The sequence below is a fragment of the Flavobacterium sp. genome (genome assembly GCF_031409475.1).
Taxonomy (GTDB): Bacteria; Bacteroidota; Bacteroidia; order Flavobacteriales; family Flavobacteriaceae; genus Flavobacterium.
In genome coordinates this window covers 1-57,671 of the sequence record NZ_JANNXH010000043.1, presented here as the reverse complement: position 1 = coordinate 57,671, position 57,671 = coordinate 1, and the positions used below count along the sequence as shown (strand labels likewise).

Annotated in this window: 54 protein-coding genes and 1 tRNA gene (1 of these 55 running past the window's edge); 18 read left to right on the top strand and 37 right to left on the bottom strand. The window is 33.6% G+C overall.

Annotated elements, in window-relative coordinates; translation table 11 throughout:
- On the top strand, positions 1-2,382 hold the 3' portion of the coding sequence (locus RMO53_RS08010) for a reprolysin-like metallopeptidase (protein ID WP_310379485.1). The gene continues 834 nt to the left of window position 1, outside the view; the window shows 2,382 of its 3,216 coding nt (coding positions 835-3,216); its start codon lies off the left edge, out of view; it ends in the stop codon at positions 2,380-2,382.
- Positions 2,383-2,480: 98 nt separating this feature from the next.
- Here the strand turns inward: RMO53_RS08010 and accC are convergent, their stop codons facing one another.
- The 6 genes from accC to pdxA form a co-directional block, all read right to left on the bottom strand.
- A complete protein-coding gene (accC, locus tag RMO53_RS08005) occupies positions 2,481-3,827 on the bottom strand; it encodes an acetyl-CoA carboxylase biotin carboxylase subunit (RefSeq protein ID WP_310379483.1) in 1,347 nt (448 codons plus the stop codon).
- A gap of 91 nt (positions 3,828-3,918) precedes the next feature.
- Positions 3,919-4,398: an acetyl-CoA carboxylase biotin carboxyl carrier protein gene (accB, locus tag RMO53_RS08000; RefSeq protein ID WP_310379481.1), complete on the bottom strand. Its 480-nt coding sequence runs from the start codon at positions 4,396-4,398 to the stop codon at positions 3,919-3,921.
- Positions 4,399-4,421: 23 nt separating this feature from the next.
- Positions 4,422-5,420, bottom strand: coding sequence for a beta-ketoacyl-ACP synthase III (locus RMO53_RS07995; RefSeq protein ID WP_310379480.1), 999 nt, complete (start codon positions 5,418-5,420; stop codon positions 4,422-4,424).
- A 172-nt stretch (positions 5,421-5,592) separates the two neighbouring features.
- Positions 5,593-5,787: a 50S ribosomal protein L32 gene (rpmF, locus tag RMO53_RS07990; RefSeq protein ID WP_007137315.1), complete on the bottom strand. Its 195-nt coding sequence runs from the start codon at positions 5,785-5,787 to the stop codon at positions 5,593-5,595.
- A gap of 9 nt (positions 5,788-5,796) precedes the next feature.
- Positions 5,797-6,342, bottom strand: coding sequence for a DUF177 domain-containing protein (locus RMO53_RS07985; protein WP_310379478.1), 546 nt, complete (start codon positions 6,340-6,342; stop codon positions 5,797-5,799).
- An 83-nt stretch (positions 6,343-6,425) separates the two neighbouring features.
- Positions 6,426-7,475: a 4-hydroxythreonine-4-phosphate dehydrogenase PdxA gene (gene pdxA, locus RMO53_RS07980; protein ID WP_310379477.1), complete on the bottom strand. Its 1,050-nt coding sequence runs from the start codon at positions 7,473-7,475 to the stop codon at positions 6,426-6,428.
- A gap of 57 nt (positions 7,476-7,532) precedes the next feature.
- Here pdxA and RMO53_RS07975 point away from each other — a divergent pair, with 57 nt between their 5' ends.
- Positions 7,533-8,120, top strand: a complete 588-nt coding sequence (locus RMO53_RS07975) for a riboflavin synthase (RefSeq protein ID WP_310379475.1) — start codon at positions 7,533-7,535, stop codon at positions 8,118-8,120.
- Between the two features lie 34 nt (positions 8,121-8,154).
- Here the strand turns inward: RMO53_RS07975 and RMO53_RS07970 are convergent, their stop codons facing one another.
- The 3 genes from RMO53_RS07970 to mce form a co-directional block, all read right to left on the bottom strand.
- Positions 8,155-8,382, bottom strand: coding sequence for a hypothetical protein (locus RMO53_RS07970; RefSeq protein WP_310379474.1), 228 nt, complete (start codon positions 8,380-8,382; stop codon positions 8,155-8,157).
- 208 nt (positions 8,383-8,590) lie between these two features.
- Positions 8,591-8,664, bottom strand: a tRNA-Ile gene (locus tag RMO53_RS07965).
- 144 nt (positions 8,665-8,808) lie between these two features.
- Positions 8,809-9,210 (bottom strand): methylmalonyl-CoA epimerase, encoded by a 402-nt coding sequence (gene mce / locus RMO53_RS07960; RefSeq protein WP_310379472.1) that lies wholly within the window; start codon positions 9,208-9,210, stop codon positions 8,809-8,811.
- A gap of 126 nt (positions 9,211-9,336) precedes the next feature.
- On the opposite strand from mce, the gene rbfA reads away from it, so the two are divergent.
- Together rbfA and RMO53_RS07950 are read left to right on the top strand one after the other, a co-directional pair.
- Positions 9,337-9,729, top strand: coding sequence for a 30S ribosome-binding factor RbfA (gene rbfA / locus RMO53_RS07955; protein WP_310379470.1), 393 nt, complete (start codon positions 9,337-9,339; stop codon positions 9,727-9,729).
- 2 nt (positions 9,730-9,731) lie between these two features.
- Positions 9,732-10,931 (top strand): FtsX-like permease family protein, encoded by a 1,200-nt coding sequence (locus RMO53_RS07950; RefSeq protein ID WP_310379469.1) that lies wholly within the window; start codon positions 9,732-9,734, stop codon positions 10,929-10,931.
- Here the strand turns inward: RMO53_RS07950 and dusB are convergent, their stop codons facing one another.
- Positions 10,932-11,924, bottom strand: coding sequence for a tRNA dihydrouridine synthase DusB (gene dusB / locus RMO53_RS07945; RefSeq protein WP_310379627.1), 993 nt, complete (start codon positions 11,922-11,924; stop codon positions 10,932-10,934).
- A 223-nt stretch (positions 11,925-12,147) separates the two neighbouring features.
- Between dusB and lepA the strand changes: the two genes are divergently transcribed.
- Both lepA and RMO53_RS07935 read left to right on the top strand, forming a co-directional pair.
- The gene (lepA, locus tag RMO53_RS07940) at positions 12,148-13,944 is read left to right on the top strand and encodes a translation elongation factor 4 (protein WP_310379467.1); all 1,797 of its coding nucleotides are present in this window, start codon (positions 12,148-12,150) and stop codon (positions 13,942-13,944) included.
- A gap of 108 nt (positions 13,945-14,052) precedes the next feature.
- A complete protein-coding gene (locus tag RMO53_RS07935) occupies positions 14,053-14,274 on the top strand; it encodes an addiction module protein (protein ID WP_310379466.1) in 222 nt (73 codons plus the stop codon).
- Positions 14,275-14,378: 104 nt separating this feature from the next.
- On the opposite strand, the gene RMO53_RS07930 is transcribed toward RMO53_RS07935, so the two are convergent.
- On the bottom strand, positions 14,379-15,311 hold the full coding sequence (locus RMO53_RS07930; protein WP_310379464.1) for a 1-phosphofructokinase family hexose kinase: 933 nt from the start codon (positions 15,309-15,311) through the stop codon (positions 14,379-14,381).
- A 106-nt stretch (positions 15,312-15,417) separates the two neighbouring features.
- Between RMO53_RS07930 and thiL the strand changes: the two genes are divergently transcribed.
- Positions 15,418-16,473, top strand: coding sequence for a thiamine-phosphate kinase (gene thiL / locus RMO53_RS07925; protein ID WP_310379462.1), 1,056 nt, complete (start codon positions 15,418-15,420; stop codon positions 16,471-16,473).
- A 52-nt stretch (positions 16,474-16,525) separates the two neighbouring features.
- Here thiL and RMO53_RS07920 read toward each other — a convergent pair whose 3' ends face one another.
- The 4 genes from RMO53_RS07920 to RMO53_RS07905 form a co-directional block, all read right to left on the bottom strand.
- Positions 16,526-17,221 (bottom strand): response regulator, encoded by a 696-nt coding sequence (locus RMO53_RS07920; protein ID WP_310379461.1) that lies wholly within the window; start codon positions 17,219-17,221, stop codon positions 16,526-16,528.
- 13 nt (positions 17,222-17,234) lie between these two features.
- Complete coding sequence (locus RMO53_RS07915) at positions 17,235-19,268, bottom strand: tetratricopeptide repeat protein (protein ID WP_310379459.1); 2,034 nt, start codon at positions 19,266-19,268, stop codon at positions 17,235-17,237.
- A 106-nt stretch (positions 19,269-19,374) separates the two neighbouring features.
- The gene (locus RMO53_RS07910) at positions 19,375-19,632 is read right to left on the bottom strand and encodes a 3-oxoacyl-ACP reductase (protein ID WP_310379458.1); all 258 of its coding nucleotides are present in this window, start codon (positions 19,630-19,632) and stop codon (positions 19,375-19,377) included.
- A 175-nt stretch (positions 19,633-19,807) separates the two neighbouring features.
- Positions 19,808-20,644 carry a LytTR family DNA-binding domain-containing protein gene (locus tag RMO53_RS07905; RefSeq protein WP_310379457.1) on the bottom strand — a complete coding sequence of 279 codons (837 nt, stop codon included), beginning with the start codon at positions 20,642-20,644 and terminating at the stop codon, positions 19,808-19,810.
- A 423-nt stretch (positions 20,645-21,067) separates the two neighbouring features.
- Here RMO53_RS07905 and RMO53_RS07900 point away from each other — a divergent pair, with 423 nt between their 5' ends.
- Complete coding sequence (locus tag RMO53_RS07900; protein ID WP_310379455.1) at positions 21,068-21,598, top strand: DUF3575 domain-containing protein; 531 nt, start codon at positions 21,068-21,070, stop codon at positions 21,596-21,598.
- Between the two features lie 52 nt (positions 21,599-21,650).
- Here RMO53_RS07900 and RMO53_RS07895 read toward each other — a convergent pair whose 3' ends face one another.
- Positions 21,651-23,192, bottom strand: a complete 1,542-nt coding sequence (locus RMO53_RS07895; protein WP_310379453.1) for a glycine--tRNA ligase — start codon at positions 23,190-23,192, stop codon at positions 21,651-21,653.
- A 96-nt stretch (positions 23,193-23,288) separates the two neighbouring features.
- Here RMO53_RS07895 and RMO53_RS07890 point away from each other — a divergent pair, with 96 nt between their 5' ends.
- Both RMO53_RS07890 and RMO53_RS07885 read left to right on the top strand, forming a co-directional pair.
- On the top strand, positions 23,289-23,972 hold the full coding sequence (locus RMO53_RS07890) for a ComF family protein (RefSeq protein ID WP_310379452.1): 684 nt from the start codon (positions 23,289-23,291) through the stop codon (positions 23,970-23,972).
- Positions 23,973-24,110: 138 nt separating this feature from the next.
- On the top strand, positions 24,111-25,775 hold the full coding sequence (locus tag RMO53_RS07885; RefSeq protein WP_310379450.1) for an Ig-like domain-containing protein: 1,665 nt from the start codon (positions 24,111-24,113) through the stop codon (positions 25,773-25,775).
- Between the two features lies 1 nt (position 25,776).
- On the opposite strand, the gene RMO53_RS07880 is transcribed toward RMO53_RS07885, so the two are convergent.
- From RMO53_RS07880 to RMO53_RS07855, 6 genes are all read right to left on the bottom strand, one after another.
- Positions 25,777-26,526: a nitrilase family protein gene (locus RMO53_RS07880; RefSeq protein ID WP_310379626.1), complete on the bottom strand. Its 750-nt coding sequence runs from the start codon at positions 26,524-26,526 to the stop codon at positions 25,777-25,779.
- A 208-nt stretch (positions 26,527-26,734) separates the two neighbouring features.
- Complete coding sequence (locus RMO53_RS07875) at positions 26,735-27,481, bottom strand: succinate dehydrogenase/fumarate reductase iron-sulfur subunit (protein ID WP_310379449.1); 747 nt, start codon at positions 27,479-27,481, stop codon at positions 26,735-26,737.
- Between the two features lie 77 nt (positions 27,482-27,558).
- A complete protein-coding gene (locus RMO53_RS07870) occupies positions 27,559-27,837 on the bottom strand; it encodes a four helix bundle protein (protein WP_310379447.1) in 279 nt (92 codons plus the stop codon).
- Between the two features lie 122 nt (positions 27,838-27,959).
- Positions 27,960-29,960, bottom strand: a complete 2,001-nt coding sequence (locus RMO53_RS07865) for a fumarate reductase/succinate dehydrogenase flavoprotein subunit (RefSeq protein WP_310379446.1) — start codon at positions 29,958-29,960, stop codon at positions 27,960-27,962.
- Between the two features lie 12 nt (positions 29,961-29,972).
- Positions 29,973-30,641: a succinate dehydrogenase cytochrome b subunit gene (locus tag RMO53_RS07860; protein ID WP_310379444.1), complete on the bottom strand. Its 669-nt coding sequence runs from the start codon at positions 30,639-30,641 to the stop codon at positions 29,973-29,975.
- A 155-nt stretch (positions 30,642-30,796) separates the two neighbouring features.
- Positions 30,797-33,427: a sialidase family protein gene (locus tag RMO53_RS07855; RefSeq protein ID WP_310379443.1), complete on the bottom strand. Its 2,631-nt coding sequence runs from the start codon at positions 33,425-33,427 to the stop codon at positions 30,797-30,799.
- Positions 33,428-33,708: 281 nt separating this feature from the next.
- Here RMO53_RS07855 and RMO53_RS07850 point away from each other — a divergent pair, with 281 nt between their 5' ends.
- Both RMO53_RS07850 and RMO53_RS07845 read left to right on the top strand, forming a co-directional pair.
- Positions 33,709-35,001, top strand: a complete 1,293-nt coding sequence (locus tag RMO53_RS07850) for an aminopeptidase P family protein (protein WP_310379442.1) — start codon at positions 33,709-33,711, stop codon at positions 34,999-35,001.
- Positions 35,002-35,329: 328 nt separating this feature from the next.
- Positions 35,330-36,112, top strand: a complete 783-nt coding sequence (locus tag RMO53_RS07845; protein ID WP_310379441.1) for an alpha/beta fold hydrolase — start codon at positions 35,330-35,332, stop codon at positions 36,110-36,112.
- A 13-nt stretch (positions 36,113-36,125) separates the two neighbouring features.
- On the opposite strand, the gene RMO53_RS07840 is transcribed toward RMO53_RS07845, so the two are convergent.
- The 7 genes from RMO53_RS07840 to RMO53_RS07810 form a co-directional block, all read right to left on the bottom strand.
- Positions 36,126-36,338, bottom strand: a complete 213-nt coding sequence (locus RMO53_RS07840; protein WP_310379438.1) for a hypothetical protein — start codon at positions 36,336-36,338, stop codon at positions 36,126-36,128.
- Between the two features lie 47 nt (positions 36,339-36,385).
- Entirely contained in the window at positions 36,386-36,901 is a 516-nt protein-coding gene (locus RMO53_RS07835) for a hypothetical protein (RefSeq protein WP_310379437.1), read from the bottom strand.
- 2 nt (positions 36,902-36,903) lie between these two features.
- Positions 36,904-37,329, bottom strand: coding sequence for an META domain-containing protein (locus RMO53_RS07830; RefSeq protein ID WP_310379435.1), 426 nt, complete (start codon positions 37,327-37,329; stop codon positions 36,904-36,906).
- A 277-nt stretch (positions 37,330-37,606) separates the two neighbouring features.
- Entirely contained in the window at positions 37,607-40,369 is a 2,763-nt protein-coding gene (locus RMO53_RS07825) for a PD-(D/E)XK nuclease family protein (RefSeq protein ID WP_310379433.1), read from the bottom strand.
- Between the two features lie 63 nt (positions 40,370-40,432).
- Positions 40,433-41,854 carry an OmpA family protein gene (locus RMO53_RS07820; protein ID WP_310379432.1) on the bottom strand — a complete coding sequence of 474 codons (1,422 nt, stop codon included), beginning with the start codon at positions 41,852-41,854 and terminating at the stop codon, positions 40,433-40,435.
- Positions 41,855-41,967: 113 nt separating this feature from the next.
- Positions 41,968-43,158, bottom strand: a complete 1,191-nt coding sequence (gene kbl / locus RMO53_RS07815) for a glycine C-acetyltransferase (RefSeq protein WP_310379430.1) — start codon at positions 43,156-43,158, stop codon at positions 41,968-41,970.
- A gap of 67 nt (positions 43,159-43,225) precedes the next feature.
- Positions 43,226-46,375 (bottom strand): UvrD-helicase domain-containing protein, encoded by a 3,150-nt coding sequence (locus tag RMO53_RS07810; RefSeq protein WP_310379625.1) that lies wholly within the window; start codon positions 46,373-46,375, stop codon positions 43,226-43,228.
- A gap of 292 nt (positions 46,376-46,667) precedes the next feature.
- On the opposite strand from RMO53_RS07810, the gene RMO53_RS07805 reads away from it, so the two are divergent.
- The gene (locus RMO53_RS07805; protein WP_310379428.1) at positions 46,668-47,273 is read left to right on the top strand and encodes a superoxide dismutase; all 606 of its coding nucleotides are present in this window, start codon (positions 46,668-46,670) and stop codon (positions 47,271-47,273) included.
- A gap of 476 nt (positions 47,274-47,749) precedes the next feature.
- Here RMO53_RS07805 and RMO53_RS07800 read toward each other — a convergent pair whose 3' ends face one another.
- From RMO53_RS07800 to RMO53_RS07765, 8 genes are all read right to left on the bottom strand, one after another.
- On the bottom strand, positions 47,750-49,648 hold the full coding sequence (locus RMO53_RS07800) for an amidophosphoribosyltransferase (protein ID WP_310379425.1): 1,899 nt from the start codon (positions 49,646-49,648) through the stop codon (positions 47,750-47,752).
- Between the two features lie 107 nt (positions 49,649-49,755).
- A complete protein-coding gene (locus RMO53_RS07795) occupies positions 49,756-50,682 on the bottom strand; it encodes a PfkB family carbohydrate kinase (RefSeq protein WP_310379423.1) in 927 nt (308 codons plus the stop codon).
- Positions 50,683-50,777: 95 nt separating this feature from the next.
- Complete coding sequence (locus RMO53_RS07790; RefSeq protein WP_310379421.1) at positions 50,778-51,167, bottom strand: RidA family protein; 390 nt, start codon at positions 51,165-51,167, stop codon at positions 50,778-50,780.
- A gap of 72 nt (positions 51,168-51,239) precedes the next feature.
- Complete coding sequence (locus RMO53_RS07785; protein WP_310379419.1) at positions 51,240-51,581, bottom strand: type II toxin-antitoxin system RelE/ParE family toxin; 342 nt, start codon at positions 51,579-51,581, stop codon at positions 51,240-51,242.
- On the bottom strand, positions 51,539-51,787 hold the full coding sequence (locus RMO53_RS07780; protein WP_310379417.1) for a hypothetical protein: 249 nt from the start codon (positions 51,785-51,787) through the stop codon (positions 51,539-51,541). Before RMO53_RS07780 ends, RMO53_RS07785 begins: the two co-directional genes overlap by 43 nt.
- Before the next feature lie 38 nt (positions 51,788-51,825).
- Positions 51,826-52,305 carry a ribonuclease HI gene (rnhA, locus tag RMO53_RS07775; protein ID WP_310379415.1) on the bottom strand — a complete coding sequence of 160 codons (480 nt, stop codon included), beginning with the start codon at positions 52,303-52,305 and terminating at the stop codon, positions 51,826-51,828.
- Between the two features lie 6 nt (positions 52,306-52,311).
- Positions 52,312-52,914, bottom strand: coding sequence for a hypothetical protein (locus RMO53_RS07770; RefSeq protein ID WP_310379413.1), 603 nt, complete (start codon positions 52,912-52,914; stop codon positions 52,312-52,314).
- Positions 52,914-53,480: a phosphoribosylglycinamide formyltransferase gene (locus RMO53_RS07765; protein WP_310379412.1), complete on the bottom strand. Its 567-nt coding sequence runs from the start codon at positions 53,478-53,480 to the stop codon at positions 52,914-52,916. Before RMO53_RS07765 ends, RMO53_RS07770 begins: the two co-directional genes overlap by 1 nt.
- A 174-nt stretch (positions 53,481-53,654) precedes the next feature.
- On the opposite strand from RMO53_RS07765, the gene RMO53_RS07760 reads away from it, so the two are divergent.
- The 5 genes from RMO53_RS07760 to pyk form a co-directional block, all read left to right on the top strand.
- Complete coding sequence (locus RMO53_RS07760; protein WP_007137004.1) at positions 53,655-53,891, top strand: acyl carrier protein; 237 nt, start codon at positions 53,655-53,657, stop codon at positions 53,889-53,891.
- A gap of 181 nt (positions 53,892-54,072) precedes the next feature.
- Positions 54,073-55,326, top strand: coding sequence for a beta-ketoacyl-ACP synthase II (gene fabF / locus RMO53_RS07755; RefSeq protein WP_310379411.1), 1,254 nt, complete (start codon positions 54,073-54,075; stop codon positions 55,324-55,326).
- 9 nt (positions 55,327-55,335) lie between these two features.
- Complete coding sequence (gene rnc, locus RMO53_RS07750) at positions 55,336-56,076, top strand: ribonuclease III (RefSeq protein ID WP_310379410.1); 741 nt, start codon at positions 55,336-55,338, stop codon at positions 56,074-56,076.
- 115 nt (positions 56,077-56,191) lie between these two features.
- Entirely contained in the window at positions 56,192-56,680 is a 489-nt protein-coding gene (locus RMO53_RS07745; RefSeq protein ID WP_310379409.1) for an IPExxxVDY family protein, read from the top strand.
- A 5-nt stretch (positions 56,681-56,685) separates the two neighbouring features.
- On the top strand, positions 56,686-57,671 hold a 986-nt coding region (gene pyk, locus RMO53_RS07740; protein ID WP_310379408.1), incomplete at its 3' end, for a pyruvate kinase.

Below are 57,671 nucleotides of genomic sequence, written 5' to 3'. Positions count from 1 at the left end.
CAAAATAATTTAACTTCGGTTATAGGTAATGCAAATTATGATATCGGACACTTATTTGGCGCTACTGGTGGTGGTGGAAATGCTGGTTGCATAGGTTGTGTTTGCGTAGACGATACCGTAAGTACGACGGATAAGAACAAAGGAAGTGGCTATACTTCTCCTCTTGATGGGATTCCATCGGGAGACAATTTTGATATTGATTATGTAATACACGAACTGGGTCATCAATTTGGTGGAAATCATACATGGACACACGGAGGAAACGAAGGAACTGGAGTACAAATGGAACCAGGAAGTGGCTCAACAATTATGGGATATGCTGGTATTACAAATTTTGATGTTCAACCGCATTCCGATGCATTATTTCATGCTGTAAGTATTCAACAAATAACTAATAATATTAAAACAAAAACGTGTTCTGTAAACACAGCCACAGGAAACTCCGTTCCAACAGCAAGTGCAGGTTTAGATTATACTATTCCAAAAAGCACTCCGTTTATGTTAACAGGAGTTGCAACAGATGCAAATGGCGATGCGCTTACTTATATCTGGGAAGAAATGGATGCACAAACCACAACTGCTGCTCCAAGTGCAACTAAAACTACTGGTGTAAATTTTAGAACTTATGATGTTTCTACTTCACCCGTAAGATATTTTCCTAGAATTCAATCTGTTTTAACAGGTGCAACAACTACTGCTGGAACCGAAATCACTGTAGAAGCTTTATCTTCGGTAGCTAGAACATTAAATTTTAGATTTACCGTTCGTGATAATCATGCTGGTGGACCAGCAAATAATAGTGATGATGCAATTATAACTGTTAACGCAACTGCTGGACCTTTTTCTGTAAGTTCGCCAAATACGGCTGTAACTTATGCCGGAAATAGCTCACAAACTATAACCTGGAATGTCGCTGGAACAACTGCAAATAATGTGAATTGCGCTAATGTAGATGTGTTAATTTCAACTGATGGTGGAAATTCTTGGTCTACAATTTTAGCTGCAACCCCAAATGATGGAACGCAAGCGGTTACCATTCCAAATTCTGCTGGAACTACCAACAGAATTATGGTTAAAGGAACAAATCATGTTTTCTTTGATATCTCTAATGCTAATTTTATCATTACAAATTCTGCTCCAGATACAACGGCTCCAACGGCTGCAGCATTAACAGCTTCTGGCACAACATCAACCGCGACTAATTTATCTTGGTCTGGCGCAACTGATAATATTGGAGTTTCTGGATATGATGTTTACCAAGATGGTGTTTTTAGAGCATCAACAGCTGCAACAACTTTTGCAGCTACAGGATTAACAGCTTCAACTGCTTATAGTTTTTATGTAATAACTAAAGATGCTGCAGGAAACGTTTCGCCAGCAAGTAATCCCGTAAATGTTACCACTTTAACTCCTGACACAACTGCTCCGACTGCTCCAACAAGTTTAGTTGCTGCTGGAACAACTTCAAATACTACCAATTTATCTTGGGTTGCATCAACAGACGATGTTGCGGTTACGGGTTATGATGTTTATCAAAATGGTGTTTTCAAAGCCACTACAGCTACTACAACTTATGCCGTAACTGGACTTACTGCTTCAACAGCTTATAGTTTTTATGTTCAAGCAAAAGATGCTGCTGGAAATAATTCAACTGCTAGCAATACTGTAAATGTTACAACGCTTGTAAACACAGTTAGTTATTGCACTTCACAAGGAAATAGTACTGCCAATGAAAGAATTGGAAGGGTTGTTTTTGGAACAATCAACAATGTGTCAACTGGAACTGCTGGTTATGAAAATTTTACAGCGCAATCAACAAACATGACAAGAAGTACGGCTAACACAATAACGATTACTCCGTCTTGGTCTGGTGGTACTTTTAATGAAGGATACGCTGTGTTTATTGACTACAATCAAGATGGCGATTTTACTGATTCTGGAGAAACGGTATTTACTAGAAGTAAATCAAAAACAACTCCCGTTTCTGGGACAATAACAATTCCTGCAGCAGCTTTACTTGGCGCTACAAGAATGAGAGTTTCATTAAAATATAATGGAACTGCGACTTCGTGCGAAGTATTTACTAGAGGTCAAGTTGAAGATTATACTGTAACAATTGTTTCAGCTGCAAAAGAAAATGAAACCAGTAAATCTATTGTTTCTGAAATTAAATTATACCCAAATCCAACAACTTCAATCGTAAATATAACTTCGGTTTCTGAAAATGCAACTTACAGAGTTATCAATTTACTTGGGCAAGAAATCGCTAAAGGCAAAGTGGAAAATGGTACCGTTTCAGTTTTAAAAATTAATTCAGGAAACTATATTTTAGAGATTTCTGACAATGGAACAACTACAACAAAACGATTTATTAAACAATAATCTTTTCTAGATTTAAACTAAAAAGCTTCCACAATATTGTGGAAGCTTTTTTAGGTATATCATAAAAAACCACTCAAAAAATTGAGTGGTTTTAAGTTTTATTCTGGATCATTCATTTTAAAAGTATCCATAAAAGCGGTGGTATAATCTCCCGAGATATAGCGAGGATCATCCATTAATTGTCTGTGAAAAGGTATCGTAGTTTTTATTCCTTCTATGACAAATTCGTCAAGTGCTCGCCTCATTTTGCTGATAGCTTCTTGTCGAGTTTGAGCAGTTGTTATCAATTTTGCAATCATAGAATCGTAATTTGGTGGAATCGTATAGCCAGAATAAACGTGAGTATCTAATCGCACTCCGTGTCCTCCAGGCATGTGAAGTGTCGTTATTTTTCCTGGAGATGGTCGAAATTCATTATAAGGATCTTCAGCATTGATACGACATTCTATAGCGTGTAATTGTGGCAAATAATTTTTACCCGAAATTTTAATCCCGGCAGCAACCATAATTTGTTCTCGTATTAAATCATAATCAATTACTTGTTCTGTAATAGGATGCTCCACTTGAATACGGGTGTTCATTTCCATAAAATAGAAATTCCGGTGTTTGTCAACCAAGAATTCTACTGTTCCTGCTCCTTCATATTTAATAAATTCAGCTGCTTTTACTGCTGCTTCTCCCATTTTTTGACGTAAATCATCGGTCATAAATGGCGAAGGCGTTTCTTCGGTTAATTTTTGATGACGTCTTTGTACTGAACAATCTCTTTCTGACAAATGACAAGCTTTTCCGTAAGAATCGCCTACAACTTGTATTTCAATATGTCTTGGTTCTTCGATTAGTTTTTCAAGATACATTCCGTCGTTTCCAAACGCTGCAGCTGATTCTTGACGGGCATCTTCCCATGCTTTTAATAATTCGTCTTCCTTCCAAACGGCACGCATTCCTTTTCCTCCACCACCAGCAGTTGCTTTTAACATGACAGGATAGCCGAATTTTTTTGCGATAGTTTGCGCTTCTTCAAAAGACTCTAAAATTCCTTCAGAACCAGGAACACATGGCACTCCTGCTGCTTTCATTGTGGCTTTTGCCGAAGCTTTATCACCCATTCTATCAATCATTTCTGGTGAAGCACCAATAAATTTTATACCATGTTCTTGACAGATTTTTGAAAATTTAGAATTTTCTGAAAGAAAACCATATCCAGGATGTATTGCATCTGCATTTGTAATTTCTGCAGCGGCAATAATATTTGACATTTTCAAATAGGACAAATTACTTGGTGGTGGACCAATGCAAACGGCCTCATCAGCAAATTTCACATGTAAACTTTCGGCATCAGCAGTTGAATAAACCGCTACAGTTTTGATGCCCATTTCACGACAAGTCCGAATTACTCGAAGTGCAATTTCGCCTCTATTTGCAATTAATATTTTTTTGAACATCTTTTTTTGAATTAAAAATTAAAAATTTTGAATTAAAAATTAAAAGGACTGTTGCAGAATTTTTAATTTTTAATTAATGATTTTTAATTGATTAAGAAGGATCTACTAAGAATAATGGTTGATCGTATTCTACTGGAGACATATCGTCAACTAAAATTTTAATAATTTTCCCAGAGACTTCAGACTCAATTTCATTAAATAATTTCATTGCTTCGATTACACATAAAACATCACCTTTTGAAATAGTGTTTCCAACTTCAGTAAACAATGGCTTGTCTGGAGATGGTTTTCTATAGAAAGTTCCAATAATTGGAGATTTTATTGTAATATAATGAGCGTTTTCTTCAACTGGAGCTGTTGGAATTGAAACTGCCGGTGCAATTTGTTGAGGAACTACTGCTTGCGGAATTGCGTTTTGAGCTGGCATTTGTTGTACATAAGTTACATCAGACGAATGACCTTCAAGGGTCGTTCTAATTGTGATTTTTACATCATCCATCTCTAATTTAACTTCCGCAACTCCTGAATTTGCTACAAATTTGATTAGGTTTTGAATCTCTTTTAAATCCATAATTATTTGTTTTTAGTTTAAATTTATTGTTTGTCGTATGCCCATTTTAGATATATTGATCCCCAAGAGAATCCTCCACCAAAAGCGGCAAATATAATTGTATCTCCTTTTTTAAATAAGTGCTCGAAGTCACTTAGAACTAGAGGTAATGTTGCTGATGTTGTGTTTCCATAACGTTCAATATTCATTAATACTTTTGAGTCTTCTAGATTCATCCTACTGGCTGTAGCATCAATTATTCGTTTGTTTGCTTGGTGTGGCACTAACCATGTAACTTCTTGATTGGTCAAATTATTTCGTTTCATGATTAATTCACATGCATCGGCCATATTAGTTACTGCGAATTTAAAAACAGTTTTTCCTTCTTGGACTATATTATGAAGATTATCGTTTATAGTTTCTATTGAGGTTGGATAAAGAGATCCGCCGGCATGAATTTTAAGAAAGTCTCTTCCTTCGCCATCTGTCCGCAAATATTCATCTTGCAAGCCTAATCCCTCATAATTGGGTTCGAATAAAACAGCTCCAGCTCCATCACCAAAAATAATACAAGTTGCTCTGTCTTTATAATCTACAATAGATGACATTTTATCGGCACCAATTAATAATACTTTTTTATATCGTCCAGATTCAATATAAGCAGCTGCAGTTGACATTCCGAATAAAAAACTAGAACAAGCGGCTTGTAAGTCATATCCAAAAGCGTTTGTAGCACCAATATTTGTAGCCACATATGCAGCTGTTGAAGCAACAGGCATGTCTGCAGTAGCAGTCGCCATTAGTATCAAATCTATATCTAAAGGGTCAATATTTGCTTTTTTTATTAAATCTTGCGCAGCTCGAATAGCTAAATAAGAAGTTCCTTTTGTGTCATCCTTAAGAATTCGTCTTTCTTTTATTCCTGTACGAGTAATGATCCACTCATCGTTTGTATCTACCATTGTTTCTAGAATTTTGTTTGTAAGTACAAAATCAGGTACATAAGCTCCAACAGCGGTAATAGCAGCGGTAATTTTATTCATTATATTCTATTATTTTTTTTCAAATGAATGCATTTGAAAAATTTTTAAAAGTCTTGAAAATTACAAAAAAAAATCTAAAACAATAGTTTTAAAATTTCTTATTTAGCGAATATTATAAACAACAAAAAAACTCTCACTAGGTGAGAGTTTTTTTGTTGTTTACATAAATGCATTATGCAACCGCTACAGATTTATCTATAACAACTTGCCCTCTATAATACATTTTACCTTCATGCCAGTATGCTCTGTGGTATAAATGTGCTTCTCCTGTGATAGGACAAGTAGCGATTTGTGCTACTGTAGCTTTATAATGTGTTCTTCTTTTATCTCTTCTTGTTTTGGAGATTTTTCTCTTTGGATGCGCCATTTTACTATATTATTTATCCGTTAATAGTTGCTTTAATTTGTCCCAACGTGGGTCAATATTTTCTTGTTCTTTATTATGTTCTGTTTTTATTTCCTTTAATGATAATTCATTCAATTTTCTTAAAGATTCTGTATCTAAACTTCCGTCTTTAATTCCTGGATGCACTCTTCTTAATGGAACCGATAGCACAATCATTTCATAAATATATTGTGCGATATCTATCTCAAACTCTCCGTGCGGCAAAATTAATAACTCTTCATTGTCGTTATTATATTCATCTCCAAAACTTACTATCAACTTCATTTTGCTTTTTAAAGGCAAATCAAAATCTTCACTTGTAAGATCACACGGAACGTTAATAGTACCTTTATGTTTGAAACTTAGTTCTAAAAGGGTACTTTTTTTTTCTAAAATAACATTAACTTTTATATCTGAATTTTGAAATTCATGATAATCCAAGTTCTCAAAGAACGCATTACTTATTTGATATTCAAAATGATGTTTTCCTAATTTTAACCCTGAAAAAGGGATTAAATATTTATTTGTCTTGCTCATTTCAACAACAATTTGCCCTTATTACGGGAGTGCAAAGATATGAAATTATTATAAATTTAATAATCTTATTTGCCTTTTTTTGATTATATCTGTTTTTCTTTTATTTTCAGAGGTTTTTGACTGATTTCTTCGTATAATTTTCTAGAATGATAGATGTCAATTGCTAGATAAACGGCCTCTTTAAATGAATTAAAATCCGCAATTCCCTTTCCGGCAATATCATAAGCGGTACCATGATCTGGCGAAGTCCTAATTTTATTTAACCCTGCAGTGTAATTTACTCCATTACCGAAAGATAAGGTTTTAAAAGGGATTAATCCTTGATCATGATAGGTTGCAATAATGGCGTCGTATTTTTCATATTGATTGCTTCCAAAAAAACCGTCGGCAGAAAAAGGACCAAATACTAAAGTTCCTTTGTCAAATATTTTTTTTAATATTGGCTTTAATATTGTGTCATCCTCTGTACCTATAACTCCTCCGTCTCCACAATGTGGATTTAGACCTAGAACAGCAATTTTTGGTTTATTAATACTAAAATCCTGAATTAATGATTGTTTTACTGTTTCGATTTTTCTTAAGATTAAGTCTTCTGTAAGATTTGAAGCCACTTCACTTAATGGAATGTGATCTGTCAATAAACCCACTCTTAGATTGTCTTGAACCATAAACATTAATGCATTTCCTTCTAATTCCTGATTCAAATAATCCGTGTGTCCTGGGAATTTAAACTCCTCCGATTGGATGTTATTTTTGTTAATTGGTGCCGTAACCAGAACATCAATTTGATTTTCTTTCAATGCCTTTGTTGCTGCAATAAATGATTTTATAGCATATTTTCCAGCTTTTTCGTCATTTATTCCAAAATTAATTTCGATGATTTCGTGCCAAACATTCAAAACATTTATTTTCCCTAAAACAACCTGATCTAATCGTTCAATGCCATGAAGAGCTGATGTAGACTCAAAGGTCTTTTTAACTTGAGAAAGCATTTTAACATTTGCAAAAATTACTGGCGTACAAAGTTCTAACATTCGCGAATCTTCGAATGTTTTTAAAACCACTTCGCTACCAATACCGTTTAAATCTCCTATCGAAATTCCAACGATAATATTTTCTGCCTTTTTTATCATGACCTGACGATATTTATTGCTAATTTTGAATGCAAATTTAGTAAAATAAAACAAGAAATGTTTACAGGAATTATAGAAACACTTGGCGAAATTATAGAAATCAAAAAAGATAAAGACAATGTCCACATCACAATAGCTTCTTCTATTACCGAAGAACTTAAAATTGATCAGAGCGTGTCGCATAATGGGATTTGTTTAACGGTTGTAAATAAAGATAAAAATCGATACACAGTCACAGCTATTAGCGAAACCATAAACAAGACAAACATATCTTTTTGGAAGTCCGGCGAAAAGGTTAATCTTGAGAGAGGAATGAAATTAGGCGATAGACTTGACGGTCATATTGTACAAGGCCATATTGATCAAACTGGTAAGTGTGTTTCGATTCAAGATAAAAACGGGAGTTGGCTCTACACTTTTGAATACGACACAAGTCATAAAAACATAACTATTGAAAAAGGTTCTATTACGGTAAATGGAGTTAGTTTAACGGTGGTTGATTCCAAAACAGATCAATTTAGCGTAGCTATTATTCCTTATACTTTTGAAAACACAAATTTCAATACCTTTGAAATAGGTACAATTGTAAACCTTGAATTTGATGTAATAGGAAAATATGTTTCTAAATTACATTCTAATAAATAAAACCCTTTAATCAATTAAAGACAAAAACTCCAATCTAGATTGGAGTTTTTGTCTTTAATTGATACCTGTAAATTATATAAATACCTAAAATAATTGCTAAAATTAATATCAAATAAACATCTACTTCTATAGATAATCCTGGAGGCGGTGGTGGTTTTTTGCCATTGTTAGGCGGTGGTGGATGGTGCCCAGCATAGGCACTTGAAACTCCAAGTAGGAATATCGTTAAAATTAAAAAAAAATTCGATATTGCTTTCATCATTAATTGTAACAATAAGCCTATTGTTTAAACCAAAAACAAATACTTATTATTGTATAACTCCTGTTTTTATTTAATAGTGTGTAAAGTTATATTTTTTAAAATCAAAATTAAATATTCTGCGTTAAAAATATGTTTTTACCGATTAAAAGCAGGTTTTGACAAATGTATAATAAAAAACCCACAAAATTAATATATTTTGCGGGTTTTGTGGTCCCACTTGGAATCGAACCAAGCACCTACTGATTATGAGTCAGTTGCTCTAACCGAATGAGCTATAGGACCGTTATTGCGGTTGCGAAATTACTACTATTTTACATTTGTACCAAATATTTTTGAATTCAATTTTTATTTAAATTTTGTAATTTTAAGAAAAAGCATAGAACCATCTAAATATTAGAATCGTATAACTTCATTTTTTAGAAAAAATTATTCTATTTCCTGACATAATTCTATCAAAACCCCATTAGTACTTTTTGGATGCAAAAAAGCAACCCATTTATTATCAGCCCCTTTTTTTGGAGTATCGTTTAAGACAACAAATCCTTCGGTTTTTAATCGTGCCAATTCCTTTATAATATCATCGACTTCAAAAGCAATATGATGAATTCCCTCTCCTTTTTTTTCTAAAAATTTCGCAATTGGACTCTCTGGACTTGTCGCTTCAAGGAGTTCAATTTTGTTTGGACCACTTTTAAAAAAAGCTGTTTTTAAGCTTTCACTAGCAACTTCTTCTTGCTTATATGCTGGTACGCCAAAGAGTTTTTCGTAAATTATTGCTGCCGTTTCTAAACTTTTGACCGCAATTCCTATATGTTCTATTTTGTTCATTGCCTTAATATATGTTCCTAGTTTTGAAATAAAGAAAATTACCCTGATTGTTAAGACAAATATAAAAAACTTTATGACTTTAAGGCTTTACAACTTTGTAACTCAAAAAATTAGTATTTTTGCACCATGGAAACAAATAGACAGAAAAAAATAGGCGGTGTAATCCAAAAAGATTTGGTTGACATTCTACAAGGTGAAGTGAGAAAAAATGGAGTTACAAATTTAATAATTTCAGTGTCGAAAGTTACTGTAACTACAGATTTATCAGTAGCTACAGTACATTTAAGTATTTTCCCTCAAGATAAAGCCAAAGAAACTTTGGTAGCAATAAAAACAAATTCGAAATTAATCAAGCACGATTTGTCTCAAAGAGTACGATTACAATTGCGAAAAGTACCTAATTTAGTGTTCTTTATTGATGACTCTTTAGATTATATCGAAAAAATTGACAATGCATTGTCCTCCAAAGAAAATCCTATTGAAAATCGTGATCTTTTAGAAAAACGCAGACATTCCTAAACTTGAATTTTTCCTTATACATAGCCCGACGTTATATTTTTAGCAAGAGTAAAAACAATGCTATCAATATTATTAATCGTATTGCCAGTATGGGAATAATCGTAGGTGCAATGGCACTTTTTGTAGTTTTGTCGGTTTTTAGTGGCTTGAAAGTTTTTAGTCTTTCCTTCTCAAATGATATTGATCCTGATTTAAAAATTAGCAGCTCTTTAGGAAAATCATTTTTTATTACTCCAACACAAGAAGCTCAAATTAATAAAATAAGTTCAATTATTTCTTACAGTAAAATAATAGAAGAACGCGTTCTATTTGTGTACAACCGAAAACAAGAAGTTACCTACTTAAAAGGTGTTGATACTGCTTTTGTAAAAGTCAACGCTATTAAAAAAACACTCTTCAATGGAGAGTGGTTGAATAAAGAAACTTATCAAGTAGTTGTAGGATACGGAATTGCACAAAAATTTTCTATGGGATTGCTTGATTACAATAACTCACTTGAAGTTTTAGTTCCAAAATCAGGAAAAGGAACAATCGAAAATCAATCTGAAGCATTTAATAAAATGAATGTTGTTCCTGTTGGGATTTATGCTATTAGCGAAGAATTAGATTCGAAATATGTTTTTGCCGATTTAGGTTTGGCTCAGGAACTATTGGACTACAAAACCAATCAAGTTTCTGGAATTGAAATTAAAATAAAAAAAGAAGCTGAAGAAAGTGATATTATAAATAAACTTCAAACTATTTTTCACAATAAAATAACCGTAAAAAACCGAGCGCAACTCAACGATTCCTTATATAAAATGTTAAACACCGAGAATATTGCGGTGTATTTGATTTTTACTTTGGTAATTGTTGTAGCTCTTTTTAACTTAATTGGCGCACTTATTATGATGATTCTCGACAAAAAAGGAAACCTAAAAACCTTGTTCAATTTGGGAACCGAAATCAAAGATCTCCAAAGAATATTTCTACTCCAAGGAACTTTACTAAGTGTTTTTGGTGGAATTATTGGACTGGTATTAGGAATTATAATCGTGTTGTTACAACAACATTTTCAACTCATTATGATTACGCCTACGCTCGCTTATCCTGTAGTTTTTACTCTAGAAAACGTGCTGATTGTTCTAGCAACTATTATCACGCTAGGGTTTATAGCGTCCTTGATTGCAAGTAGTCGAGTGAGTAAGAAGTTGATAGATTAATTATACCACCTCATATCCCGCATAAGCGTTCTCAATTTCATTCAAAACGGCGAATAACTCTTCGGGACGATCTAAGGTAACTAATTGTTGTTTGAAGGGTTTGAAAGAATGAATTCCTTTGAAATAATTGTTATAATGCGGGCGTGTTTCTACAATTCCTAATCGTTCCCCTTTCCAAGCCATTGCCCAAGTGAGGTGATTTCGCACTGCTTCTACTCTATCTATAATAGTAGGTTTTGGTAAATGCTCTCCTGTATTGAAATAGTGTTTTATTTCATCAAAAATCCAAGGATAACCTATGGCCGCTCGACCAATCATAATACCATCAATGCCATATTCATTCTTATACAGCAAGGCTTTTTCGGGAGAATCAATATCTCCATTTCCGAAAATTGGCATGGTGATTCTTGGGTTGTTTTTCACTCGGGCTATGTGCGACCAATCGGCATGACCTTTGTACATTTGCGCTCGAGTTCTAGCATGAATCGTCAAAGCTTGCACGCCAATGTCTTGCAAACGCTCCGCAACTTCATCAATATTTATGGAATTATCATCCCAACCCAAACGGGTTTTTACAGTAACGGGTAAATTGGTGCTTTTAATAACGGCTTTGGTCAACCGTATCATCAAATCTACATCTTTTAGAACTCCTGCACCTGCGCCTTTGCAAACGACTTTCTTGACAGGACAACCAAAATTAATATCTATTAAATCTGGATTTACGGTTGTTACAATTTTAGAAGATAATGCCATTGCTTCCTCATCACCACCAAAAATTTGAATTCCTACTGGACGTTCGTAGTCGAAAATATCTAATTTCATTCGGCTTTTGATGGCATCGCGAATTAATCCTTCGGAAGAAATAAATTCCGAATACATCATATCTGCTCCATGCATTTTGCATAATCTGCGAAATGGCGGATCACTCACATCTTCCATAGGTGCGAGAAGTAATGGAAAATCAGGTAGTTCTATGTTGCCAATTTTTATCAACGGAATTTTTTTTGCAAAAGTACCTAATTGTAATAGATTTGACAACTTTTTGAAAGTTGTCAAATCTAATAAACTATATTTGCAAATTAAATCCTGTTTACTGGGGTTTGCGTTAGGGATTGTAGCGATATCCTTTTGTGAAACGCTAGTGGAGCAAAAGATTTAGCGAAAAGCCCGACCGCTTTTTTGCGGAAACGCCATAATAAATAGACACCATTCGAGAATGAAACATATTAGGAATTTTTGCATTATTGCACATATTGACCACGGAAAAAGTACACTTGCTGACCGTTTACTCGGAGCCACTCAAACGGTTACTGCTCGTGAAGAAAAAGCACAATTGTTAGACAATATGGACTTGGAACGCGAACGCGGCATTACCATAAAAAGTCACGCAATCCAGATGGAATATACTTACAAAGGTCAGGAATACATACTTAATTTGATTGATACGCCTGGACATGTTGATTTTTCGTATGAAGTTTCTCGTTCAATTGCGGCTTGTGAAGGTGCGCTTTTGATTGTTGATGCAGCGCAAAGTATTCAAGCTCAGACAATTTCAAATTTATATTTGGCTCTAGAAAATGATTTGGAAATTATTCCCGTTTTGAATAAAGTAGATTTACCAAGTGCAAATCCAGAGGAAGTTAGCGATGATATCATTGACTTATTGGGTTGTAAATTAGAGGATATCATACACGCATCGGGAAAAACAGGTTTTGGTGTCGAAAATATTTTGGCTGCTATTATCGAAAAAATTCCGCCTCCACAAGGCAATGTTGACGAACCTTTACAAGCCTTAATTTTTGATTCGCATTACAATTCCTTTCGTGGAATTGAAGTTATTTTCAGGGTAAAAAATGGACAAATTAAGAAAGGTCAGAAAATAAAATTCATGGCTACTGGCAATGAATATTTTGCGGACGAAATTGGGACATTAAAATTAAACCAAGTTCCAAAACAAGTAATTTCGGCTGGGGATGTTGGTTATTTAATTTCGGGGATAAAAGAAGCCAAAGAAGTAAAAGTAGGCGACACACTAACCGATGCTAAAACGCCAACAACTAATATAATTAAGGGTTTCGAAGATGTAAAACCAATGGTTTTTGCTGGAATTTATCCCGTAGACACCGAAGATTATGAGGAGTTACGAAACTCAATGGAAAAACTACAATTGAATGATGCTTCACTAGTCTTTTTGCCAGAAAGTTCGGCAGCTTTAGGATTTGGTTTTCGTTGCGGGTTTTTAGGAATGTTACACATGGAAATTATCCAAGAACGTTTGGAACGGGAGTTCAATATGACTGTAATTACAACTGTTCCCAACGTTTCGTATTTGGCTTACACCAAGAAAAATCCAGAGACACCACTTATTGTAAACAACCCTTCGGACTTGCCAGAACCATCTCGTTTAGATCATGTTGAAGAACCTTTTATAAAAGCCACCATCATCACAAAATCTGATTATGTTGGAAATGTAATGAGTTTGTGTATCGAAAAAAGGGGTTTAATTACAAACCAAACGTATCTAACAACGGAACGTGTAGAATTGACTTTTGACATGCCGCTCGCCGAGATTGTATTTGACTTTTACGACCGTTTGAAAACCGTTTCTAAAGGTTATGCCTCGTTTGATTATACTCCAATTGGAATGCGAACTTCAAATTTAGTTAAAGTAGATATTTTACTAAATGCTACCATTGTTGATGCATTGTCGTCCTTGATGCATACCGATAATGCGTATCAAATAGGTAAAAAAATGTGTGAAAAACTGAAAGAATTAATCCCACGTCAGCAATTTGATATTCCGGTTCAAGCAGCGATTGGGGTAAAAGTAATCTCTCGCGAAACCATAAAAGCCTTGCGTAAAGATGTTACCGCCAAATGTTATGGTGGCGATATTTCGCGTAAACGTAAACTGCTAGAAAAACAGAAAAAAGGAAAAAAACGCATGCGATTGGTAGGGAATGTCGAGATTCCGCAAGAAGCATTTATGGCGGTTTTGAAATTGAATGATTAGATTTTTTTCTAGAGAATAGAAAAAAGAGAATAGAATATAGAGAAACCTGATGGCGAAAATTGTCAGGTTTTTTTATTGACTACAATTTGTTTTCACTAACTTTGTTCTATGGAATCTATAAAATTAAATATCAATCTCAATGTAAATCAGCTTGTAGAAGCTGTGAAGCAGTTATCTCCTAAAGAAAGATTGAAAGTTAATGACGCTATTTGGAATGAAGATATGTTAATTCCTGTCGAACATCAACGAATTGTTTTGGAACGAATGGCAAAAGTAAAATCAAATCCCGAAAGACTTTTAGAATGGGACAAAGTTTCTAAAACGCTATAATAATAAGATTGTCAGGTTTTTATTGAAACATTATTGCTAGGCACGAAGCAATCTTATAACGAGCAACAAATGAGATTGCTTCGTGCCTAGCAATGACTGAACGACTATTCCCCTTGCATTTCGTCAAACAACCGTTTAGCATCTTCCAATTTAAAAAGTTGTGTACCTTCGTTCATTGTTGCAGCTGATCCACACGAAACGCCCCACTGAATTACTTCTATCAACGGTTTGTTTTGAGATAAAGCCCAAACCATAGCGCCAACCATGCTGTCGCCAGCGCCAACAGTACTTTTCTTTTCTACATTTGGTGCTTTTACAAATTCTGTTTGGTCTTTTGTTACTAAAATTGCACCTTGAGCACCAAGTGAAACCACAATAATTTTGGCGCTTCCTTTTTCAATTATTTTTTTGGCTGCCAATTCCACTTCATGGCGTTCTAATCTTTCGACACCTATTAATTTTGCTAGTTCTCCAATGTTTGGTTTTACCAAATAAACGCCTGTTTCCAAAACTTTTTGCAATGCTTCTCCCGAAGTATCTACAATTACTTTTGCTCCTGATGATTTTGCTACTACAGTAATTTTTTGATAAAAATCAGGATGTAAACCCTCATTTAAACTTCCGCTTATTACTAAATAATTGGTTTTTAATTCTTTTATTGTTTGGAGTATAGTTCCTTTTTCGGTTTCGGATAATTCGGTTCCCGGAAAACCAAAACGATATTGCGCTTTGGTAATAGTGTCAAATCCTATGAAATTTTCTCTGGTCCAGTTTTGTGTTGGAATGGATTTGCTCTCAATGTCTTCGTCTTGAATTAGCTTTTCTAATCTTTCGCCTGTTGAACCGCCAGAAGTAAATATACATAATGATTTTCCTCCCAAACGCACAATGGCTTTGGATACATTTATACCGCCACCACCAGCATCGTATCGAGGTGATTCACACCGAATTTTCTGTTCAGGAATCAAGCCGCTAAAGCTTGCCGATTTGTCTATCGATGGATTTAGAGTTAGCGTTACAATATCGAATATTTTCATTTTTGGAATTTAAATTTAAGATTATAAATTTAATCAAAATTAAGATTCAAAATCTTCGTTTATTTGCGACTTTGTGACAACGAAAAATCCTTCGTATCTTTGCGGCATGATAGAAGATAAAAATCAACAACGCAACTCGATTTCGCAACTAGGAGAATTTGGACTCATTGAACATTTGACTAAAGATTTTGATGTAAAACAGATTTCCACCATTAAAAGTATTGGTGATGATGCTGCAGTTTTGGATTTTAAGGATAAGAAAATTGTAGTTTCTACCGATTTGTTGATAGAAGGTGTTCATTTTGATTTGTCCTACATGCCATTGAAACATTTGGGTTATAAAGCGGTTGTTGTAAATGTATCTGATATTTGTGCGATGAACGCCAAGCCAACACAAATTACAGTTTCGGTGGCGGTTTCTAATCGGTTTCCGTTAGAAGCTTTGGAAGAATTATTTGCTGGAATTACATTGGCTTCTAGTGAATATAAAGTAGATGTAATTGGCGGAGACACCACTTCGTCGCAAAAAGGTTTGATCCTTTCGATTACTGCTATCGGCGAAGCGGATGAAGCAGAAATCGTATATAGAAATGGTGCAAAACAGACTGATTTATTAGTCGTAACTGGTGATATTGGCGCTGCTTATATGGGGTTACAAGTTCTAGAACGCGAAAAACAAGTGTTTCAAGTAAATCCAAATTCGCAACCCGATTTAGATTTGTATACTTATTTAATAGAACGTCAATTAAAACCCGAAGCAAGAACAGACATTAGAACCTTATTACATGCTCTGGAAATAAAACCAACTTCGATGATTGATATTTCGGATGGTTTATCGTCAGAAATTATTCATTTGTGTAAACAGTCTAAAGTAGGTTGTAATTTGTATGAAGATAAATTACCACTTGACCCACAATTAATCAATGTTTGTGAAGAGTTTGCTATTGATTCCACAACTGTTGCTATTAACGGTGGCGAGGATTATGAATTGCTTTTTACAATTGCAATTGAAGATTTTGAAAAAATTAAAGCCAATCCTAATTTTACAATTATTGGCCACATGACTCAAGAGAGCGAAGGGATTCATTTAATTACACGTGCTGACACTAAAATTCCTCTAAAAGCTAGAGGATGGAATGCTTTGAACAACGAAGATTTATAAAAAAAGTGGCCCATAATTAATGTGCCACTTTTTCTAAGAATTATAAAATAATCTAAAATAGTAATCCTCTATCTTTAGCCACTCGAACTAAATCAATATCGCTTCCTTCAACAATATCTAATATGTCTTTTAGTTTTATTTTTCTTCTTTCGATTGCACCCAATGCAATCGGAATATATTGTATCATTTCAGTAGTTTTAGTTCCTTTTGACAAATGAAACAATATTTGCTTATCAAACAAGTCAATTTCTATGGGCTTTAAATTTGCCTGATCCATCATTTTTTGAATCGATTGGCTGTAATAAATTTCATCTTTCAATACCTTATCAAAACCGAAAAGCATTTCGTCAAATGTCAAATCATTTTTTATTACTAATCCACTTGGGTTTATCGCCTCAATTATGTTTTTGATTTTTAATAGCTCTGTATACATCGTGAGCAAAATAATTTTGCAATTTGGCATGTATTCATGTAATAATATTGCCAAATCTTCGCCGGAATAAATTCCTTTTTCCTCATAGATTGGCATGCTTATATCTAAAAAAGCAATGTCAAAAACAGGTGAATCAGGGTTTGTAATCATATTATATCCTGATTGACAATCCTTTGCTTGAGAAAAATAAAACTGATATTCTTTAGGATTGTATCTTTCGATTACATTTTTATAACCATCTATAATAAATGGATGGTCATCAACAATTAAAATATTGTTTTTGATAGTAGGTTTGTCGTTGGGGTTGATTGTCATTTTTTTTGTGGGGTTATATATTTTGTTCGAATGGGACAGTGACAGTTATTATTGTTCCTTCTCCTTTTATAGATTTAATTTCAAACGTTCCTTCACATTCATTTGTTCTAGATAGCATGTTTTGTAAACCAATTCCTTTTTTTGCTCTGTTTACATTAAATCCTATTCCATCATCGGTGATTGTTAAAAATAAATCAGTGCCTTCTTTTTTAAATTCTAATTTTATATTTTTAGCAAAGGCATATTTATTAATATTTTGTAATGATTCCTGAACGATTCTGTATAAATTTATCTTGACCGTGTTTCTTACTAATTCCCATTTTATACCCAAATCTATATTAGAAACTAGTTTTGATGTAAATGTCTTTTTTTGCTCTTCTAATAAGTTGTCTACAATGGCAACGAAGTTATTAATTAATTCTGATTTTTCCCTATTCAAATCATGAGAAATTTCTCGAATATCTTGTTCAATACTTTTTAACTCTGATAAATAGTTGATTCTTTCTTGCTTTGCGTCTTTGTCGTGCAAGTTATTTAAACTATCAAGGTTCATTCTGACCCCAAACATCCTTCCTAAAACACCATCATGCAATTCTTGGGCTACTCGTTTTTTCTCAATAATTCGTATGCTTTCTACATTGCTTTGCTGCGAAATCATAAGACTATAAATTTCTTCGTTGACTTTTTGTTGCTCTCGTTTGAATTGCAATTCTCTGGTTTTAGATTTTTGTACTCTTATAATGTATAAAAATAATCCTAAAATAAAAATCGATCCAGCTATGTAAACCAAATTTCTATTTTTGACCTCTAAATCTTCATTTAGAATTTTTATTTCATTAGTTTCATACTCAATACGAGAGAATTTCTCTGCAACATTACGATCTGCTTTTTGCAAACTGTCATTAATATGGATGTACAATTTAGAATATGCAGCTTCTCGTTTTGGGTCAATAATGGCTAATCGCTTCAACGGCATCAAGGCATTCCTTAAATTTTTCGAAGTTTGAGCATCTTTAAGTGCTTCTTTAGAATAGCGTATGGATCTTGCGGTATCCTTTCTGGAACCATAATACTCGGACAAGTGCATTTTACTTACTATAACTGCTGTTGATAATTGCAAACTGTCTCTTAATTTTAGAGCTTGATAAAACAAACCGGGCAATCCTTGTGATTGATTGAGTTTTAATCTGGAATACCCCAAATTATCGAGCATCATAGCATATACTTCGGGCTTGTAAACCATCAACTCTTTTTTCTGGACTAATCCCAATTGAAAATAGGGAATAGCTTCCTTATGTTTATTCATGTTTAGGTAAATCATTCCTGTGTTGTTCAACGATGTTACTCTTGCTTGAAATTCAATGGGTGTGTTTGCATCTATACTGGCTAAAGCTTTGTTTTGGTATTCAATTGCTTTGTCAAATTCCCCCAACTCATTATAAATAATTCCAAGTAAATTGAGTATTTCATAGACTAATTCACTTGTTTTTTCTTCTCTTAAAACACTCAAGGCTTTGATGGCGGATATTTCACTACCCGAAAAATCGCTTTGATTGAATTGCAGGTTCGCTTTATTCAATCGTGTTCGCGCTAAATTATAATTATCCTTTAAGGTATTGAACATTTTTTCAGCTTTGAAATAATAACTAAACGCGCTGTCTGGAACAGCTTGTGTTTGGTAATAATCCCCAAGATAGGTATACGCTTTTGCAATTTTCGCAGTATCCTTAATGCTTTCTGATTTTTCAAGAACTAGATTTACGGTTTCTTTGTACCCTTTCCAGTCGTTTAAGTTGTAATAGCGGTTGGCAACTTTAAATAAATTGACTCGCCCTACTGAATCATTAGGTTGATTGATGACTGTAATATACGCTTTCTGAGTATATTCGGCTCTTTGTTTTTCGGTCAAATTATAATCGCTGGCTTTAGTCAAATATAAAGACAGGCTGTCTTCTGATATTGCAGTAGTTGAATTTGCATCGTTTTTCTTGGTACAAGCCCAAAAAAGGAACAGCAACAATACTATTATGTAGTAGGTTTTTTTCAATAGTAGTTCTTGAATTGCATCAAAAATACTAAAATAAAATGAGTACCATAAAAAAAGGCTACCAAAATTGATAGCCTTTCATAATATTTATAAAAAGTTTAATGATTTATTCTAAACTTCTGTCAACTTTTTTATTTCCTGTACTTGAAGATGCAGCATAACGATCTATTTTCTTGTTACCTGTACTTGAAGAAGCTGCATAATAATCTGTATCTATTTTTTTGTTTCCTGTACTTGAAGAAGCAGCATATTCAATTACTGCTTTGTTCTCTACTTTAATGGTAGTTGTATTTTCTGGAGTAGTAAATGAAGTCAATATCATTACTAAAGAAAATAATCCGAATGTTAAAATTGCTTTTTTCATAACTTTATGTTTTTAATTAATTTGGGTTTCTGTTTGTTGCATGACCGTTGCTTATTGCTGAATCACATGGTAAAACTACATAGCATCTCTCTAATTTTCTTACAAAAAAGGGCGTTTTTGGTAGAATACAGCCGTCTGATAGTGAATGACCGTCAAATTTGGGTAAATGGATTTTTTATATTTCTAGATAATTGCCATTTGCAAAATCAGAAATAATAAGATCCACGTTTTCTTTATAGGATTTAGAAAACGGAAGTTTAGTTGTGGTGTTTTTAATGTAGCAAACAGCGTTTCCGGTATGGATTCTAGAGATATATTCCCTATTTATAATGTAGCTGTTATGAATTCGGATAAAAGGATTTGGCAAAACACTTTCAAAATGTTTCAAGGTTTTAAAAGCGGTAATCATTTCGCCATTGTTTAAATGGATATCCGTTGAATTATTATCGGCTTGAAAGTAACAAATATCTTTTGCGTCTATGTATCTATAATCACCATAGGATTTGATGCATAATAATAAGGACTGCTCAACTGATGCAACTTGTTGTTGAACTACAATTGTGGGTTCTTGTTCTAAGGTGGGTTTTGGTTTTTCACTTGGACTCACAACTTGAGCAACAACAACCTCTGTTGTGTGATTTGATTTGTTTAGTTTTAAAAGCGATTTAACAACCTCTATTCGGGCTAATGGTTTTAATAAATAATCCGCTACTTCATATTGTATGGAATCAAAAGCCAATTCTTTTTTAGAGGTAGTAATTATAATTTTAGGGATTACATCTAAATAGCGATACAATTCATTGATGAGTGCCAATGATAAATTACTCTTTTTGTCCGTTGGGTCAATTTCTAGGAAAACCAGTTTTGGAGCGTGTTCAAGAATAAGATTTAATCCGTCAGCATAATTATTTGCCGATGCTATAAAAGTAAGCTCCGAAAAACTATCAGCTATGGCTAATGTTTTTAGAACACTTTCTTGATCGTCGTCAATTACAATGTACGAATAATTCATCAATGGCTTTCCTATTTGTTAGGCATAGCATTAGATGATCAAAGTGTTGCCGCTTTGAAATATTAAGAAATCGGGTAGTTTTGGGAAACTAATTAAATAAAACATCTCTTTTTTATTAAAAAATGCTTTTTTAACATTCTAAAAATACATATTTACTCTTATTTACATGCAGGTTGTTAATAGAAATTTATCAAATGTTAATAGAATTTGTTGAACTGCATATTAATCCGACAAATCACATTGGTTTATCCTAAAACTGTATTTTTTTTCTGCTTGTAAATTCTAATATTAAGAAAATATAAAGTAAAAGCCTTACAGTTGTTTATTATTTGTAAGAGATAAAGTATAAATCCAAAATGTTAATTAACAAATGCAAAATAGATTTTCTACAAATTTATCCTACATTTGAAAAAAAATATTTTTATGAAAAAAACACTACTGATTTTGTTTTTGACATTTTCTGCAATTGGCAACAGCCAAGAAAAATCAAAATCTGAAACATTAAAAAACGAAATTAAAGTAAATGCTTTGTTTCTAGTATTAGGAGCTGTTGAAGTTACCTATGAACATTTGCTCAACCAAGATACAGGATTGGGTATTTCATTCTTTGTAGTAAATGAAGAAGATTTTGATACTAGTTTCAGTTTAACACCTTATTACCGTGCTTATTTTGGGAAAAAACCAGCTGCTGGATTTTTTGTTGAAGGTTTCAGTATGATTAGTGCCGGGAAATACGGTAGTTCTTATAATTACGATTATAACACAAATACTAGTTATTATATTGACGGAAAAAAATACACTGACTTTGCACTAGGCTTTGGCGTAGGCTCAAAATGGATTCACAAAAGAGGATTTACTTTTGAAATAAATGCTGGCATTGGTAGAAATTTATTTAATGACTACAGTCCTGAAGTTATTGGTCGTGGCGGGATAACACTGGGTTATCGATTTTAAAACTAAAAATGCTTCTCTGATGAGAAGCATTTTTTATAGAATTGAATTGTGATTACATTTTCATCAACCAGTTTTTCATTGAAACTTCATTTTCAATAATCGATTTCAAATCTGCAATAGCTACACGATCTTGTTTCATTGTATCTCTATTACGAATGGTTACGGTTTGATCTTCGATAGTTTGATGATCTACAGTGATACAAAAAGGAGTTCCTAGCGCATCTTGTCTTCTATAACGTCTTCCTACTGCATCTTTTTCATCATAAGCTACATTGAAATCCCAACGCAAATCTTCGATGATTTTGTGTGCAATTTCTGGTAATCCATCTTTTTTTACCAAGGGAAATATGGCCGCTTTTGTTGGTGCTAATACCGAAGGTAATTTCAAGACCGTTCTGGTTGAACCGTCTTCTAATGTTTCTTCTTTTAGAGAAGTTGCAAAAACTGCCAAGAACATTCTATCTAATCCTACCGAAGTCTCTACAACATAAGGAACATAATTTTGGTTCAACTCCGCATCAAAATACTGTAGTTTTCTACCAGAATATTGTTCGTGCGCTTTTAAATCGAAATCAGTGCGAGAGTGAATTCCTTCTAATTCTTTGAATCCAAAAGGGAAATTAAACTCAATATCCGCAGCTGCATTAGCATAATGTGCCAATTTTTCATGATCGTGAAAACGGTAATTTGCTGCACCTAAACCAAGTGATAAATGCCATTTTAATCGAGCCGTTTTCCAATGTTCGTACCAAATCATTTCGGTCTTTGGTTTTACAAAATATTGCATTTCCATTTGTTCAAATTCCCGCATGCGGAAAATGAATTGTCTGGCTACGATTTCGTTTCTAAACGCTTTTCCAGTTTGAGCAATCCCGAACGGCACTTTCATTCGTCCTGATTTTTGAACATTCAAAAAATTGACAAAAATACCTTGAGCGGTTTCTGGTCGTAAATATAAATCCATTGCTGTGTCTGCAGAAGCACCTAATTTAGTACCAAACATCAAGTTGAATTGGCGTACTTCGGTCCAATTTCTAGAACCGGTTTCAGGACAAGCAATTTCAAGTTCTTCGATTAATGCTTTTACATCTTCAAGATTCTCGTTGCCAAGCGAACGAGCCATTCTTTCTAGAATTTCTCTTTCTTTGGCTTTGTACTCAATCACTCTAGCGTTTGTGGTTACAAATTCTTGTTCGTTGAAAGCATCTCCAAAACGAGCACGGGCTTTTTCGATTTCTTTGATTGCTTTTTGATTTAGCTTTTCGGCATAATCTTCAATCAAAACATCAGCTCTGTATCTTCGTTTAGAATCTTTGTTGTCTATTAATGGATCATTAAAAGCATCTACGTGACCTGAAGCTTTCCAAGTTGTTGGGTGCATTAATATTGCGGCATCAAGTCCAACGATGTTGTCGTTCATTTGAACCATGGCTTTCCACCAATATTCTCGTATGTTCTTTTTTAATTCGACTCCGTTTTGTGCATAATCATAAACTGCGCTTAAACCATCGTAGATTTCGCTAGACGGAAAAATAAATCCGTACTCCTTTGCGTGCGAAATTACATTCTTAAATAAATCTTCTTGTTTTGCCATAGTGGTGCAAAAATATAAAAAGTGAAGTTAAAAAAAAGGAATTACTTGAAGATTGAAGCATTGATTTGCTTATTTTTATAAATAAAATGACTTTTTATGTTCAAAAACTTCATCAATCTTTTTTTTCCTCCCGTTTGTTCAGGCTGTGAGTCCTTTTTGTTAACCAATGAAAATGTGATTTGTACACTTTGCAGACATAATATCCCACTGACAAACCATCATTTGAATCCAGAAAACGAAGCTTTCAAGAAGTTTTACGGACGAATTCCCGTTGAATATGTATCAGCGTTACTTTATTTTCATAAAAAAGGCATTGTTCAAGAACTAATACACAGTCTAAAATATCGTGGGCATCAGGAAATAGGAACTGTACTTGGCGATTGGTATGCCGAAGATTTGAAGGTGATAGAACTCATAAAAACTATAGATGTGATTATTCCTGTACCAATTCACAAGAAACGGCTTCGAGAAAGAGGCTATAATCAAGTAACGAATTTTGGCTTATCCTTATCTAAAAATTTAGATGTTCCTCATAATGATTCGATTTTAAAAAGAAATATCTACTCCAAAACTCAATCCAAAAAAAATTTTCTTGGAAGGACTGAAGGAATCGATACCATTTTTGATGTTACATTTACCGAGAAAGACTACAACAAACATTTTCTCTTGATTGACGATGTTATTACAACAGGCTCAACTTTAGATGCTTGTTCCCATGCGTTGCTTAAAATTCCTGGCGCAAAAATCAGCATTGTATGTATGGCGATGGCGCATAGTTAGATTTTCTAAAATAGCAGCACTGTCAGGGTTTATCCCGAGGCTTCGGGACTAACAGGGTTAATAGACTAATAATTTCATAAAAATTTCAATTAGAGTAAATATAATTGTTATTTTGTAGCTTCTAATTTCTTATTCATTATGTTGAAAAACAATTTTAAATATATTCTGTTTTTACTGGTATTGGCACTATTTGGCTGTGCCAAGAGAGGAACAATTACTGGAGGTTTGAAAGATACTCTTGCTCCCGTTTTAAAAGTAAGCTTCCCTAAAAATTTTAGCACTAATTTTAAAGGGAACGAAATAAAATTGACATTTGACGAATACATCAAACTTAAAAACTTAAATAAGCAATTGATTATTTCGCCTCCAATGAAGAATGGGCCATTGATTTTGCCTACAAATGCGAGCAAATATCTGACCGTAAAAATAAATGATACACTACAACCCAACACTACTTATAGTTTTAATTTTGGACAAAGTATTGAGGATAACAATGAGGGAAATCCGTACAGTCAGTTCAAGTATGTTTTTTCAACCGGTGCATATATAGACTCTTTATCGATTGAAGGAACTGTGAAAGATGCTTATAACAAAGAAGTAGAGTCATTTGTTTCGGTAATGCTCTATGAAGTGAATGATTCGTTTAAAGACTCTGTGGTTTATAAAGAAAATCCAAGATATGTTACCAATACGTTAGATAGTTTGAAAACGTTTAAATTAGAAAATCTAAAAGCTGGAAAATACCTATTGGTGGCAATGAAAGATTATAATAACAATAATAAATTTAATCCAAGCGAGGATAAAATTGGGTTCAACAAGCAGTTTATTACAATCCCAAATGATACGCTATTTGAATTAAAATTATTTAAAGAAGTATTGCCTTTTGCTACTTACAAACCTTTTCAAGTGTCAAAAAACAGATTGATTTTGCCTTATGACGGAAAAGTTAAAAACATTGAAATAGCACTCAAAAATGGAGCTATAGTTTTACCTACAATTAGTACTCAATTGCCTAAAAAAGATTCGCTACAAGTGTGGTTTAATCCACTTAAAGCCGATTCGTTATCAATAGGAATTGTAAAAGACAAATACAATCAAAGTTTTACATTTAAGATTAAAGATCAGAAAAAAGACTCCTTGAATATTAAATCCTTGCAAAATGGAATTTTAAATTTTAGAGAGCGATTTACTTTAGAAACCAATACACCATTGACTAAATTTGATAATTCAAAAATAAAACTCATTAACAAAGACTCCACAAGCATAGCTTTTAAAACGGAGTACGATGATTTTAACCAACAATTATTTTTTGATTTTAAGAGAGAACCATCCGAAAGTTATACTTTTAAGCTCATGCCTGGTGCGTTGACTGATTATCTAGAACAATCAAATGATACACTAACCTTCAAAGTAATTACACGAAGTCTAGCCGATTATGGGAATCTAACCGTAAATCTAATCAATGTAAAACGATTCCCTGTAATTGTAGAATTGACCAATGATAAAGGTGATGTTATCGCTACTGGATCCCGAAGCATCGGGACTGAAAAAAGTACTTCCATAGATTTTAATTTACTAGAACCCGCAGTATTTTCAATACGAGCAATTTACGATGACAATAAAAACAACTTTTTTGACACGGGTAATTATTTAGAAAAGCGCCAAGCAGAAGAAGTAATTTATTTTTCGAAAGGAATTGATGTACGAGCAAATTGGGATGTGGTTCAACCTTTTGATTTAAGTATACCTTATTCTCCCGAACCAAAAAAGAAAGTTGTAAAAAAGAAAAAAACCACGTATTAAATTAGTCACGATCAACCAGGAAACCTAGCTTTTTTCGTGTTTCTAGCATCCTATTTTTATCTAATTCTGTAATAAAAACACCTTCTATTTCTTGAGGTTCAACATTGGAATTTCCCAGATAATCAACCACTTGTGAATGCCCAGTATATTCTAAATTGTTAGTGTCAATTCCTATTCTGTTCACGCCAATAGTATAACACATATTTTCGACAGATCGTGCTTTAAGCAAAATATCCCAAGCATTTACGCGTGGTTTTGGCCAATTGGCAACGTAAATCAACATGTCGTAATCTTCGATATTTCTAGAAAAAACCGGAAAACGCAAATCGTAACATACTAGTGGGCAAATCTTCCAATCTAAATAATCAACAATCAATTTTTGATTTCCAGAAGTATACACTTTGTCTTCTCCAGCCAAGGTAAATAGGTGTTTTTTGTCATACTGTTTTATTTCCCCATTTGGAAAAACAAAAACCAATCTATTGTAGAAATTGTTGTTTTCTTCGATTACTAAACTTCCAGTAATCGCACAATTCTTCGCTTTCGCCAAAGATTGCAGCCACAATATGGTTTCGCCTTGCATGGTTTCGGCGACAGGATTTGGATTCATTGTAAAACCTGTTGTAAACATTTCGGGAAGCACAATTAAATCAACTTTTTCAGTAATAGCATTGATTTTTTCTTCGAAATTGTTTCGATTTGCGATTGGGTTTTCCCAGAATAAGGAAGATTGGATTAGTGCGATTTTCATTTTATTCCCAATTAAATTCTTTTCTGTTTCGAACTGTCTTTTTAAATCAATGCTTTTTCCAAAATTGTTTTGAGAAAAAAGCAAATTTAAAATTAATGAACCTATAATAATGATTCTCATAACCTTGTTTTTTATAAAGATAAAAAAAACGCATCCAAATCTATGAGTGCGTTTGAGATTCTTCCTTCGTCAGAAGGACAAAAAGGGATTATCCTTGTAAACTTGCGCTCAAATATTCTCTGTTCATTTGTGCGATATAATCTAATGAAATTCCTTTAGGACATTCCACTTCGCAAGCTCCAGTATTGGTGCAGTTTCCAAATCCTTCAGCATCCATTTGTGCAACCATATTTAAAACTCGATCGGTAGCTTCAACTCTTCCTTGTGGTAGCAATGCGTATTGAGAAACTTTGGCAGCTACAAATAACATAGCCGACGAGTTTTTACAAGTCGCAACACATGCTCCGCAACCAATGCAAGTGGCAGCGTCAAAAGCTCTGTCTGCATCTTTTTTTGGAATTGGAATTGTATTGGCATCTACTGGATTACCAGACGTATTTACTGATACAAATCCACCTGCTTGCTGAATTCTGTCAAAGGAACTTCTATCGACTACTAAATCTTTTATAATTGGAAACGCTTTTGCTCTAAAAGGTTCGATATAGATTTCATCTCCGTCTTTGAACATGCGCATGTGCAATTGACAAGTTGGTATTCCTCGATCTGGCCCGTGCGCTTCTCCATTGATAAAAAGAGAACACGAACCACAAATTCCCTCACGACAATCGTGGTCAAAAGCAACTGTATCTTCCCCTTTTTGAATTAAATCTTCGTTTAGAATATCTAACATTTCTAGAAAAGACATATCGCTTTCAATACCATCAACAAAATAGTCAACAATTTTTCCTGTAGATTTAGCATTTGGCTGACGCCATATTTTTAATTTCAGTTTCATAATTTATGTTATGTGTTATACGTTAAGAGTTAAACGTTAGAAGTAAAATAAAAAGTTATAATTTAAAATTTTTATAACTACTCCATTTTGGTCTTAACTAAATAATTAATATATCCATTTATAATCGCTTTGGTTCTTTCAAACCGTTCTCTGAATTGTTGTAACAAATCTTCATCAATATAATTTTCATCTCTCGCAGTAATTACTTGATTTAATGATTCGCACAATGAACCTCTAGCAGTTCTACAAAATTGAATGTTTTCTTGATAGTGAAATCTGCCATATTCCTCAGCTATATTATCACTTACAGATCTTGAAGATCGTCTTAATTGACTAGTTAAAGCATATTTTTTCATCAACTGAAAATTTAGGTATTATATTTTGCGCAACAAATATTCTTAATTCTCTTGCCGCTTTCCAACATTCTAAATCTTCAAATGACTTTAATGAACTCATAACCTTTAACTCTTAACTTATTTTACTTATAACTACGAGTTACTAATTTAATATTTTCGTATACCAATGGTTCTTTGTGCAAAACCGCATCACTAGGTTTTCCTTTGTATTCCCATGCGGCAACATAAGCGAAATTTTCGTCGTCACGTTGTGCTTCTCCATCTTCGGTTTGGTATTCTTCACGGAAATGTCCTCCACAAGATTCCTTGCGGTGTAAAGCATCTTTTGCAAACAACTCGCCTAATTCAAGGAAATCTGCAACCCGTCCTGCTTTTGCTAATTCTGGATTAAAACTATCAGCAGTTCCGGGCACTTTGACGTCTTTATAAAATGCTTCGCGCAAAGCAGCAATTTCTTCAATGGCTTCAGTCAATCCTTTAGCATTTCGTGCCATACCCACATTATTCCACATTATTTTACCTAATTTCTTATGAAAATAATCAACGGATTTTGTTCCATTATTGTTTATAAATTGCTCTATTTGAGCTTTTACCTTTTTCTCTGCTTCGACAAATTCAGGCAAATCGGTAGATATTGGTCCTGTTTTAATTTCTGGAGCTAAATAATCTCCAATGGTATACGGTAACACAAAATAACCATCGGCTAAGCCTTGCATTAGTGCCGAAGCACCTAATCTATTGGCGCCGTGATCAGAAAAATTGGATTCTCCAATAGAGAAACAACCCGGAATTGTAGTCTGTAAATTATAGTCGACCCAAGTTCCGCCCATTGTGTAATGCACTGCAGGGTAGATCATCATTGGAGTTTTGTATGGATCTTCGTCAACAATTTTCTCATACATTTGGAATAAGTTACCATATTTATTAGCAACAACAGCCACTCCTAAATCGATGATTAATTTAGCATCATTAACATCTAAGCCTTTTACATAAGCTTGCTCTTTTCCGTAACGTTGTATTGAGGCAGCAAAATCTAAATAAACTGCTTCACCTGTTTTATTTACTCCAAAACCTGCATCACATCTTTCCTTTGCAGCTCGAGAGGCAATATCACGGGGAACAAGATTTCCAAATGCAGGATAACGTCTTTCTAAATAATAATCTCTTTCTGATTCCGATAAATCTGTTGGTTTTTTCTTTCCATCACGAATGGCTTGAGCATCTTCCAATTTTGCTGGAACCCAAATTCGACCGTCATTACGCAATGATTCTGACATTAATGTCAACTTCGATTGGTGATCTCCTGAAACAGGAATGCAAGTTGGGTGAATTTGTGTGTAACAGGGATTGGCAAAAAAAGCTCCTTTTTTGTGAATTTTCCAAGCTGCTGTAACGTTACTTCCCATTGCATAGGTGGAAAGGAAAAACACATTTCCATAACCTCCAGAAGCAATAACTACAGCGTGCGCAGAATGTCTTTCAATTTCTCCCGAGACTAAATCACGTGCAATAATCCCACGTGCTTTTCCATCAACTACTACTAAATCTAGCATTTCATGGCGTGCGTGCGATTTTATTTTGCCACGACCTATTTGACGATTCATTGCAGAATAGGCTCCAAGTAATAATTGTTGTCCGGTTTGACCTTTTGCATAAAATGTTCTGGCTACCAATGTTCCTCCAAAAGAACGATTGTCTAGTAATCCGCCATATTCTCTAGCCAACGGAACGCCTTGCATTACACATTGGTCAATAATATTAGTCGAAACTTCGGCTAAACGGTGAACGTTTGCCTCACGAGAACGATAATCGCCTCCTTTTATAGTATCATAAAACAAACGGAAAGTAGAATCTCCATCACCTTGATAATTCTTAGCCGCGTTAATTCCTCCTTGTGCAGCGATTGAGTGTGCACGACGAGGAGAATCTTGAAAACAAAATGTTTTTACATTGTATCCTAATTCTGCCAAAGTTGCAGCTGCAGAACTTCCAGCAAGTCCAGTTCCTACAACGATAATGTCAATATTACGTTTGTTAGCTGGATTTACTAAATTAATATGATTTTTATAATTTACCCATTTGTCCGAAATTGGACCACTAGGAACTTTTGAATCTAATGCCATTATAATTAAATATTAAATATGATTAAAATGATGAAATAATGCAATAAAAATAAACCCAAAAGGAATCACTATTGCGAAAGCATATCCCAATTTATGTAATGATTTTGAATATTTATTGTTGAACCCTACCGATTGAAACGAAGAATTAAAACCGTGCCACAAGTGCAACGACAAAAGCACAAATGCAATACAATATATAGCTGTACGAACAGGAGTTTCGAATTTATGAACTAGTTCTTCATAATATCTCGTTTCATTAATAGCATTTACATCAATATATTTATAGGTCATTTCTGCAAACCAAAAATCATACATGTGCAACAATAAAAAAGCCAACACTACCACTCCGGAAATAATCATATTTCTTGAAGTCCAAGAGGCATTTGCTGCACCGTTGTAATTTGCATACTTAATTGGTCTAGCACTTCTGTTTTTTATATCTAAAACAAAACCCATTACGAAATGAAAAATAACTCCCGCAATCAAAATGGGCTGCATAACGAATTGAATTAATGGATTATAACCCATAAAATGAGACATCGCATTATAATTTTCGGCACTAAATACCGAAACAAAATTGACGAAAAAGTGTAATGATAGAAATGTAATCAAAAAAAGTCCCGAAAGTGCCATCGCTACTTTTTTTGCTATTGATGATTTCAATATTGAAGAGTTTGCCATAATATAATTAATGATTTATTTTGAATAAGATTCACAAAAATAATGCATTTTAAAAAATATTGCAACCTTGTGAGGCTTATTTATATTCAGTTTAAAGTATAAAGCATAAGAATTGAAATACGCTTTTTTCATTTTAAAAATGCATCTCTCTTTTTTTATTTGGATGCTAAAATTTCAAAATCTGTTACTGTCTTTTCTGTCCCTTTTTGAATACTAATTTTATATTTTGAAACGGGAAGATAGTTTTTGCCGTTTTCAGCAATCTTTATTTTTACATCTTTGTTTTTTAAATTCCATTTGTTAGCGGCTTCTTGATTTAATGAAAGGTCGTAATCGTATTTATTTAACCCGTTACTGCATTTTATATTTTGTGTATATACAACCTCCTTTTGGTCGTTTACAATTTGTAAAATAACCTCAGAATCTGAATTAGAATAAAACCAAATTTCAGCTTTAGGTTCAAAAGGTTTTCCCCAAGTTCCTCGTTTTTCTCCCCACTTATCCCATTTTTTTATTTTGGTTACTTCAAACACATTGATGCTTTTATTAAGCATTTCGGTGTTTAATTGTTGTACAAATGCTATACTAGTTTTATAAATAGAACGTCCGTGTGTACCTACAATTAAATCTTTTGCTTTTTTCTGGATTACTAAATCGTGAACCGCAACATGAGGAACACCCATTGAGAAATCGTTCCAAGTCGCACCTTTGTCAAGAGAAATATAAATACCATTATCTGTACCCACATATAAAATATCTTGATTTAAATTGTCTTCGACTATAACATTTACCGGGCTTGACGGTAAATTATTTGCTGTATTTTTCCAGGTTTGACCATAATCCTCAGAAACATAGACATAACTCGTGAAATCATCGTTTCGATAACTATTTAAAGTTGCATATACACGCTCCATTTTATGAGATGAAGCAAATACTCTAGAAACCCATAAATTTTTAGGTAGATTATCGGATATTTTACTCCAAGAATTTCCACCGTCTTTAGAAACATGAATTAGACCATCGTCGCTTCCGGTATAAATCAAACCAAATTGAAAAGGGCTTTCGCTAATTGTGGTTAATGTGCCATAAGCTACATTTCCTTCTCTTTTACCATTCGTTAAATCCCCTGAAATGGAGCTCCAAGTATCGCCTTGATTCATAGATCGGTGTAAAAAATTAGATCCAAAATATACTATATCTTGATTATGAACTGATAATAATATAGGCGTTTGCCAATTGTATCTGAATGGGTTTTCTCCTTTTTTACTTTTTGGAGTAATATAGATTTCTTTATTATTTGCTCTATCAATCCTGTAATATTCCCCATATTGAGAACCTGTATATACAATTTTCGAATTTCTTTTGTCTATTTGAATTTGCATTCCGTCACCACCAGATAATCTTTCATAAGGATACTTCCCTTCTCGAAGCCATTCTGGAGATTCTTGATAATTACTTGGTCCAACCCAAACTCCATTATCTTGCAAACCACCGTAAACATTATACGGTTCTTGTTCATCTACATTTACAGCGTAAAATTGCCCAACTGCATTACTATTACAAGTTATCCAATGTTCTCCATTATCGTATGAAATATTCACACCACCATCATTACCATTAATAATGTGATTTGGATTTTTAGGATTTATCCATATTACATGGTGATCGGCATGAACATTGTCTTTATCTATAATTTCTGATGATTTTCCTCCATTATCTGAAAATAAAAGCGGAACACCTGTTAAATAAATTCTGTCTTGGTTTGATTTATCTACTGTTATATCACCAAAATAATATCCGTAAGTATAATACAAACCGTCTAAATAATTATTGTTTGTTTTTTTCCAAATTTTACCTCCATCTATAGATTTGTAAATTTCAGCACCTATGACATCGGTCTCGAAAAGTGCGGAATTTGCATCTTTTGAAATATTAGTTTTAACCGAAGGTTTCTTGTTTTGATTGTCTAAAACAGCATAAACTATATTTTCATTAAATGCCGTGATCCCTATTCTACCAACGTTTTCGTTATTGGGGAAACCACTTTCCTTTGTTGATAATAATTGCCATGTGTTGCCAGAATCTGCACTTTTATAAATCCCAGAATGTATTCCGTTGCCTTTAAAATTATAAGCTTTACGCTCTTTTTGCCAAGAAGTTACATATAAAATTGCAGAATTATCTGGCGCAACTGTCATATCTATAACTCCAGTTTCATCGTTTATGAACAGCGTTTGTTTCCAAGTTTTACCTCCATCGGTAGTTTTAAAAACTCCTCTTTCTCTGTTTGTTGTGTATAAATGACCTACTACACTTACAATTATTTCGTTTGTATTACTAGGATTTATTATTATTTTACTAATATGTTGACTGTCCAAAAGCCCTTTGTTTTCCCATGTTTTTCCTTTATCAGTAGACTTTAAAAGCCCAACTCCTGCATAAGAAGATCGCGAGGAATTAACCTCTCCAGTTCCTACCCAAATCGCCCCCGATTTCCAATCAACTGCAATTGAACCACAGTTTAGAGTTAAAGCAGAATCCATTACTGGTGTAAAACTTGTTCCATTGTTGTTCGTATACCATAATCCACCTGAGGCATAAGCTACGTAAAATTCGATAGGGTTTTCTTCATTTACATCAATGTCAACAACCCTTCCGTTCATGATTGTTGGTCCAATGTTCTTAAAAACAACATTTTGAAAAAGAGATTGTGTTACTGTAGATTGAGCCTGAAGTGAAATAAAACTTTGGAATAATAAGACCAAAAAAAGAAGGGTTTTTTTCATAATTATTTTTTTTTAAAATTAATACTAAAAATAGTTATTAAAAAATTTATTGCGAAAATAACATCCAATTACTGTTAAAGTTGCTATTTTTGAATATTCCAAGTGTGAAAAACTAATTATTAGGAAGTCGCCACTAAAAACAAGTTTGCGTAAGTAAATAAAATTCACTGAACACCGATAAAAATAAAGTTTAGTGAATTAAACACCAATAAATAAAAAGGCTCCAACATATCCGCCTGTCGGCAGACAGGTTTGACCACTAACAAATAAATTTTACAGATATGAAATACCATCAAATCGATCGACAACTTTATATTAAAAATCGCGCCAAATTTGTATCTCAAATGAAGCCAAAAAGCGTGGCGGTTTTTAATTCAAATGATATTTATCCTGTTTCTGCCGATAGCACTTTGCCTTTTGCACAACACCGAGATATTTTATATTTAACAGGTGTGGATCAAGAAGAAAGTATTTTGTTGCTTTTTCCAGATGCGCCTTATGAGAACCAACGAGAGATTTTGTTCCTCAAAGAAACCAGCGAACACATTGCCGTGTGGGAAGGCGAAAAACTAACCAAAGACCGCGCTTTTGAAGTTTCCGGAATTAAAACGGTGTACTGGTTAACCGATTTTGAGAAAATTCTCAACGAAATGATGACGTATTCGGAAATCATGTACATCAATACTAACGAGCATTATCGTGCTTCTGTTGAAACCGAAACCCGTGAAGCACGCTTTGTAAAATGGTGGAAAGCTAAATATCCTGCACATCAAGTGGCGAAAAGCAATCCGATATTACAACGCAATCGGTCTATAAAGGAAAGTGAAGAACTGGATTTAATCCAAAACGCCTGTAACATCACCGAAATGGGTTTTAGAAGATTATTATCCTTTGTAAAACCAAATGTTATGGAGTATGAAATCGAAGCCGAATTGATTCACGAATTCGTCAGAAATCGTTCCAGAGGATTTGCCTACACACCCATTATTGCTTCGGGGAATAATGCAAACGTGTTGCATTACATCGAAAACAACCAACAATGCAAAGCTGGCGATTTAATCTTGCTTGACGTTGCCGCAGAATATGCTAATTATTCTAGCGATATGACACGTGTAATTCCAGTTTCAGGGAAATTTACCGAAAGACAAAAAGCGGTTTATAGTGCTGTTTTAAAAGTTAAAAACGAAGCTACTAAAATGCTTATTCCAGGAACATTATGGAAACAATATCATGTTGAAGTGGGCAAAATCATGACCTCAGAACTGCTCGGTTTGGGATTAATTGACAAAGCCGATGTGCAAAACGAAAATCCAGATTGGCCAGCTTACAAAAAATATTTTATGCACGGAACGTCGCACCACATGGGTTTAGACACGCACGATTACGGATTATTACACGAACCCATGCAAACTAATATGGTTTTTACCGTAGAACCCGGAATTTATATTCCCGCCGAAGGTTTTGGAATTCGAATAGAAGATAATGTAGTGATTCAGGAAAGTGGCGAACCGTTTAACTTAATGCGAAATATCCCGATTGAAGTGGACGAAATTGAGAGTTTAATGAATTCTTGATTTAGAGAAAAGAAAATAGACTAATAGATGATAGACGGTTTGCAGGAATGTGAGCCGTTTTTTATACTTCATTATACACCAAGTTGTCCTGCTGACAAAGGAAGCATCTCATTATGAGATTCCTCATGCTTCGGAATGACAAGTATATGGGTTTTTATACTTCATTATACACCAAGTTGTCCTGCTTACAAAGGAAGCATCTCATTATGAGATTCCTCATACTTCGGAATGACAAGTATATGGGGATTTGTAAAGTAAATCAGTATTAATATCTTTTACTAATTTGGTTTAAAAATTTTAATTCTATTTTTGTTTCAAGTTTAAACCGATGAACCAACTCCTCTACAAAAACACAAAAATCTCTTATTCCAATACTGGAAAAGGAACCGCTGTGGTTTTACTTCACGGTTTTCTTGAAAACCAGAAAATGTGGCAGGATTTTATTCCTGAATTGAGCAAAAAAAACCGTGTTATAACTATTGATTTATTGGGTCATGGTGAAACAGAATCTATGGGTTATGTGCATTCTATGGAAGATAATGCTGCGGTTGTTCACAAAGTTTTGCATGAATTGCGGGTTCGAAAAGTGATTTTTGTAGGACATTCTATGGGCGGTTATGTGGCTTTGGCTTTCGCCGAAATGTATCCTGATTCTATAAAAGGAATGGTTTTATTGAACTCAACTTCTCTCGCTGATAGTGATGAAAAGAAAAAAAACAGAGCTCGAGCTATAAAAATGGTAAAAAAAGATTATACCAGCTTTGTGCGATTGAGTATTGCTAATTTATTCAGCGAAGACAATAGAGAAAAACGTACTACTGAAATCGAAAACACAAAAATCGAAGCTTTAAAAACCCCTTTGCAAGGCATAGTTGCTTCGCTCGAAGGCATGAAAATTCGCAAGGATAGGAATCTGATTTTGCACACAACTTCGTATCCAAAATTGCTGATTTTAGGTAAAAAAGATGGGGTTTTGAACTATGAAGAAAATGTGAAACAAATAGAAAATACTTCCGTGAAATTAGTCACTTTCCCAGACGGACACATGAGTCATATTGAAAATATAGAAGAATTAAAAGTGGTTTTGAAGGATTTTTTGAAGAAAGTTTAGTCTGTTGTTAAACTCATTCTCCACCAAATATTGAAATCCCATTTTCTTGCAAAACATAGCCTTTCCAGCTTATTAGTGTGTAACCCTCAAATATCCAATTTCCGTGTTTTGATTTTGTTAGAACAATCCCTTTGTTGTTTTTTGGCAAAAAAACTTCGGCTTTTGAATTATCAGAATTGAATAGTAAATAGGCAACACTTTTATTGTCTTTAGCTCCTTTTGTCAAGCTATTTAACTTGATTTTTAGTGTATTTAAATCAATACTTGCTTTGCTTATTTCTGAATAGGAACTTCCGCTTTTAAACTGGTGTTTTTTTTTTGATTGTCGCAATCTGATTTTAATAATGGCATTTTTGAATCAAAATTTAAACTACTTACGCCTTTAAAAGTAGTTCCGTTAGTATTGAGTTCGCCATAACCTTCGATAAGTTTATCGTTTTCTAATTTGAAAGCAACTTGTCTTGTTGACGTTTTTCCTTCAGAATTAAAAGTGTAAGTTGCTATTAGTAAATCTGCTTTAATTTCACCTATAAAACTACCCGTGTTTTTGTCTTTTTCAGACAATGAATACGATAAATTTCCTGAAATAGGCGTCTTGTTTTCAGTAACTTCTAACGTGATATTATTTTTCTCGTCATCATATACATAACAACCTATTTCAAGTTTGGCAGCAACTATTTCTTGAGTAACTTCTTTTGGATTAGAATTACTGGTTTCTGCTTGTTGTTCTTTGTTTTTACAGTTTGCAAATACTAGTAGTACAAACGATAGTGTTACTATTTTTTTCATAATTATTTAATTTTTTTAAATCGCATCATTGCTACACCGTCAACCATCAGGTTGAGTTTGTTTTCTTTGTCGATAGCGTAGTTATTTACTTTTTTTATTGTTTGTAAAAAGGCATTTTCTCCGCCACCTTCACAAAACATCATTGTCGTAATACCTGGTTCGCCAAATGAAATTAAGTTTCCGTTTAGTGTATATTTAGCCGAATATCCATTACAACTTGCTGTTCCACTTACCTGATTTGTGGCAGAATCAAATGTGATTCGAGGCTTTTTGTCTGGATACAATCCTTCAAATGCAATTCGTGAACCTGATATATAATCCAACTCCCAAGTTATACCAGATAAATCATCGGTTTTGGTGATTTTTGTTGTTGCGCATGCACTAATTAAAAAAGCTAGAATAGCAATTACTGGTAAATTGTTTTTCATTTTAAGATTTTTATTTAAACTATTTTTTTACTTTTTTTTTAAAAATATTGAGCTTAGTGATAAATATACAATTAATATGCAAACAATTAAAAAAATTAAATAAAACTTTTGCGCATCCAATTTCTGCAACATTACTGATTGTATAGGGATAAAAACAAGAAAAGTAACCTCTTTTAATTTCAAACACAGATTAAATTCTTGGATATCAAAGTCGGATTATGATTATTTTGAACTTAAAATCCTCGATTTATGTATAAATTTTAATTTATTAAAAATATTAAACCTTTTCCTCAAAAGGGATATTTACATCCAAAATTTCACTTAACAACAAAACAATTTGTTCTAAATACTCATTTAAAATATCCGCTGTTATTATTTCGGTAATTTCTTTATCTTCTTTGAAATTAAAAGGCAAAAATCCTGATTTTAAGTTTTTGAACGAAATAATTCCCGCTTGAATTGGTTTGCCATTTGCTTCATTTTCATACATAAAAGCATACGCCAAAACCTGAATAATTTTTTCGTTTTTAATATCTTTGGTTAAGCCTGACCATGATTTCAAAGTGACATTCGTCTTTTCGACCTTACCCGTTTTATAGTCTATGATTCTAATGTTTCCATTTCGTTCCTCGATTCTGTCAACATTTCCTTTTATCATTACTGGAAACGGTAAATCAGGATGGTTTAAAGTGCGCTCATAAGTTTGCTCCAATGCAATAATCTTTATAGCATCACCATTTTTTATACTTTCTAATTCCACTTTCAAGAAATTAGAGACATTGCGCTTCGCTACTTCAAAAGCTAATAAGTTGCGCCCTTTTTTGATTTCGCCTTCTTTATAAATCAGTTTGAATTGTTTTAAAACTTCATCGTCTAAAAGTTTAAAACATTTTAAAATAGCAGTCTCGGAAATAAATTTTCCTACAAAAGGCTGGTATAAAACCCTCAAAGTTTCATGAATAATAGTTCCTAGAGTGTTCAAAGCAATATTCTCTTCTACTTCTTCGGTTTCTCGAATGCGTAAAATCTTTTGGAAATAAAACTGAATTGGATTTCTGATGTAACTTGTCAAAGCAGAAGGTGAGAATCCTTTATCGGCGATTTCCTTCAAACGAATCATTACACTTTCTGACTTCGGAATGCGCATTGGTTCATAAGCTTTTTCGGGTAAAACAGCATTGTAAATTTCGTGAGATAAATTGTGGTTGGATTGCTTTTCTACTTCTAATTGGGTAATGAAACGGCTTTTTTCTCCAGCATCTATACCTTCGCTTTCGGTATTATAAATCAAATAAATATTTTTGGCTCGTTGTAATAAATGATAGAAATGATAAGTGTAAATGGCATCTTTTTCTTTGAAAGTAGGCAATCCCAATTCTCTTTTTATATCATACGGAATAAATGAATTCATGGATTTTCCGGCTGGAAATTTGCCTTCATTCATTGAGGTAACAATCACAGTTTCAAAATCTAAAACACGGCTTTCTAGAACACCCATGATTTGTAAACCGTTCAATGGTTCTCCTTCAAAAGAAACTTCGGCGAGATCAATTACTTGTTTATAAATGGCATAAAGAGTTTCTATTTTGTCAATATGTTTGTGTTTTGAATAGTAGTTAATTAGCTTATTGATGACCTTGAAAATAGCAAAAATAAAGGCTTTTGTTATTTTTTCTTCATGATTATTATTGCTTAAATTCGTTTTAAGCATAACTAATAAACTCGATAAGGTTTCTAAAACCGCACCCGAACCGTTTTCCCATTTTTGAAATAGCAAAGTGAATAATTCGCTTTGGCTTTCATTGATTTCAAAAAGTTTTTTATGAGTAATAAACGTATAATTGTTTTGATTAATAGTATAAACTAAATTATTAGTATTTGCATAAGACTCAACCAAAGGATGCGTAAGAATATCAAGCACATCTTTGTAATAAAACACATAACTCGAAGCGTTTCTTGACAAGGCATTGGTGTGCATTTTAAACAATTTTGCAATCAAAATTTGTGCTGGATTGTTCTTACTGGAATATCCCATAGTAATGTTTAAGGCACCAACTGTAGCGGGTAAAGCATATAAAAGTGGCACTAATAAACTCTCTTCTCCAAGTACAACTGCAACTTTATCTAGAGTTGCAATTGGATTATCAATACTGATTTTTTCGATAATACTTCCTGCAATTTTAGCTTGCCCAATACTTTTTGGCGTACCAATAACTTGAATGTTTTTGGATTTTGAAAAATCGTCAACAATCCATTCAAAAGGATTGGATTTGTAATGTTTCCAACTGTCTTTGAAACGTCTTACAAACAAACCCGCATCATGGTATTTGTCGTATAGAAACGCTTGATCTATATCCCAAAATATTTTGGCTTGCTCCGAAGTGATAAGGTGCTGAATTATTTTTTCTTCGGCAGCATTCAACGCATTAAATCCTGCAAATACAAAAGTTTTTCCTTGTATAGAATCTGAAAAACGAATGAGATTATTAACGGCTTCGCGGTAAATTAATCCTTGATAACCAATTCCTTTACCCAGTAAATGAGCATAAAGCGATTGGTAATAATGTGGTAATAATTTCCAGAAATCAATGTATTTTTCGAGCAATGGAGTTTTGTTTTCGACTTCTATACCCCATTTTTTGATGTCTTCAATATCTTTTAGATAGGACAAAACATGTAAAGGTTCTAACAAATAGCGGTCTATTTCATTGAAATCCTGTAGCAATGTTTTTGCCCAATTGGCAAATAATTCAAATGATTGTTGATTGTTGGCATCTGTAATTGACAGATACACTTGATAAAATTCAAACAATAATTCTATTGGGTCAATGGCACGAACGCCAGAAACTTCCTGTACAAAATCTTCAATGCTAATTATTTCTGGGGAAAATATGTTATTTGCAACTTGTTTTTTTAGTGCTTCTATCAAAAATATTTTGGCCCTCTTGTTTGGCAGAACGACAATTGTGTTAGATAACTTATCTTCATAATTATCGATTAAAACCGTTGCTATCCTATCTAAAAAAGAAGTGTTTGTCATTTTATAAATATAAAAAAAACGCCTCAATAAATTGAGGCGTTTTCTGAAAAATTTGGAGGGAAATTATTTTACTAAATTCACTTCTACTCTTCTATTATTAGCTTTTCCTGCTTTCGTTTTATTAGTATCAATTGGTTTAGACTCACCAAAACCAGTTGAAGATAGTCTACTAGAGTCAATACCGTTTTCAACCAAGTAATTCACCACTGCAGAAGATCTATCCAAAGACAATGTTTGGTTAGCAGCATCTTTACCATCACTATCTGTGTGACCTTCGATGCTAAATTTTGAAGTTGGGAATTCTTTTAAAATTGCAGTTATAGATTGTAATACTGGCAAAGTTTGTGCTTGGAATGAAGATTTACCACTGTCAAATAAAATAGTTTTAGCATAAGCATTTAACTCATTTATTTTTTCAGGAGAAATTTCTGGACATCCATTGTTTGCAACGGTACCTTTTACATCTGGACATCTATCGTCTTTATCTAAAACGCTATCTCCGTCTCTATCTGGCCAAGGGCAACCTGCATTTTCTTTTGGTCCTTTTACAGAAGGACATTTATCCGAAGCATCTGTAACTCCATCTCCATCAGTGTCTGGACAACCTTTGAAAGCTGCTAAACCAGCAACTTCTGGACATGCATCATCTTTGTCTGCAATTCCATCTCCGTCTGTATCAGGACATCCGTTTAATGCAGCTAAACCAAATACATCTGGACAAGCGTCATTACCGTCAATAATTCCATCCCCGTCAGTATCAGGACAACCATTGTATTGCTTTAGGCCTGCAACTTCAGGACATGCATCATCTTTGTCATAAATTCCATCTCCATCTGTATCTTTTCCTCCAAATTTGAAGATAAGACCTGCAGTGTGTTGAAAATGTGAAGGAGCATCTGGAACAGTTGTAGTACCAACAGTTCTTTCTCCAAATGATTTCTTGTAAGTTGACTCAACATTCAAACCAACAGTCTCGCTTAACCATATCGTTAAACCAGCTCCACCATTTAAAGTTCCAAAACTACTATCTCCAAAAAATGTATAACCACCACCTATTTTTAATGAAGGCTCTAAAACTTTAGATTTTATAAGACTTTTTAAGCTATATCTCAAGCTACCGTCAACACCATAGTACATCAAATCTCCTGGATTATAAACTTTCATGTCATTATATCCTGGTCCAGCCCAATCAACAAATTTGCTGATTTTGTTTACTGACCCTGAAATTCCAAAAGAAAAGTTATCTCCAACATATTTTGAAACACTAATGTAAGATACTGATGGAAGTATATTCCAATTCTCTTTTACAGCGAAATAGTTGGAAAATTTATCGTTAATATTCCCACTTCTAATACCTGCACTTACTCTGGTATCAACTGCGTTTACTCCAAAAGAGATCGCCCATGGATTATTGCCGTCTTGTGCGTTTGAGCTTAAACTCATTACTACCAATACAGCAACTAAAAATTTGTTAAGATGTTTCATACTTAAATTTGTTTAATTACAATTTAGTTAATTTTGGACAAAAATAGGGTGTAATTATTTAACTACAAAATAAAATTCTAAAAAAAATGTCATAAACAGCATTAAAACAGCATTTAAATCACTTTTAACTCCTTCCCAACTGTAGTAAATGCTAGAATTGCAATGTCTAAATGTTCTTTTGTATGAGCTGCAGACAATTGTACTCTAATTCTTGCTTTGTCTTTAGGCACAACTGGAAAAAAGAATCCTATTACATAAATACCCTTTTTCAATAATTCGGATGCCATTTTTTGTGCTAACTTAGCGTCATAAAGCATTACGGGAACGATTGCTGAATCTCCCTGAACTATCTCAAAACCAGCTGATTTCATACCGTCCTTAAAATAACTTGTGTTCCACTCCAGTTTATCTCTTAATGAAGTGTCCTTTTCTAATAATTCGAAAACTTTAATGGAAGCTCCAACAATAGCTGGTGCTAATGAATTAGAAAATAAATACGGTCGTGAACGCTGACGCAACAATTCAATAATTTCTTTTTTGGCTGTAGTATAACCGCCCATTGCACCGCCAAGTGCTTTGCCTAAAGTTCCTGTAATAATATCTACTCTTCCCATTACGCCTTTTGCTTCGAGTGTTCCTTTTCCAGTTGCCCCAATGAAACCAGCAGCATGACATTCGTCAACCATAACCATTGCGTCATATTTATCAGCTAAATCGCATATTTTATCTAATGGAGCAACAACGCCGTCCATAGAGAAAACACCGTCGGTGACAATAAGTTTGAAACGTGTCCCTTTTTGAGTAGCTTCAATTAATTGTTTTTCTAAATCTTCCATATTGGAATTTTCATAACGATAACGTGCTGCTTTACACAATCGAACACCATCAATTATAGAAGCATGGTTCAAACTATCCGAAATAATGCAGTCCAATTCACCTAATAATGGTTCGAAAACGCCTCCATTGGCATCAAAAGCTGCCGCGTATAAAATTGTATCTTCGGTTCCGTAAAACGCTGAAATCTTTTTCTCTAAAGTTTTATGAATGTCTTGTGTACCACAAATAAATCGAACCGATGACATTCCAAAACCATGCGAATCCAATGCGTCTTTCGCTGCTTGAACCACATCGGGATGTGATGAAAGTCCCAAATAATTATTAGCACAAAAATTCAAAACCGTTTCTCCATTTACAGTAATTTCTGCTCCTTGTGGCGATGTGATGATCCTTTCGGATTTGAAAATTCCGTTGTCTTCAATGGTTTGAAGTTCGGATTGCAAGTGTTGTTGTATTTTTCCGTACATCTAAAAAAAGTTATGAGTTAAAAAGTTATGAGTTATTAGGGTTTTAATTACTCCGTATCAAAAATAGCTACAAATTTACAATTTCAATTTTCTCTCCTATATATATGAGTGCTTTTTTTGTGACTTTGAAACCCATTTTCTCTATTGCCTGTTGATAATTATCTAATTGCAATTTATATTTAGATTGATGCACTCCTGTTTTGTAATCCAATAAATACACTTCTTTCTTTTTTGTCAAAACCATTCGGTCTGGTTTAATTGTAGAACCTTCTTTTTGAATAATGGTTTGCTCGTTCATAATTTCGTTACCATCCTCAAAATAAGCTAAAAGTTCCGTATGATTTACAATTTCTACAATAGTATTGTGAACAATATCTTTCTGATTCATAGTAATCAATCCATTTTCAATGGCTTTTGTAATGGCTAAATCAACATCGCTCTTTGTTTTTACAAAAGATAAAATTTCATGAACCACATTGCCATATTCTATGGCTTCCTGTTGGTGTGTTCCCCACATGACGGATTCTCGTTGTGCAATTTTGATGTTTTTTGGATCTAAAATTTCTGAAACTAACGGAATAGTTTTGCAAGTATCGACGTGCTTTTCTTTTATTGAAATTTTTGTAGAATTTCCAAATTCATATTCCAACTTATTTTCGTCAAATTGCTGCTCATTTATAAGATGTTTTATAAAAAAAGAAGCCATATTACTCGGGTATTCTCCGTCTTTTCTTGGATTTAAAGTTTGCGAAATAATATACAATTGCTCTTCGGCTCGGGTTAAAGCGACGTACAAAACATTGATATTATCTAGTAATTCTTCCTGTGATTTTTGATCGTAAACCCGTTTTGCATCGTCTCCATAACCTTCTACAGCTTTGCTGTTGTCTATTAAAACTTTGGGTAAACCAAAAGTGCTTTCGTCTGCATTAATCCATAATTTGTCCTTTGGACTTCGAGTGTAATCTTCCTCGGCGAAAGGCATTATTACTACCGGAAATTCTAATCCTTTCGATTTATGAATGGTCATAATCCGGACTGCATTTGTTCCTTCGGGTGATGGAATACTAAATTTTTCGGCATTTTTATTCCAATAATTCAAGAAATCCGAAATTCCTGCTTGGTTGCGAATATCACGATCCAAAACAATATCCAGAAAATATTGAACATAGGCATTACTTTTTGTAGGATTTAGAAATTTAGAAATTATAATTTCTACAGCTTCATACAATGATTTTTTTCGAATGTTTTGAAAAGACAGATTCACATCAAAACTTTTGAGCCAGTTTTCGAAATCAATTTCAATTGTAAAACTCATTCCATGCGCGATAAAATCGTGAATTGGTAGTTTGTTTTGGCTGTTTTGAGCAAAATATTCTAAGAAATAGGCTTTTGACTCTAAATCCGTGCTGTTTTTTAGATATTTTAATAAATGAATTATCAATCGAACTTCCGTCGCATTTTGAATCATTAAGGTTTCCGATGACAAAAGTGGAATGTTTTGCTCCGTCAAATAATTCGCAATAGCAATTCCTTGACTGCGTTTTCGGGTAAGAATAACAATGTCTTTGTACTCAAATCCTAGTTTTTGTACTTTTTGAATTGTGTTTAAAGTAGCCAAAACATACAAATCGTTTTTGTCCAATGCTTCGTCATCATCTTCGCTTTCCTCTATTTTTGGAAGAAAAAAAATATTTACATAACCACCCGTTTTATCATTGCTTTTTTGATGGCTGTGGTTTTTATATAAATCTTTGTAATCTTCGTGCTCAAATTCATTGGACAACAATTGAAAAAAGTCGTTGTTGAAATTGATTATTTGAGAATAACTTCTAAAATTTTTATCTAAATGAAATAATTTTTTTTCTGGATTATTAAACGGATTGTATGATTTACTCAATTCGATAAATTGCTCCGCTTTTCCGCCTCGCCAACGGTAAATGGATTGTTTTGGATCGCCCACAATCATCAAAGTTCCTTTTTCGCCATCAATTTCGCTCGAAGTGGCATTGTCAATCAGCGGAATGAGGTTTTGCCATTGCATTTCTGAAGTGTCCTGAAATTCATCGATGAAAAAATGACGATACCGTTCGCCTAATCGTTCATAAATAAAAGGCGCGGGTTGGTTTTGAATTTCACGATGAATAATGGAGTTGAATTCTGCTATAGAAAGCACGTTTTGCTCTTCCTGAATTTTAGATAATTCTTTACTTACGGTATTTAACAATGATAAAGGTGTGATGTTTTTTAAAAACGCTTTGTAGAAATCTCGCTTTTCAAAATTTTTGTAAACCGTTTCTAAAATTTGTATTAATTCTGGAATTATGTTCTCGATAATCGCTTTGTCTTTGGCGGTTTTATTGATGGTAATATCCTCAAATTCTCGAAACATTTTATTTTTTGGATTGAATTTCCCATCCGCAATACTTTGAAGATGATTTGGAAAAGTTCCTCTGGAAAAGGATTTTAAATCAATTCCATTTTTTTCAATTAACAGCAACGCACTTTCCGCTAATTGGGCATTTTCTGAATCCAAAACTTTGCAAGCTTGAGCTAGTTTGCTTTTTATTTCGACAAATTCGGTGATGGTTTTGTCTTGAAAATGGGTGATTTCATTTCGATTGTTTTCATTGAGTACTAAACGACCCGTTTCGAGAATTTCACGAGATATATCCCAAGATTTATCGTCATCGGTTTTTTCCATCGTGAAATCAATGAGCAATTTGGTCAACGTTTCGTCTTCGCCCGCTTGCGCTATTATTGCATCTACCGCTTCGATGAGCAAATTTTCGGTATCAAGTGTGACTTCAAAAGTCATGGGCAAACCCAAATCGTGGGCAAAGGCACGAATGACTTTGTGCGTGAATTTATCAATTGTCGAAATATCAAAAGCAGCATAATTATGAATAATATGCTTTATGATTTGCTGTGATTTAGTTTTAATTTGAATGATGGAAAGCTGGGTTTCTAACGCCAAATGCTGCATTAAATCGAGTGCTTTTCCGCTAGGTTCGTCTTTGGCAAACTCGGATAAACTGCCTACAATTCGGGATTTCATTTCGTGAACCGCTTTGTTGGTAAATGTTATGGCGAGAATGTTGCGATAGGCATCGTTTTTAGGAGCAACAAGAATAATTTTTAGGTATTCTTTGACCAATGCATACGTTTTTCCGGAACCTGCTGATGCGTCGTATAGGGAGAATGATGGTCGTTGCATTTCGATTTTAGATTTTTGATTAACGGTTTTTGACCCGAGCGATAGCGAACTGGCGAAGCATTTCATATTTATTTTCTAAACAAATGCCCTAGCCCTGATAGTCGAATTGTTCTCACAATTACCTTTTCTGCCGGTGTTCGGCAGGAAAGATGTAGCGTATAGCAGGAAATAGCTCCAAAAAAACAGACTATCAATTTATTTGATGAAATTATAATGAAATAGAATTTTCAATTCCAAAGTTAATTGTTTAAATTTGATTTTTATATTTTTTAATCTTTAAAACCGAAATGTTATGGCTTTTGAATTACCACAATTACCTTATGCGTATGACGCATTAGAACCTCATATTGATGCACGCACGATGGAAATTCATCATTCAAAACATCATAATGCATATACCACTAATTTGAATGCCGCGATTGCTGGTACAGATATGGAAGGGAAAACTATTGAAAATATTTTGATAAATCTTGATAAAACTAATGCCGCTGTTCGTAATAACGGTGGAGGTTTTTTTAATCATAATTTGTTTTGGAGCGTGATGTCACCTGATGGTGGCGGACTTCCTAGTGGAGATTTACTTGAGGCAATTGAAAGTGCTTTTGGAACTTTTGAAGAATTTAAAGCAAAGTTTGCCAAAGCTGGGGCAACACAATTTGGTTCAGGATGGGCTTGGTTGTGTATAAAAGAGGGTAAATTAGAAGTTTGTGGAACTCCAAATCAAGACAATACCTTGATGCCTGGTGTTGGCTGCGGCGGAACTCCTATTCTAGGAATGGATGTTTGGGAACATGCTTATTATTTAAATTATCAAAACAGAAGACCCGATTATATTGAAGCTTTCTTTAGTGTAATTAATTGGGTTGAAGTTTCTAGAAGATATGCTTTAGAGAAATAGTTTAAGAAATAGACACAAGAATATAGATAATAGATGAATGACTTAAAAGTTGTTCGTCTATTTTTTTTATGTATTCATTTCTTTTTTCTATTCTCTATATTCATCACACTCTTTTTTGACTTTATTCCATTAAAAAAGGTGAAATTGCTTTCACCTTTTTTGCCCCAAATCTACCATAAACTTAATCTACTAAATTACGGTATTACAAAATTAACAACATTACTGTTTTTTATGGAATTTTTGTGGAAATAAATTGGAATGACGGTCAAATAAGTGTACAACTACCTATTATAAGATTCTTTGATTAGTGTAAAATAAAAAAGGTGAAATTTCTTTCACCCTTTTTGCCCCAAATCTACCATAAACTTAACCTACTAATGTTATGGTAAATCAAATTTATGTTAGTTGTTAATTAAAACCAAATTTATTAGATGAACAACCTATAAAATCGATTAATTACTCTATTTAGTTTAATATCAGTATGCTCTAGTGTTTTTTCCTTCATAAAAATTCATAAACGCTCGGTTTACAACTCTATTTCCACCTGGAGTTGGATAATCCCCAGTAAAGTACCAATCTCCTAGATTTTTAGGACAGGCAATGTGTAATGCCTCTACAGTTTGGAAAATAATTTTAACCTGAGCATTTATTTCAGGTGATTTAAGTATTTGTGCTATTTTATCTGAAATTTCTTGTGGTTCGAATGGTGCATAAATTTCAGTAACATGGTTAATTACCTCGCTATCGTTTAAATTTTCTTGTATTTTGCATTTTGCATAAACATCATCAACAAGGTGGTATAAATCTCTTTCTTTTAGCAGTTCTAACGCGGCGCGAAAAGCCACTAATCCTTCTAGTTTTGCCATGTCTATACCATAACAATCTGGATAGCGTATTTGTGGAGCCGATGAAACTACAACAATACTTTTAGGCTTTAAACGATCCATCATTTTAATGATACTCATTTTAAGCGTTGTTCCACGAACGATGCTGTCGTCTATGATTACCAAATTGTCTGTTGGTTTGATTACACCGTAAGTAACATCATAAACGTGTGCTACTAGATCGTCTCGGCTGCTATCTTCGGTGATAAAAGTTCGAAGTTTGGCATCTTTAATGGCCACTTTTTCGGTTCTGATTTTAACGGATAGTATTTCCTCGAGTTTTTCTTTGGTTAATTTTTTTCGATTCTCGAGGATATAATTATTTTTCCTTTGATTCAAAAAATCTTGTGCTGCTTCAACCATTCCGTAAAAGGAAGTTTCGGCGGTATTTGGAATATAAGAGAAAACCGTGTTGTCAGTATCATTATCAATGGCTTCTAATACGGCAGGAAGAATTAATTTTCCTAAATTTTTTCTTTCTTGGTATATTTCGGCATCACTTCCTCTGGAGAAATAAATTCTTTCGAATGAGCATGCTTTTTTAACCGTTGGAGGAAGGATTTCTTGTTGGGTAACCGTTCCGTTTTTCTTAATTATTAAGGCATTTCCAGGCTGAAGTTCTTGAACTTTTTCGAAATCTATATTAAAAACTGTTTGTATTACAGGACGTTCAGATGCTACGACTACAATTTCGTCGTCTTCATAAAAATAGGCTGGTCGAATTCCAGCTGGATCTCTATATACAAAAGCGTCACCATGCCCTAAAAGTCCTGCCATTGCGTATCCACCGTCTAAATTTTTTGATGCTCTTGTCAAAATTGCAGCAATATCTAATCTTTCTGCAATTACCGGAGAAGCTTCTTGTTTTGTCAAGCCTTCATTTTTACAATCTTGATATAAATCAATAACTGCCTTGTCTAAAAAATGACCAATCTTTTCCATTACCGTAACGGTATCGGTCATTTCTTTTGGGTGTTGTCCTAGTTCTACTAAACTTTGAAAAAGTGCTGCAACATTGGTCATGTTGAAATTTCCTGCAAGAATAAGATTTCTGTGCATCCAATTATTCTGTCGTAAAAAAGGGTGAACACTTTCGATACTATTTTTTCCAAAAGTTCCGTAACGAACATGCCCTAAAAACAGTTCGCCTAGATAGGGTATGTTCTTTTTTTGAAGATGTACATCATCCGCATATTCTGGATGCGAAGCCATTTCTTCGTTAATTCTTTCATTGATTTGAGCAAATACATGTTGAATGGGTTGTGCATCATTCGACCGAACTCGGCTAATGTATCGCTCTCCTGGATCCACATCTAATTTTATACTTGCAAAACCTGCTCCATCTTGACCACGATTGTGCTGTTTTTCCATAAGAAGATACATTTTTTGTATCCCGTAGAAAGCAGTTCCGTATTTTTCTTTATAAAATTCTAACGGTTTCTTTAATCGCAAAAGGGCAATTCCACATTCGTGTTTAATTGCATCGCTCATTGTGTTGTTGTAATTTGTAGTTAATTATTTATTTAGCAGCTTTAAATTTTAAAATAATAGTTGCGGGTATTCTTAATAAAAAATGCCCCGAAATTTCGAGGCATACTTTATTCTAATTCTATATCAAATTGTGTCAATGATTTAAATTGTTTCAACCTATCAACCACTTCTTGTTTGTCAAGGTTAAGCATTCTTTCGGTTCCAAATTTTTCTACACAAAAAGAAGCTAAATTTGAACCATGAATGATAGCACTTTTCATGTTCTCGAATGAAACATTTTCTGATTGAGTAATAAACCCAGTAAAACCGCCTGCAAAAGTATCACCTGCGCCAGTTGGATCAAATACTTCTTCGAGTGGCAAAGCTGGAGCAAAGAATACTTCTTTATTGTGAAACAAAAGCGCACCGTGCTCTCCTTTTTTTATTACAACATATTTTGGTCCCATGTTGTGTATTTTAGCCGCAGCTTTTACTAATGAATATTCTCCTGAAAGTTGTCTTGCTTCTTCGTCATTAATAGTGATCACATCTATGCGTTTTATTACTGCTAGTAATTCCGGCAAGGCACAATCCATCCAAAAATTCATAGTGTCAAGTACCACTAACTTTGGTTTAGTTTCCATTTGGTCAAGAACACTATTTTGAACTAATGGATGCAAATTTCCTAACATTACTACATCAGCGTTTTTAAAATTCTGCGGAACCTTTGGTTGAAAATCGGCCAAGACATTCAATTCTGTTGCCAGTGTGTCTCTTGAATTCAAATCGTTGTGATACAACCCACTCCAAAAAAATGTTTTCCCTCCTTTTACAATTTCAATTGCAGAAATATCAATGTTTCTATCGGTCAATAAGTCTAAATATTCTTGTGGAAAATCATCGCCAACTACTGAAACAATAGCTGATTGAATGTTAAAATTAGAAGCCGAAAGTCCAATATAGGTTCCTGCACCGCCTAAAATTTTGTCTGTTTTGCCAAAAGGGGTTTCAATAGCGTCGAAAGCAACTGTTCCAACAATCAATAATTTATTCATTATTTGTGATTCGAATTAAGCGGCAAAGATAGTTTATATGTTTGAAGTTTAAAAATGTTTGAGGTTAGAAGTTTTGATGTTTTTTGGGTAGATTGTTATGTTTTTATTGCAATTGCCAAAACTTTTATTTTTGCGCCTGCCGGAAGTGCTGCGGCTTGATAAATGGTTCGTGCTGGCTTTCGACCTGATTCGAATAAAGCATCAAAATAGGGATTCACAAATTCTAAATCTCTTAAATTTATAAAAGCAATATCGATAAATACAATTTCATCCTGTTCAAATCCAGCTTCGCTCAAAACGGCAAAAAGGTTGTCAAAAGCCATTTTTGTTTGAACTTCTATTGTACCATCTACAAAATTTCCGTTTTCATCAATGGCCAGTTGACCACTAATATGGCAATAATTACCAGCTACAACTGCTTGGCTTATAGGTGCAGTTGTTTTGGGTATGTTTTTGCCAGTAGTTATAAATTTTCTATGATTCATTGTGTTTTATAAATTAAATTCTAGTCATCCTTCTCGTAGAAAACGTCCATAGAAAGATCTTTGAGATTCTAATCACTTGATTTTTCTATATCTAGAAGGCTTTCTTTTTCCACTCAAAACACCTAAAACCGTAACATTATTGTCTTTTAATTTAAAGACAATTTGCCAAGTTTTGTAAACTGCTTCACGATAAATTTTCGATTTTGTCGGGATATTTTCGCATTCGGCGTAAATGGTTGGATTCAAGATTATTTTGTTCATAGTATCTTGAATTCCATCACCGACTTTCACTGCATTGAGTGGTTGAAGTTTTACAAATTGAATATAATCAATAATTTCTTGTAAATTTGAATAGTAATTGTTAGAAACAATTAACGAATACGACTCAAAATCTCTTGTCTTTTTTTCTCCCATTTTTCATTACAAGTTTCTAAAGACATTGTTGGCGATTTTTCGGCATCGTCAATCCATTGCAAAAATTCTTCTGGAGACATTTCTTGCTCATTGTCGTCTTTTTCGAAATCAATAAAAACTTTTAAAGGTTTGCCCACAAGATTTTTTGGAATCTCAAAAGTAAGATTCACAATATTGTCCTTAGGAGTTAAAGTTTGCTCTATCATAATCAGGAATTTAAACAAAATTACAAATAAATTCAACGCTACAACAACTTCACGTCTTCCTTCTCATAAAAAACATCTACGGAAAGCGTTTTTTGACTAGCAGCAAAAACCGCCAATTCATCGCAACGCTCATTTTGAGGATGATTGTTGTGCCCTTTTATCCATTTGAAATCAACTTGGTGCTTTCTGTAAACTACCAGGAAACGTTTCCATAAATCGGGGTTTTTCTTGCCTACAAATCCTTTTTTCTCCCAGCCAAAAACCCATTTTTTCAAAACAGAATCTACTACATATTTAGAATCTGAAATGATTAAAACCTTCATATTAGGGTTTTTCAGCTTTTCGAGACCAATAATTACGGCTAACAATTCCATTCTGTTATTAGTTGTGTGACGAAATCCTTCGTAGAATTCTTTTTTATGAGGCGTTCCCACTAATTCCATCACAACTCCATAGCCACCACGACCGGGGTTCCCCTTGGCCGCACCATCTGTATAAATATGTACGTCGTTTTCCAAATTAAATTAATTAGTCAATTGTAAGCTTTTGATTAATTCTTCAAATAACAATTGGTTATCTTCTTTTCCTAATTCTTCAATAAAATTCAATGAAATAAAACATCCTTTTTTTGGAATGTAATAGGTGCTACTAATTATTTCATAATCAATACCTCCATTTTTAAGTGTAAATTGAGCTGAAAACTGAACCGCTTTCTGTTTTGCTATTTCAGTAATAACCGGTTGGTTTATAAACCTAAAATTTGTTAATGCTTTTTTGACGTTTTCAGTAGATTTTTCAATAACTGCTTTAAAATCGTTGATATTATTTGTTTGATTAATATGAGTTCTAATTTTTATGGTTGGTATTATTCCTCTGTATTTTTTGGGATCATATTTAGTGTAGGTAGCAAGATCTACAGCTGAATTATTAGATTTTAACAATTCTGCCATTTGCTTCTCTGTAAAATCATACTGATTCAAATTTTTCAGAATAGCTTCGTTTTCCATTGGAATCCAATTTTCAGGAACATTAATTGAAAATCCAATACTTTTGACTTCAAATCTATCTTGGGAAAATCCTTTAGAAAAAGACAAAATAGTTACTATTACAATCAAATATTTTCTCATTATTTAAGATTTAAAACGTCTTCAACAATCGCTGGAAAATATTTTTGTTCCAACTCGTGTATTTTTTCTGCTACAATCTCTGGTGTGTCAGTGACCAAAACCGTTACCTTTTTCTGAAAAATAATATTTCCTTCGTCATAATTCTCGTTGACAAAATGAATGGTAATTCCGGTTTCATTCTCTTTATTTTCAACTACAGATCTGTGAACATTCATTCCATACATTCCTTTTCCTCCGTATTTAGGCAACAAAGCAGGGTGAATATTTATTATTTTATTGGGATATTGCTCAATGATATTTTTAGGGAATTTCAACAAAAAACCAGCGAGAACAATCAAATCTGGGTTATATGATTTTATTTTTTGCAAGACTATACTTTCAAATAATTCGTCTTTGGTAAAAATTTCTGTTGGTACTAAAAAATTTTTAGCTCGATCTATAACTTTTGCTATTGGATTATTTGTAAAGACCGCAACAACATTAATATCGTCAAAAGAAATAAAATGCTTGATAATGTTTTCAGCATTAGTACCAGATCCCGAAGCAAAAATCACTATTTTTTTCATTTACAAGCCTATTTATTTTAAGCAAAAAAAAGAATAAAAAGTGATATTAAATAACATTTTACTTCTTTATTAAAAATATTTTATAATTTAGTACTCACATTTATTAACTAAATAGTTGTTTTAAAATAAAGTTCTTTATTTTTGCCAACAAATTAAATTCTAAAATTAAAGATTATGTCAGACATTGCATCAAGAGTAAAAGCGATTATCGTAGACAAATTAGGTGTTGACGAAAACGAAGTTGTAACAGAAGCTAGCTTCACTAATGATTTAGGAGCAGATTCATTAGACACTGTAGAGCTTATTATGGAGTTCGAAAAAGAATTTGACATTCAAATTCCAGACGATCAAGCCGAAAATATTGCTACAGTTGGCCAAGCGATTTCATACATCGAAGAAGCTAAAAAATAATAAATAAATCACCCGTGTATTAAACAATACTCGGGTGTTTTTATTATTTAAAAAAATTAAATTCAGGATTGTATTGCAATCAAATTGATATTTAAAATTTAATCCCCATGACTCTTTTGTAATTTTATAAAGCAAGGAAGCATGGGTTTTGTTTTTTAAAAAATACTAATTATACTATATTATGGAATTAAGGCGAGTTGTAGTAACAGGTTTAGGCGCACTTACCCCTATTGGAAATACTATTCAAGAATATTGGAATGGTCTTATTAATGGTGTTAGTGGAGCAGCTCCAATAACTTATTTTGATGCTTCAAAATTCAAAACACAGTTTGCTTGCGAATTGAAAAATTTTAATGTTGAAAATTTCATTGATAGAAAAGAAGCCAGAAAAATGGATCGATACGCACAATATGCTGTTGTTTCAACTGATGAAGCGGTTCGTGATGCTAATTTTGATCTAGAAAAAATTGACAAAGATCGTGCAGGAGTAATTTGGGGATCGGGAATAGGTGGATTAGAAACTTTTCAAATTGAAGTGTTAAATTTTGCAGCTGGTGATGGAACACCACGATTTAACCCGTTTTTTATTCCAAAAATGATTGGAGATATTGCTTGTGGGCATATTTCTATCAAATATGGATTTAGAGGTCCTAATTTTGGAACCGTTTCTGCTTGTGCATCATCAACAAATGCAATTATAGATGCTTTTAATTATATCCGATTAGGTCATGCTGATATAATGGTAACCGGCGGTTCTGAAGCTGCTGTAACAATTGCTGGAATGGGCGGATTTAATGCTATGCATGCACTTTCTACCAGAAATGACGATCCTAAAACTGCTTCAAGACCAATGGATAAAGACCGTGACGGCTTTGTTCTTGGTGAAGGTGCAGGAGCTTTAATTCTTGAAGAATACGAACATGCAATCGCTCGCGGCGCAAAAATTTACTGCGAAATTGGCGGTGGAGGAATGTCTGCCGATGCCTATCATATTACAGCTCCACATCCAGAAGGATTAGGCGCAAAAAACGTAATGTTAAATTGTTTGAGAGATGCAGGTTTAAAACCTACAGATGTTGATGGTGTAAATATGCACGGAACATCAACTCCGCTGGGAGATTTAGCAGAGTCTAAAGCGATAGAACATGTTTTTGGAGACCATGCTTACTCGATGAATTTGAATTCTACAAAATCAATGACAGGTCATTTACTTGGTGCTGCTGGAGCAATAGAAACGATATCCTCTATTCTTTCGATGCAACATGGTATTGTTCCTCCAACTATAAACCATTTAACAAACGACGAAAGTATTGATTCAAAATTAAACTTTACTTTTAATGTAGCCCAAAAACGAGAAATGAACGTCGTAATGAGCAATACATTTGGTTTTGGTGGTCATAATGCTTGTGTATTAGTAAAAAAATTAGTTCACTAAAATAAATTAATGAGTATAATTAGAAAAATATTTTCAAAATCCCGTTCTCCAGAAGACGGGATTTTTTTTGATGCTATTCAAGAAATTCTGGGTTTTGCGCCAAATAATTTAAATTATTATAAAAAAGCTTTTACCCATCGTTCTTCGAACAAGATAGACTCAAAAGGGAATGCCATAAATTACGAGCGATTAGAATTTCTGGGAGATGCCATGTTAAGTGCTGTAATCGCTGGACATTTGTTTAATAAAGCACCCGCAGGAGATGAAGGTTACCTTACCAAAATGCGTTCAAAAATAGTAAGCAGAGAACACTTGAACGAACTGGGAAAAGATTTAAATTTAATTCGATTTGTTGAAAGCAAAGTACCATTAAACCATTTTGGCGAAAACATTCATGGCAACATCTTTGAGTCTCTGGTTGGTGCAATATATCTTGATAAAGGTTATGATTATTGCGTGAAATTTATTCAAAAACGAGTAGTTATTCCCTATGTTGACATTGCAAGACTAGAAGGAAAAGTAATAAGTTATAAAAGTTTACTCATCGAGTGGTGTCAAAAGGAAAAAAGGCATTTTCACTATGATATTTTTGATGATAACGGTCTTGATGGTCAACGTTTTTTTGGAGTTAAATTAAGCATCGACGATAAAGTTATTGCAAAAGCACGAGCAACTTCAAAAAAGAAAGCAGAAGAAAAAGCTTCACAAAGAGCTTATTTTGCATTTCAAACAAAAATTGATAAAAAATAATAATCAATTAAAGTAATACTATAACGTTTTCGTTTGTAATTAGCTAAAACAACCCTTGTTAAAGATGCAATTACTTCAATAGAAATACTATATTTACATCTTATTTTTTTTAGAAATGGCTATTCACAAATTAGAAATAGGCGAATTTGACGAGATAGATTATTGTCTTATTGCGATCCATACTTCTTTAGAAGATTATAGATTAGCTTATTTTATCAATGAAAAGCTACCCATAATTTTATGCAAAAATAAAAATGAAATTCAAATTAATATAAAAGAAGGAGAAACAACATTTTCAAGATTTCATTATTTTGATAAAGAAAAAACAACTTCCTGGGATTTAATTCAGAATAAAAACGAGGTTGTTCAACAAAAAAAAATAAACACTCAAAATTTATTTTCTAATACCACAATGGAAATAGCAACAAGAGTCTATTTGCTTCCAGAATTCAGAAAAGTAGATTTTTTTTTAAAAATAGATAATGCTGAAGCTCCAGAAAATGTTTTAAAAACACAGCTTCTTTTAAACACAATTGAAAACGTATCAACAGTGTATAGAGTTAATACAAATCAAATCAAATCAAAAAACAATTTAATTTTTTAATACCAATGTCCACAAACAAAAAAACCAAAATTGTAGCCACACTTGGACCTGCATGTAGCACAAGAGAAATCATAAAAGCAATGATAGACGCAGGAGTAAATGTGTTTAGAGTAAATTTTTCTCATGCTGATTACGAAGATGTTAAAGAAAAAATTAATATTATACGAGGATTAAACGAAGAGTTTGGCTATACAACAGCAATTTTAGGTGATTTACAAGGCCCAAAACTTCGCGTTGGTGTAATGGAAGAAGGAGTAATTGTAAATGATGGTGATTTGATCACTTTTACTACTGCAGAAGACATTCTTGGAACTGCTCAAAAAGTTTTCATGAAATACCAAAACTTTCCTAATGATGTAAATCCTGGAGAACGTATCTTACTTGATGATGGAAAACTTATTTTCGAAATTGTTGAAACCGACAAAAAAACCGAAGTTATTGCACGAGTAATTCAAGGTGGAGAATTAAAATCTAAAAAAGGAGTAAATCTTCCTAATACAAAAATATCGCTTCCTGCAATGACCGAGAAAGATATTGCCGACGCTATTTTTGCTATCAGTCAAGAAGTTGATTGGATAGCACTCTCATTTGTAAAAACTCCAAGAGATTTACAAGATTTACAGGAATTAATCGCAAAACATTCTGCTCATAAAATTCCTATTGTTGCTAAAATTGAAATGCCAGAAGCATTAGAAAATATTGATAAAATTGTGGCCTATTGTGATGCTTTGATGGTTGCTCGTGGCGATTTAGGAGTTGAACTTCCTGCTCACGAAGTGCCATTAGTACAAAAAGAATTAATCCGTAGAGCTAAAACAGCACGTATTCCAGTAATTGTTGCCACTCAAATGATGGAAACTATGATTTCAAGCTTGACACCAACACGTGCCGAAGTGAATGATGTTGCGAACTCGGTTATGGATGGCGCAGATGCGGTGATGCTTTCGGGCGAAACAGCAACTGGTAATTATCCTGTTCAAGTTATCGAAAA

Coding starts and splice junctions, on each gene's coding strand:
- accC (WP_310379483.1), bottom strand. CDS start 3,827: ATGTTCAAAAAAATATTAATTGCAAATAGAGGCGAAATTGCACTTCGA.
- accB (WP_310379481.1), bottom strand. CDS start 4,398: ATGGATTTAAAAGAGATTCAAAACCTAATCAAATTTGTAGCAAATTCA.
- RMO53_RS07995 (WP_310379480.1), bottom strand. CDS start 5,420: ATGAATAAAATTACCGCTGCTATTACCGCTGTTGGAGCTTATGTACCT.
- rpmF (WP_007137315.1), bottom strand. CDS start 5,787: ATGGCGCATCCAAAGAGAAAAATCTCCAAAACAAGAAGAGATAAAAGA.
- RMO53_RS07985 (WP_310379478.1), bottom strand. CDS start 6,342: ATGAGCAAGACAAATAAATATTTAATCCCTTTTTCAGGGTTAAAATTA.
- pdxA (WP_310379477.1), bottom strand. CDS start 7,475: ATGATAAAAAAGGCAGAAAATATTATCGTTGGAATTTCGATAGGAGAT.
- RMO53_RS07975 (WP_310379475.1), top strand. CDS start 7,533: ATGTTTACAGGAATTATAGAAACACTTGGCGAAATTATAGAAATCAAA.
- RMO53_RS07970 (WP_310379474.1), bottom strand. CDS start 8,382: ATGATGAAAGCAATATCGAATTTTTTTTTAATTTTAACGATATTCCTA.
- mce (WP_310379472.1), bottom strand. CDS start 9,210: ATGAACAAAATAGAACATATAGGAATTGCGGTCAAAAGTTTAGAAACG.
- rbfA (WP_310379470.1), top strand. CDS start 9,337: ATGGAAACAAATAGACAGAAAAAAATAGGCGGTGTAATCCAAAAAGAT.
- lepA (WP_310379467.1), top strand. CDS start 12,148: ATGAAACATATTAGGAATTTTTGCATTATTGCACATATTGACCACGGA.
- RMO53_RS07935 (WP_310379466.1), top strand. CDS start 14,053: ATGGAATCTATAAAATTAAATATCAATCTCAATGTAAATCAGCTTGTA.
- RMO53_RS07930 (WP_310379464.1), bottom strand. CDS start 15,311: ATGAAAATATTCGATATTGTAACGCTAACTCTAAATCCATCGATAGAC.
- thiL (WP_310379462.1), top strand. CDS start 15,418: ATGATAGAAGATAAAAATCAACAACGCAACTCGATTTCGCAACTAGGA.
- RMO53_RS07920 (WP_310379461.1), bottom strand. CDS start 17,221: ATGACAATCAACCCCAACGACAAACCTACTATCAAAAACAATATTTTA.
- RMO53_RS07910 (WP_310379458.1), bottom strand. CDS start 19,632: ATGAAAAAAGCAATTTTAACATTCGGATTATTTTCTTTAGTAATGATA.
- RMO53_RS07905 (WP_310379457.1), bottom strand. CDS start 20,644: ATGAATTATTCGTACATTGTAATTGACGACGATCAAGAAAGTGTTCTA.
- RMO53_RS07900 (WP_310379455.1), top strand. CDS start 21,068: ATGAAAAAAACACTACTGATTTTGTTTTTGACATTTTCTGCAATTGGC.
- RMO53_RS07895 (WP_310379453.1), bottom strand. CDS start 23,192: ATGGCAAAACAAGAAGATTTATTTAAGAATGTAATTTCGCACGCAAAG.
- RMO53_RS07890 (WP_310379452.1), top strand. CDS start 23,289: ATGTTCAAAAACTTCATCAATCTTTTTTTTCCTCCCGTTTGTTCAGGC.
- RMO53_RS07885 (WP_310379450.1), top strand. CDS start 24,111: ATGTTGAAAAACAATTTTAAATATATTCTGTTTTTACTGGTATTGGCA.
- RMO53_RS07880 (WP_310379626.1), bottom strand. CDS start 26,526: ATGAAAATCGCACTAATCCAATCTTCCTTATTCTGGGAAAACCCAATC.
- RMO53_RS07875 (WP_310379449.1), bottom strand. CDS start 27,481: ATGAAACTGAAATTAAAAATATGGCGTCAGCCAAATGCTAAATCTACA.
- RMO53_RS07870 (WP_310379447.1), bottom strand. CDS start 27,837: ATGAAAAAATATGCTTTAACTAGTCAATTAAGACGATCTTCAAGATCT.
- RMO53_RS07865 (WP_310379446.1), bottom strand. CDS start 29,960: ATGGCATTAGATTCAAAAGTTCCTAGTGGTCCAATTTCGGACAAATGG.
- RMO53_RS07860 (WP_310379444.1), bottom strand. CDS start 30,641: ATGGCAAACTCTTCAATATTGAAATCATCAATAGCAAAAAAAGTAGCG.
- RMO53_RS07855 (WP_310379443.1), bottom strand. CDS start 33,427: ATGAAAAAAACCCTTCTTTTTTTGGTCTTATTATTCCAAAGTTTTATT.
- RMO53_RS07850 (WP_310379442.1), top strand. CDS start 33,709: ATGAAATACCATCAAATCGATCGACAACTTTATATTAAAAATCGCGCC.
- RMO53_RS07845 (WP_310379441.1), top strand. CDS start 35,330: ATGAACCAACTCCTCTACAAAAACACAAAAATCTCTTATTCCAATACT.
- RMO53_RS07835 (WP_310379437.1), bottom strand. CDS start 36,901: ATGAAAAAAATAGTAACACTATCGTTTGTACTACTAGTATTTGCAAAC.
- RMO53_RS07830 (WP_310379435.1), bottom strand. CDS start 37,329: ATGAAAAACAATTTACCAGTAATTGCTATTCTAGCTTTTTTAATTAGT.
- RMO53_RS07825 (WP_310379433.1), bottom strand. CDS start 40,369: ATGACAAACACTTCTTTTTTAGATAGGATAGCAACGGTTTTAATCGAT.
- RMO53_RS07820 (WP_310379432.1), bottom strand. CDS start 41,854: ATGAAACATCTTAACAAATTTTTAGTTGCTGTATTGGTAGTAATGAGT.
- kbl (WP_310379430.1), bottom strand. CDS start 43,158: ATGTACGGAAAAATACAACAACACTTGCAATCCGAACTTCAAACCATT.
- RMO53_RS07810 (WP_310379625.1), bottom strand. CDS start 46,375: ATGCAACGACCATCATTCTCCCTATACGACGCATCAGCAGGTTCCGGA.
- RMO53_RS07805 (WP_310379428.1), top strand. CDS start 46,668: ATGGCTTTTGAATTACCACAATTACCTTATGCGTATGACGCATTAGAA.
- RMO53_RS07800 (WP_310379425.1), bottom strand. CDS start 49,648: ATGAGCGATGCAATTAAACACGAATGTGGAATTGCCCTTTTGCGATTA.
- RMO53_RS07795 (WP_310379423.1), bottom strand. CDS start 50,682: ATGAATAAATTATTGATTGTTGGAACAGTTGCTTTCGACGCTATTGAA.
- RMO53_RS07790 (WP_310379421.1), bottom strand. CDS start 51,167: ATGAATCATAGAAAATTTATAACTACTGGCAAAAACATACCCAAAACA.
- RMO53_RS07785 (WP_310379419.1), bottom strand. CDS start 51,581: ATGGGAGAAAAAAAGACAAGAGATTTTGAGTCGTATTCGTTAATTGTT.
- RMO53_RS07780 (WP_310379417.1), bottom strand. CDS start 51,787: ATGATAGAGCAAACTTTAACTCCTAAGGACAATATTGTGAATCTTACT.
- RMO53_RS07770 (WP_310379413.1), bottom strand. CDS start 52,914: ATGAGAAAATATTTGATTGTAATAGTAACTATTTTGTCTTTTTCTAAA.
- RMO53_RS07765 (WP_310379412.1), bottom strand. CDS start 53,480: ATGAAAAAAATAGTGATTTTTGCTTCGGGATCTGGTACTAATGCTGAA.
- RMO53_RS07760 (WP_007137004.1), top strand. CDS start 53,655: ATGTCAGACATTGCATCAAGAGTAAAAGCGATTATCGTAGACAAATTA.
- fabF (WP_310379411.1), top strand. CDS start 54,073: ATGGAATTAAGGCGAGTTGTAGTAACAGGTTTAGGCGCACTTACCCCT.
- rnc (WP_310379410.1), top strand. CDS start 55,336: ATGAGTATAATTAGAAAAATATTTTCAAAATCCCGTTCTCCAGAAGAC.
- RMO53_RS07745 (WP_310379409.1), top strand. CDS start 56,192: ATGGCTATTCACAAATTAGAAATAGGCGAATTTGACGAGATAGATTAT.